Source organism: Kluyvera sichuanensis, from assembly GCF_014218705.1.
GTDB classification, from domain to species: Bacteria; Pseudomonadota; Gammaproteobacteria; order Enterobacterales; family Enterobacteriaceae; genus Kluyvera; species Kluyvera sichuanensis.
In genome coordinates, this window is the sequence record NZ_JABBJF010000021.1 from 1 (window position 1) to 55,971 (window position 55,971).

A 55,971-nucleotide genomic window follows, 5' to 3' on the forward strand; every position below is an offset into this window, starting at 1 on the left:
GCTGAACAGGAGGGACAGCTGATAGAAACAGAAGCCACTGGAGCACCTCAAAAACACCATCATACACTAAATCAGTAAGTTGGCAGCATCACCTACAGTCTATTTCATATAATGGTAAAAGTGGCGACGATCTTAAATTTATTTATTCCGAAAGCTACCCAGGCTTAGATGAGACTAAGACCGAGTTTTCTGTGCCTCTTTCCGACGCGAAAACAAGAGTTGAATATAGAAATCTGGCATTCAAGGTTGTTGATATGGATGGCACTACAATCCGCTACCACGTTTTACCATCCGGCAATAAATAAACCACTTTAATAAAATAAAGGCGCCGTTTGGCGCCTTATTCTTAGCCTTTCTTCATCAGCTCACGCTTGATTTCATCGGTGCGCATCGTGACGTCGGCAGCGGTGATCGCCTCGTTCAGTTTCACGATGTCCTCGATTTCCTGCGGCGACTTCTCTGCCAGATGGAAAATGGCTGCACGAATCACGTCAGAACGGGTGAACTTCTCGAAACGAGGGATGAACTTCATCATCTCCAGCAGATCGAAGTACTCGTCTTCCAGCGACATTGTGCGGCTCTTAATTTTCTCTTTCCCACGAGTCGGACGCCCCTGCGGTCTGACTGGCTGGCGCATTGGGGTGCTGCTTTTTGGCTGCTCTTCCGGCTCTTTGCGCTTTGCAAGGTCTCCCATTCTCATGGACATTATTCTTCCTCCAGACTCATGATGTAATCTACAAACTCTTCGAACTCGGCTTCTGCCTTCTTATCGCGTTCGGCGCCAGTCATTTCAAAGATAGAACGACCTGCCTCTTCCGCGTCGTCATAAACGTTACGGTTGTACAGGTTAACCGGCGCAGCCTCGATGCCAAATGTCTCGACAATTTCTTTCGCCGCCAGAATACGTGATGCCTGGGAAGGCAGTGACGGACACTGGTTCACTACCGCGCGGATCTTCACTGTCTCGTTCACATTGCGAACGTTGTCGATGATCGGGTCGATATCACGCAGAGATTTCAAATCACGACGTTTAGGACGCAGCGGGATGATAATCACGTCAGCCATAAGCATCGCCAGACGCTGAATTTCGGAGTCAAAGCCACCAGCATCTACCACTACATAATCGGTGCGCCCCTGAAGCGATTTAAGATGTTTGACGATATCATCCTGAACATATGCGAAGGGAATCAGCTCAAGATCATCATTCTGGCGACGGTCTTCACACCAGCTCGTCGTGGTACGCTGGATATCGATATCGGTGACGTGAACCTTCTTTTTCTTTTTAACTTTGAGGCATACCGCAATTTGCTGGGCAACGGTAGATTTGCCTGGGCCGCCTTTTGTGCCGCCAACCACAATGATCTTGGTCATTGGTGAGTTCCCTTTGCGTGAATTATTGTCGTATGAAACAACTTGTTTTCTTATATGTGATATAGCCTAAATGCCTACGGCTGCGGTGTAAAGGTTAAATGATAGGTACTTGGGGAATGTGGAGCGTGGGATCAAAAAACCCGCCGTAGCGGGTTTATGGGAGAGAGATGATGTTGACGATGTGCGTACAAGAGCCTTTATCAAGTCGCAGCTCGCGGTCTCCCCACTCGTCTGTTACGCGACTTAAAGGCAAACTGCCAATATCCCACGGCAGGAAGCCGGTGGTAGAACCCTTTGCCTTGTCGCCGAGCTGGTCAAGACAACATTTTTTCACGGTATCGTAGATCATAACCTCGCCATATCTCCGCATAGTACCTGACCACATGGACGCACCCAGAATGGTTTGCAAATTGTCGCAAACGAGGTGGCGGTATTTGTCCAGTATGAAGCGATATGCTGTAGAGCCTATGCGGGCTGAGTCAAAAGGCGGTTCGAGATAAGCGCCTTTGATTTGCTTACCGAGGTATTCATTCCCATCGACGCCAATAAACGAAAAATCGTTATAGGCAAACCGACCCACAACCTTCAGCTCTTCTGGGCTAAGAGTCGCATCCACGATCTCAATTTTGATGATGTGTTCGGCAGCCTCAAACGCACTCATCCCCTCGTCATCCATAACCCGCGTGATTTCGTCAAATTGATAATCTGAGTTATAGGAGGGCAAAAGATACACAACGAGAAAGTTGTCGAACTCGCCTTTATCGGCACGCATCTCCACCAGACGAACAACATCGCCTTCTGGTGTCGCGAAATGAAAGGTCTCTAAAATAGTATAGCCGCCCATAGAGAGCGGCATTTTGTTCAACTGCTTGTTGTAGCGTTCATCAATTAAAGAAGGTGCCATTGTTCTTTTTTGCGTTCTGGTAAAACGCTTTCCTTGAGGTCGTTGAACTTATTCTTCATGAATTGTACAACGGCTTTCTCAATTTTTGGAACAATGGATTCTTTAACATCAACAATTTCGGGGTACTGTTCCTGCGGCTTGAGGACAAAGCGCAATTTGTTATTGCGCACAACGACCTCTGCCAACGGAGTTACAGTTGAGGTGCTGTTGGAGATGTTCTCTGCGCGAGCAACATCACTTTTGAATGTGACAATGAAGTGCTGGCGGTCTGCTGTTTCGCGACATAACATGCGGCGCACTTCCACTGAGTCTTCACTGTTGTGAAAACGCATAGGGAAGCTATCGACTACCGCAGTGTTCGTGCGGATCGTTTGCATAGTACGTGTTTTGTCATGATAGTTGAGCATGTTTCCACCTTAGCCGTTAAGACATTGATGTCGTGCGGCGACCCCATCGGGGTTTAGAGGCTACGAGAATGCAGCGCTTCTTTGAAATAATGTATGAATGTCTTGACACTCGTTGATTAAATCTACATCAGTCACAAACTAATTGCAACCTGACCAATCCCCAAAACCCCGCTAATCACGGGCGCTTACGCGCTTTCGTCTGCTTTTTTGCCGCTCCATTGGCACAAACGCTCGCCCACCATATTGTGAGTCAAGATCTGCCGCTCTGTCTCTTCGGTCATTAAATCCTCATTACTCACATAGATAGGGTTGGCTGTATCGCAGAAGAGCACGCCGGAAGTCTGTGTCTTAATCACGCACCCACTTACCATGCAGCTCACGATGAACAGCAGAAGAGCCTTTCCGCCGCACTTCATTAAATGTCTCATTTTTGACGTCCACTGTACTTTGAAGCCTTTTCCTGTCTTCCTGCCTTGCCTTCTCTTCGATCGCTTGCCGAGCCGCACGACCACCCATCGCATAAGCACCGACAAGCACGAAAAGAACGGCAGCCAGGGTAATCAGAGCAATTTTCAACTTCGAAACCAGGCTGCCGAACATTTTAAACCATCCCTTTCTGGTGTTTGCGTACCTGAGACCAGGCAATAAAGCCGGCCACAATGATGGTGGCTACGCCAAAAATGATACGAACCGTATCACCGCTGGTGATATGACCTTGTGCCTTATCCATCGCCACAGACACTTGGGGCATTACGTCGGCCAGCTGCGCCAGCCCAATACCTGCCGTGACAGTTGCGCCAGCCGTTTCTTTGGTCACAGGAACCGCTTTAACCGTCTTGATCGGCTTAACGACGCCAGCGCGACGCAGACCTTCCTCAATAACTTCTGCCGCATACCAGGTGTTTGGCGTTTTCAGTGGGCCACGGCCGTTCTCGTGCCGAATGATCGCCTCTACCAGCGGACGCAGAGTGTCGTAGTCGTGTAGATCGATGATCATGTCCGGGGTGACACCAACGGCTTTAGATACCTCGTTCACGTAGGCACTGGTGTTGTTTTCGTTTGGCGGCGCCCAGCGCTCGATGACCTCGCGAATGGTATCGATGCTTGAGCCGTCCTTCGCCCGGCGCTTGTCGTGGTAAGTGATGAGCGTTACCGCCAGCGCTCGAATCCCCCATACAGGATCTTTGAACGTGCAGAAACGTGGTTCGGAAGGGTTGCTAATAAGCCCCTGCCACGGCGACCCCTTATCGAGATTGCCTGGGTTGTTGTTACGAATACCTCTTGGAGTTTTCATCCTTGATCTCCTTTATTGCAGTCCATTCTTGACGCCGTAGGCGGCTAACCCCAGCAGCAGCGCGGTAATCAGGAACGACGTAATCTTTGAGATAATGCCGCCAAAGAACCCGCTGGAGATGGTGTCGAGCCGGTTAAGAAGTTTGTCCAGGTTGGAGTGCTGAATGCTGTGTTGTGCAGGCGTCATATCGCCAAAGTAGGTTTTGAGCTGGTCATTGACCTCCTGGCCAATTTCTTCACGCAACTCCTTACCTAATTTGCCAACGACTTCACGCGCAACGATTGCGGCAATGCGTTCAACCTGCTCAGGCGTTACGCCTGCCATCTCGTTCGACATGATTTCCTCCATGAAAAGTCAAATCGGGATGGCAGTTTTATATCACAATATAACTGTATTTTGTAGGTAAGCACTTACCTACAAAATGAGTTTTAAATTTTTGGGCATGAGCTTAGTGAGGTGAAAGCACCAGAGCCGACCCAACGCCAGTTAAAGACACTACCTGCACGGTATAATGTGTAATGCCCTTCTTTCTTAATCGCATAGATTGGCACACCAGTGTCAACGCCGCCTACCATTGCTCGCCCATAGCAAACCGGCTCTGGTAGTTTCTGGCACGCAGTCAAAGTTAAAGCCATACCTAAAATTAATATCATCTTTTTCATTCTATTCTCCGTTATCCGTAGAGGTTTCTGTTCAAAACTGGAACTCGGTTATTGATAGCTAATGTAGCCCCACCGTTAATTTCATTAACGAGAATCGAACTCACGGTGTTCCCATAACATGTGTAACCGTATACTAGGGTCTTCGCACCACCCGGCATCGGTATGGCGAATGCGTTAGCATATGTAGGCACAATAGCTACTGGATAATCAAAGTTGTGTTTATCTCCGCTGTTCCAGCTCTTATTATCAAGAAACGTAAATGACAATGGAATATTTGCCGTGTTATAGATCTCCACTCCCGATGAATTAAAGAAACTCATCCCCCACTTCTCTTTTTTTGAAATGCCAGTTGCGAACACATACACCGTTACACTGGAGTCGCTGCCTACCCCGCCGAAGCTGTAAATAACCTGGTTATTGCGAACTAATCGGCTTGCCAGTAGCGATACTGCCTTTGAATAAGCAACGAAAACAATAGGCGACCGATCTGGAGACAGGCCAGTATTGAACTCACTTCCGCCTCGCAACGACACCACATGCTTACTTTGGAACACCATCGGGGTAAGACTTGGAGACATCCAGACCTTCCCATCAGAACGAACAATTTTGCTTCCGTACATTATTTCTGAAACACCAATATATAAATTGTACCGCGAGCATCAGACCAGTTAATCGAGTTGCCCGATACCGAAACACTTCCAATATATCCATTGATTGTTTCCATTATGTAGTAATCAATTGACATACCTGGCTCAATTGCATAACTTCTGCTGCCACTACCTGTCGGTAGAAAATAATCCAGATAATAAATTGGCGCTAATGCGTCAACCATTTCCTGACGGCTAGGCGACCAGATTTTTGCTCCATAACTCATTATTTTCCCTCCGTGAAAAGAGGCACTAACGTACCTCTTAAAATCAGACTCTGGAGACGGTAAACGTCGCTCCTACCTGATTGAAAAACCAGTTTTGTGCAGTTAATGCGTAATAAGTCCGCACCCCATTCAGGTACATATAATTGACAAACGACAGCACAGTACCATTAAGAGATAGATTAAAGTTTTGTGCAGGCCCATTAACCAATCCCAAATAGAGATTTTGATAACCGCTTGGTTGATAAAAATGTCGGATTTCACAACCAAACAAGCTACCGCTTAGAGAACCAGTAGGGCGCACGGTTAGAACGTTACTGAGTACATTCTGGATACTGCCTGTAGCGGTTGCAAAACCGGTGTAGTTAGTGGACACAATGACCCACTGCATGTTTGTTACCTGCACGCGGGCATCATAAGTACTGCGTCCAGTTGTGATGGTAAAGTCGGCAGTAGATTTACCAACCAAGCCACTCATCCAGAACGGTGTGCCGACCTTAACAGCCGAGCCAGCGGCGGACATCCACCGCTGACCAGTTGTTGCGACGGCTGACGACCCGACCCATCCGGAGCCAATAGCCATCAATTACCTCCCTTTAAAACAGACATTTCTCCACGGAGTTCGCGCACTTCTTCACGTAACTCCTTCACAGCCTCGACCAACATGCCGATCACACCGTTATAGTTCAGACGTAAACGCGCTTGGCCGGACTGATCATTGTGGTCGACAGTTACCAGCTCAGGCTGGACCTTCTGAACGTCCTGCGCGATAAGCCCGCCAGACTGTTCGTAACGGTCATAGACCTGAATTTCATATAGAACGCCTTCAATCCGCTCTAACTTGTCGAGCGCCCGTTCAATCTTGCGAATATTACGTTTGCTACGACGGTCAGAGCGGATATAAACGTCGTTAAAACTACCATTGCCACCGCAATACCACACGCCATCGTTCTGCAGAAAAGCCTGTGCATCCGTTCCGTTAGCAGTACGCGATTTGTTAATCATGTAGAACCCGAACTGCGAGTTCCCCAACCCACCGACCATAAAGTAACGATCGGCGTGCTCCTGACGAACAATTGCTGATGCGGAGGAGGTATTTACAGCGGAGCTGTTTGAAAGCGCAGCGTTAGTCCTCATGTCGATCCACGATGTGCTCGACGTCGGGATTCGGATATTTCCGCTCGTGACATCCACCCCTCCCCCAACGCTCAAGCCATTCCCCATTGAAACTGCACCGCTTGCGTTTGCAATAGTAATCGGTCGTAAAGCATTCCAACTTCCAAGCGGATCTCCAGATGCGGTCAAAAGGAAATAGGTGTTCCCCCCATCATTTCTGATAAAGAAACCATAGTTGCCATATGCCGCGCGGTAGGCGTTGGCCGATCTGGAAATGATATCCCCTGCTGCAGTCAGACCACCTGAAAGCGTGCCACCGGACAAAGGCAAAGCCCCCACATCTGCGGCGCTCGGCTTGTTGAGTGTGGTGTAGAGCTGTGCCCACGCCGACCAATTTGCATCACTAGCATCACGGCGAGAACGAACGTAAACTGGCGCATGAGTACCGCTCGTTCCGCTCCAGCCAATCAATAGTTCACCTTCACCTGAAGACGCCGCACCTTTAAGATGAATGACGTTGCCATAAGTCGTTGGGTAATTGTTGCTGTAGGCTTCATACATTTGTATGCCGGGCATTGCCCCCTGGGAGTTAGCTTCCAGCGCTGCGACTCTCCCGCGTGACACAAGTGTGGGAATGGAGATATTTGCTGACCCGTCAAAAGACACGTTATTAATCGTTCTTGGGGTCTGTAGCTTAGTCGCTGTTGCTGCATTGCCTGTTGTACTCTGATTACCCGCAGTATTTACGCCCGGCAAATTGATATCAGTTGACCCATCAAAAGAAACTCCGCCAATTTTTCGCGCTGTTTGCAGTTTTGTCGCCGTACCAGCATTGCCCGTAGTGCTCTGATTGCCTGCTGTGTTTACGCCAGGTAAGTTGATATCGGCTGACCCATCAAAAGAAACCCCACCAATTTTTCGGGCCGCCTGCAGCTTCGTCGCTGTGGCTGCATTACCGGAAGTATTCTGATTACCCGATGTATTTACGCCTGGTAGATTGATATCTGCGGAGCCATCGAAAGACACACCTCCGATACTACGAGCGATCTGGAGCTTGCTCGCCGTTGCAGCGTTACCGGAAGTACTCTGGTTGCCCTGAGCATTCACCCCCGGAAGCACGATATCTTTGCTGCCATCGAACAATACGCCACCGATGCTGCGAGCGGTCTGCAGTACAGTCGCTGAACTTGCGTTACCCATGAGCGATCCGGTAATAGAGCCATCTGCATCGGAAAGCACACGATGATAAACAACTCCCACAACGGCGTTTTCCGGTAGCGTATCCAGAACCTCAAAAACTTCCAGGGTCTCTACCGCTGCGCCAGAGAACTGAAGGTTAACAATCAGCTTCTGAGCACCCGCACCGGCATTCAGATAGATATCGTAGTTGTCCTCATCGGTGTTCACAGTGGCTACGTTCTGCACGGCAGAATCCATTGTGCGATAGGTAACTACATTCAGGCCACGCGGATCGCCACTAGCTGTTCGAAGCACTATGTCGGCCATTGCCGCCTGATAAGGGCTGTTGACTTCATATCCCGCACCGCCAATGATCTCGATATAAACGGTGCTGGTCGACTGCGGCATACGTGCGCGCGAAATCTTCACCCATTTAGGCGAATCGGTAGTTAGGTCCATCTCTGCGGAAGTCCCTTTCCACTTCACGCTCGCTACACTTGATTGGGCATTCTGAGCATACTCATACGCCTTATCCTCAGACTCTTTCGCTTTTGTTTGGGATATTTTTGCTTCACCCGCGGAGGTTGACGCCTCGGTTGCCTTCTTCGATGCGAGCACAGCGGACTCAGCCGCCTCATTCGCTTTGACTTCTATCCCAGCCAGAGAATCTGCCGCTGTTGTTGCCGACGCAGCTGCACTCGTCTCTGACTTCTTAGCTTCACCTGCGCTCAATGCAGCGGCTTCTTTGCTGGCTAACGCAGCATCAGCGTATTCGCCAGATGCCGAAGCACTATTAGCCGCAGCCTCGGCACTCAGACCTGCGGCAGATTCACTCTCAGCAGCAGCCTTCTGCGATGCGTCGGCGTTGGTTTCTGAAACTTTGGCCGCAGCAGCACTGGCCACCGACTCCCCGGCGCTCGAAGCAGCATGAGTTTCTGACTCCTTAGCCGCATTTTTCGAGGCCAGCGCATCAGCTGCACTACCAGCGGCGGCCTGCTCTGAGGCAGAGGCATTGGTTTCAGAGGTTTTTGCAGCAGCAGCAGAGTCAGACGCAGCAGACGCTGAAGCAGAGGCTTCGGATGCACTGGTCGCAGCCTGAGCTTCAGATGCTTTAGCCGCATCTTTGGATGCCGCGGCACTCGTGGCTGATTCACCAGCTTCAGTCGCTTTGGCAGACGCTGTCGCGGCAGACGCAGCAGCATCGACCTTGAGGCTTTCAGCATTGGTTTCAGACGTTTTGGCAGCGGATGCACTTACACCGGCAGCGCTTTCTGATGCAGCTGCGGCGGTAGCACTCTGGCTTGCTTCGGTGGCTTTGGTCGTCGCTGTATTGGCGCTTTCCGCAGCGGCCGCAGCACTGGCAGCGGCTGCTTTGGCCTTTTCACCAGCGGCATCGATAGCGTCGGTATTGTCTTTGTACCATTGCTGATTGGCATTGTGCTCATTGACGATCTGCGTCAGCGACTTCACGGTCACTTCCGTACCGTCTTCACGCTCAAGCGTGACCTCATCAACAGCTGTCAACCAGCTGCGCATCGTCTTCGAGTCGGCTGACATACGGGTCATTAGCGCGGTAAAACGTGCGCTGAACTGCGTTAAATCGCCCTCATAGGTTGTAATGATGCGGCACGGAACTTCCGTCTGGGTTTCGCCTGAATACGGCTCCACCAGCAGCAGGATGGTGTCATTGAGTACGCGCTTAATTTCGTGCAGTTTGTTATCAGGGCCAATGACAATCATGCCCGGCAGCACACCATTCACGGTAACGTTCCAGAACGTACCGGTGCCGGTGAGTGTGTCACTCCCCTGTGTAAATGTGATAGTACCTTCCCTGTACCACATATTCGCTCCTTGATAAGACGGGCATCCTCGCCCGTCATTAAGTAAGTACCTACTTATTTTTACCGATATGAAGAAATATTTCTACTGTCAAAGAAGCCCAATCCTCACCCGGAGAACGTTGTTGTCGTCATAGACATCGATACGCTGGCCGTTGATGACCAGACGACCGTTACCGCCACTATTGCCGTTGATCTCCAGCACGCCATTTTTCCCAAAGCGCCATCCTGAACGGCCAGAGATAAAGTTGGTGGACTGTAGGTCGCCAACTTTGGCGTTGGTGATTGTTCCATCCTTGATAAAAGCGCCGTTCATGTAAGCAACGCTGTTTTCGACCACAAACGGTGTGGTGATTTTCCCGTTAACCGAGTTCACAAGACCAAAGCGGTCTGCTTGAACAAGGAACTGAGAAAGACCTGTGCTATCAATGCCCAGCGCGATACCGGCAACATATTTCTGGCCACCGCTCGTGGAGGTCTCCATTTTAAGCGTCCACGCTGTCGAAACCTTTTTGTTGGTATCGGCAATTGCCTGGGCCTGCTGCTGGATAGTGGCCGAGTTGCCATCTACTTCAGCCTTAATCGTATCAATACGACCACCTAGTGCTTTATCGGCTTCCGCGCGTGCGGTTGCTTCAGAAGTAATAGCGGCACTGATATCTTTTCCTGTCTGAGCCTGCAAATTGGTGATTTGCCCTGCCAGCGCAGAGTCGGCATCGGTTCTGGCTTTCGTTTCTTCCGCAACAGCCGCCTTAATGTCGGCACCTGTTTGGGCCTTTAGTGTTGTGATTTGTTGTGCCAACGATTCGTCGGCGGTCGCTCTTGCAATCTGCTCTTCGGCTAGCGCCGCGCTGATATCTCCCTCAACCTTCGCTTGCAATGTTGTGATCTGCTTCGACAACGACTCATCCGCCGTTGCACGAGCCTCTTGTTCGGTCACAATTGCCGCAGCGATATCGTCGTTAATCTGAGCTTCAAGCTTGGTTATTTGGGTCGCAATAGCCTTATCAGCCTCAACACGAGCCGTCGTTTCTTCAGTGATAGAAGCGCGAATATCTTCACCAATTTCTGCGCGGATCTCTTCCACTTTCGAGGCCATTGCAGACATATCGTCGGCAAACGTCTTCTGAGTGGTTGCGATCTTCGCGTTATTGACCATCTGCTTGTGCTGGTCTTCATCCTGACGCAGAGCGAGATCGATATTGGTTTTGGCCAATGCCTCAATATTGGTGGTTACTTCCGCGCTGGCTCGCTCGACTTCGGCCACAGTTTTCTTCATCTCTTCAACAGCAGCAACGCTATCGTCAACAGAAGACTTCATCGCCTCAATCTGTTTGGCGTTCGCCATATCGCCTTCTACTCGGGCCTCACGTTCTTCGGCAATCAATGCAGAAGCATTATCGAGTGCTGCATGAGCTGCTTCGACCGCGCCAGCTACGGCTTTGCCCTGCTCGGATACAGTTTCCTGTAACTCAACTAAAGCCGCATTGGAATCTTCAACCTGTTGCAGAGCGTCATTGACCTTATCCAAAGTGCCGGACACTTCCGTTTTAAGCCCGTTTTGCGCTTCTTCTAGTCTCTGATCTGCCGCCGTCAACTTGTCATCGAGATCTTTGAGGCTTTCCTCCATCTGCTGATAGATAGAATCAACAGCCTCCTGAGAAACCTTAGAGTCGATTTCCTCAAGCAACTCCTGTCCCAACTCAGAAGATGTGATTTTCCCTGTCAGGAATGAGAGAACATCCTTTGTCATCGCCTCGGTACCCAAATTGGAGTTCGGCGGACTCAACATGCCTCTCTTATTTGCCGCGCGAACCCAATAGAACCACGTTTCGCTATCCCCCAAACCTGCATGGGTGAAAGTAGTACTGGCGGCCTCGGCAATCAGTTTTGCGGTGTCCAGGTCGTTGGTCTGTGACGCATACACGTTGATGTGGTCGAGATCGATTGAATCAGGGTTAACCCAATTCAGAATCACGTTGCGATAGTCACCCACGGCCGTCAACGCAGTCGGTGCGCCTGGCGGTGTCATCGTTCCCTGAACTTTATAGACTGTACTGATGATCTCAGTCTTTTTGCCGCTGAATGACACAGCATAAAGCTGGATATCATATTGGCCGTTCTCGGCAATATTGATGATTTCGTACTGCTCTTCAGTGACACGCGCGGACTGCCAGTTAGAAACGTTGTTCTCGTCCGAGCGACGCCAACTGATCCAATACTCAGCAGACTTACCTTCCCAGGTCGCAATAAGCTTGATGGAAAGGTTGCCTGGGCTGGAAATATACGTTCCTTCCGTCACCTGCAGGTTTGTCGGCTTCGAGTATGTTGGATCGAGAACGGTGTTGTTCTCCGGAATCAGCGTCGCCCCATTGTCTATCGCTTCGTACTTCGAAGGGTTATTCTGGACGACCGTCACATCGAAAGACCCTTGCGCATCACCCTGTGCAACGTTGATAACGCGTACTCGCATTGGCTCCAGGTCTGGTTCGGTGATAGTCCAGATGCCATTCATTACTGGCATTTCGCCGGATGCCAGAGACTTCGAGAACGTCACTTTAGTGATATTCTCCCCCGTCTCCAGAATGTCGCGTTCGACGATCTTGCCTTCCTGGTTCAAGATGCGAATGTAGCTGCCGCTTTTCTTCAACGATACTGGTGCGTCTAATGTGATGCTGTTCTTGTTAAAGGACATAATGCGACCGGAGTTGCGTTTGCCCGAACGGTACTTGTTCTGGATCAGCACGGTTTCACCTGGCATCAAGAACGAAGCATCAAGACCTGCAGTAAAGGTGATAACGTCAGACTCCATGCGAGCGGTATACAGCAACCACAAACCGACACGATGCGCCTGGCCACGGCTGGTACAACCGAACGCAACCACTTCGGTTTTGCGCTCGCCATAACGACGCATCGCCTCCTGGTCTTCGACGTACTCGATGTTCTGTTTGTAGCCGTCTTCTTTGTTGTTGTAGGTGACAAGGGCAACGGAAGGACGATCTTTGCGAGCTGAACCTTTATAGCTGAACAGGCCATCTTTGACGTTTGCGTTGGTAAACATCATGACCGGGTCTGACGGGCTGTCCTGCATGACGTTGACCATTCCACCAGCCCAGAAGACCATACCGCGGAAGGCGCCAGCGATATCCTGAATCAGTCGATAAGCATCCTGCCGGCTGGTTATCTGGGTGTTGATGGCGAAACGCTTCTCCTTGCCGCCGAAACCATCGTCGACCTCTTCGTCGCAATAGCGACCGATCTGATACATCTGTCCAAGATCAATCATGGACTCAGAGACAAACTGCCCAAGGCCATATCGGGCGTTGGTCAGAACGTCGAAGAGAATCCAGGCTGGGTTAGAAGAAGACAGCAGCTTAAACGTACCGTCCCAAACACCAACATAGGTATTGGTGTTCTCGTTGTAGTTTGACGGCACGCGGATTTTCAAACCACGCACCAGATACGAACGAGAAGGCATAGAGCTGCCGAACTGCTCTGAGTTAACCTTGAGTCCAACAAGCGCAGAGTTCGGATAGTTCATTGGCGTATCGACGATCTCACCGATGGAGTCCACCCACGTATCGTTATAGAGATACTGAGTTTTGCTGTCGTCGGTTAGGCGTATGACACGAACCTTATATGCGCGGCCAGGTTTCGGCAGTTTGAGTTCGTAGCTGCGATAGTAAACACCTGTCTTCTTCGCTGTCAGGGCAACTTCAACACTTTTCTCGCCTTCAGCAACTACATCAGCAAATGTTCCATCGCCATTGGCGATCTGAAACTTGTATTTGACTGTTGTGCCGTTGGTGTCACCCGATTTCTTATCCACGCTACGCAGAGAGGGAAATTTGAGGATGACGCGAACGCGGTCAGCTTCATCGTTATCGATGGAGACTGTCACCTCATGTGTCTTTTTCAGCTGAATGTTGATGGATTTGGGCGTTTCAACAAAATCGAAACCGTCCATCGGCGTCTGGTCTTGCGAGCCGTCACGAAAGTCCCAAGTAATACCGCTGTAGTTTGCAGAGCCGTCTTCATTGAGAATCGGCAGATCGTCGATGAAAATCGACTTTGCTCCGTTTACAAGACCGCCAATAACGCCTTCCCCGAGCAAGTCGAGGATAGACGCCATAGCACGCGAGTTAACGGTATCATCAGCTTCAACCGGCGTGCGGCTGGAGCTGCTGCTTTTCTTGCCGCCTGCACCTGCGATCAGGAGAGGCAGCCTTTTCTTCTTGAACTGTTCCATGTTCAAAAAAATCCCTTATTACATAAGCTGGTCGATGGTGATAGAAGAACTCACAACCTGCGAGCCAACCAAAATTTCCTCTCCATAGATGAGCTGCACCGGGTTTCCCTGGTTAGTGGTGTTCTGCGGCCCATCGAAATAGAACGAGTCAGAGTTATCCGCCTGCCTTACACTGTCGTTCGTCGCCTGTGGTGAAATGAGTTGCGCGACGCCGCCCATCATTAATGACAAACCGAGCGGAGCCAGGGCTGGAACCCAGATGGAGGCGACCATCAAAACAGCGCCCACCACCGTCTGAAACCAACCAAACGCAGAGCCGCCACTACCGCGAGGAACTGGCGTAATTCGGATCTTCGCGATGTTGTCGGACTGCCCCATCATCTGGTACTCACCTTCGTCGACCGACCATTTGTGGCCCTGCTTATTGGTGATCTGGATGTGGTATTTGTCGTAGGTTTTAAGGTTTCGCTTCATCCAGGCTTTGAATCCGGGGCGATTAGCCTCAATCAAATCCAGAGCCTGCTTGGTGTTGCGAACCTTCAAATGCCAGTGACGACCGAAGTGTTTGGCCATAGGGCCACCAAGTTGCACATGAACTAACTCAGACACGTCTCATCTCCCTTGAGTAAGTCTCTGTGACGCAGGTGGTGCGTCGTGTGTTTCTGGTACATGCCACCGTAATAAGCGCGACAACTCAGGCGGTCTATCTGGTGATGCAGGATCATGCCGTCTCCGATATACACCGCGCAGTGGTCAGGCATTTTTCCGTACTGGATGAAGAAGACATCGCCGCGCTGCGGTTCCGTCCCTGGCGCAAGACGCACAAGCCCTTCATTTCGATAGTTCTGGTCGAGAATGTCGTTGTCGCCCGTGTACCATGACGGGATATGCAGGTGCGCATTCGGATTCAGCTCAACACCAAACTCGCGTTTGAGATAGTCGCGGCAAAGCATCCAGCAGTCGAAGACACCGAACACATAGGGTCTCCCCAGATAAGGCATCTCAAAGCCGTCTGGGGTGATCACATTCATCTCACTGAAGTGAAATGGCGCATCGCCCTCGACGTTCTTGCGTACAGCCAGAATCAGCCACGGAACTTCCGTTGCCTCGCATCCGGCGCGATCGGCGTCTGACGCATCCGCTGATTCGTCAGTGTGGGAGTGCCAGATGGCAACCACGTCTCCCGCATCTTCCGCAGCGATAATGTCGTCAGCGTGCATAACAAACGTGTTTTCCGGGTACTCCGACACGTTCCGGGCTTCAATGAAGCGATATTTCTCGCCAGAGGTACGCACCAGAAAGCCACACGCTTCGTTCGGGTAGCGTTTGATGGCTGTCAGATAGATTTGTTGCATAACGTCCGAGCCAAGCTCAGGGAGCGCTTTATTACCCATAACGCGTTGCTCCGATGAACCCGCCAAAGTGGATTACGCCATTGGCAAAGTAGTTACGGCGAGCGTTGCATGAGTCGTAGCGTTTCGTGCAGTAATCCGCGCCTGACATGGTGGTTTGCTGGTTGTTTTTGTCGAAATATGGGCCGGTGTAGCCACACTCTGGGCCGCGGTATTTCCACGGGCAGGTGTTTTTGATGATCTGGCGGTACGGCAGCTGCACGCCCATCAGATCGAACACACTCGACAGCTCAAACTCGACGACCTCATGGGTTTCGAGAGTCTTCTGTTCGATGAACCACATCTCATCCGGGAAGTGCTGATTTGGATCTGCGGTTGGATTCCCGTCTTTGAAGTTGGCAGCGTCGAGAAAACGCGCCAGCGTCATCTTGCGGATGATGCGGCAACCCACCAGATCGTCGTTTGCCTGAACTTCAGCGGAGACAGTTCCTGCAAAGTTGGAGACCTGGATTTTTGGACGCGGCAAAGTACCCTGACCAGTCTTATCAAAGCCTGACGCTTTGATTGGCCACGGTTCGTAGGACACGCCCTGCCAAACGACTGGCTCCATCAGTTCGTTTGTGCCGGCGTGGAAAAACAGCTTGCCCCCAGAGGTGGTGTTCGACATATCAAGTTCGAACAGCTCAATGAGCGCGGAGGGCGACAAGCTCTGAATATCAGTTTTAATACCCATCGTTTCTTCCTTGAAATAAAGAGGCGCCAACATCCTGTCAGCGCCTATAGATAATAGTAAATAAGTGCTTACTTATCTAGTAGGTTAAATTATCCTTCATAAATTTGTCTGAAGGTCGCAGTGAGAACCTGATAGCCCTGGTAACGTTTGACTGTATGGCTGTCGCACACCACAACAATCTTTTTGCCACGAGGGTTCGTCCAGTAGAACGACTCAACGGCTGCGCGTGCCGTCAGAAAGTCATCGACAGCATTGATGACGTCGTAAGAGCGCGTAAATGTCAGGCTCCACTCTTCTTTGATGCGATTGAGACCTTTGGCCTGGCGCTGTTCGTAATCGTCACCGAAATTCAGAACCGTCACGTTAGGCTTCACGGTCTTTTCCGACTCGTAGTCGGGATACCAGTTAAAAGTCAGTCTTTCCATCTCACATCCTTGTGAGACTGCCCCTTCCGGGGCAGCCGTGGTTAGTTACGTTGAGAGTTAGGGTTGAGCGAACCGCCTGGTCGCTTCTCCTGAGCGATGGTTTCAAGCGCGATCGCCTTCATGCGCTGTGCGGCCTGACTCCATGCGCCTTCGGAATTGCTGTTCTCCGTGACACTGCCGTCGCTGTTGACGTTGATCTCAATGCTGACGGGGGAGAACACGCCACCACCACCGCCTTTAATACCCTCTGCATTGAGCGTGACCGGGATGGAACGACCATCCGGAAGCGGAACGTAGGCTTCGTTCATGTCTCCCTCGCCAAACAACGCCAGCTGTGGGGAATCCGCGATGCCACCTTTCTGGTACGCCCGCAGCGGAACCACTCCGTCTTTCCCGAAAATTCCGCCTTTAGCGAACTTAGGAATTGAAGGAATGCCATTCGTACCATCTGCCGCGGAACCAGTCAGATTGTTAAACCCGGAGCTGCCAGAAGAACCCGACATCAGACTATCAAACCCGCCACCAGCCCAGGCTGATACCAGTCCGGAAACCACTGTCGAACCGAAACTCAACCACTTGTTGCCTGATCCGGAAGCATTTGCCCCCAACATGGCGAACGCAGCGGAGAGTGCGCCAGTAACAGAGCTGAGGTTCTGCATTGAGAAGATGGAGGTCTTCACTGCTTTAGTTTCAGCGTCTTTGGCCTCGGTACTACTGAACAGCCCCGACACCCAACTCCCAATCGCGTTGGTTGCCGTACCGATAGCGCTGGTCGTTTGCTGAGTCGTCTGACCCAATCCGGACACAGAACTGGAGGTCTCTTTCGTCGCTTCACCTACTGACTTGTCACCGTTGACCGAATTCATACGGACGCCTTGATTAGCAACCGCTGACGCGACACCAGAAAGCAGATTGCCACTCTGAGAGCTTCCCGCTGCCGTCGTTCCCATCCCCAGCATGTTCATGAGAGGCAGGGTGATCTGCGTCTTCACAACCATGTTGGTGATGTCGCGGAGAATGGATTCTGCCAGGCTGGAGAAGTCCATTTTCCCCTTCATGACGAAGTCGGTGAGCGTATCGGTAAGACTGCTGAACAGATTGCTCCAGCTGTTTTCCAGTTGCTCGGCCAGATTTTCATACTCAAGCGCCAGCTTCTGCGTGGCCGTGCCGGTCTCTTTGATGAGCGCGGTATTGCCAGCGGCAACAAGCTGATTGATCTGCTTGGTGTACAGCGCCACAATTTTCGGATCAGAAGCCTGGTCACGCAGATCCATCAACGCTTTCAGGTTACGGTTGTAGGTGTCGTTGAAATCGGCCACCTTCTCTTCACGAGACGGCTTGTAACCCGCGCTAATGATGGAATCAGATTCCGGCGCCCAGGTGGAGATCATCTGCTCGACGTTGCGGCGGTTGAACATCTCGCGGTAGTCGTCGCTCGCGTTAGCCAGATCAGCAAGGCGTGACTTGGCTTTGTCGATCATCTCCTGAGTGATGAACTCATTCGGTACGGCGTTGGCCAGTTCGGTCAGCGATTTGGTGGTATCGCGGAGAGACTGGTCAAACGACACGGTCGCTTTAGAGCTTTCACCCATCTGCCCCATAAGCTGATCGGCTTTATCCAGCGCTTTCTGGTAGCCGGCCGCCAGCTTACGCTGCGCATTTTCTTCCTTCCTCGCGGCACGCTGAGAAGCATTGGCAGTGCGCTGGCCGGCTTTTTCCGCTGCTGCTGCATCCTGCTCACGCGCTTTGGTTAGTGCGGCGATCGCTGCTGCACGTTCCTCGTCGCTCATTTTCTCCAGAGAGCTGGCGCTGGAGGCTTTCTGCAGGTTCAGCTGGGTTTTGAGCTGCTTCGGCCCAATGATCGGCTTACCTTCGAAGTCCAGCATCGCCGTACCGTCTGGCAACGTGCGCTGATAGGTTGCGGAGTCCATTTGGTTGCGCATGTACTGCGCCAAAGCTTTCTGGGCCGCCTTGTCACTCGTACCAAGCCCCAAAACGGTTCCCTGGTTGGACATGACGCCCTTACCAGTTTTGGCAGCGTTATCACGCTCAAACTCGGCCTGAGTCAACTCCTGAGCGACAGCTTCCAGATGCTCCTGATAGCCCCGAATACTGCCTTGTAGCTTCTGAATCTGCTCGGTATTGCCCTCTTTCTTCGCTTTTTCGAGCAGATCGTTGTAGTGGGCAATCTGCTTCTCGGTCGCGTTTTTACGGGAGGACAGGGAATCGACCAGTTTTTGCGCCGGTTCCAGGTATGACTTGTTCACCGTTTCACGGAGCGGTGCGAGAAGTTTGTTCTTCTCATCGTCGGACAGTGATTTGTCGTCATTGATTTTCTGGATCTTGTCCAGAGCCTCCTGACGTGCTTTCACAAATGTCGCAGAGAAGACCTGATTGTCGGCCCGGATTTTCTCAATCTGGGATTCTGCTGCCTCTTTAGCCAGACGTTTGGCTACAGCCCCGTCACCCAGCGCAATGGTGCCGGTAATCTTCTGGTACTCTTCCTGATTCTTCTTCAGGCGAGCCTCGATATCGGCTTTTGACTCTTTGTGAGTGACAGCGCCAACAGAGTTGGACACATAGCTCACGCTTTCGCCTGTTTTGAGCGCTCGCTGGTCTGCGATGATCTCTTTTTCGAGCTTTTCCGCACGCTCTGCCATCTGCGCACGTTTGGCCGCCGTCATCGCTTCCGGGATTTTGCGGATCTCGTCAACGACTTTTGACGTTTCGCTGCGGAGCATGGTCATATACGTGATCAGCCCAGCCACAGCCACGGTAGCGACGGTGAACGCTGCACCAATGGGGTTTGCTGCGATGAACGCAGTTAGCCCAGCGAATGCCCCCTGTAGCCCCGTAATCGCGCCACGGATAGCGAAGATCAGCGATGGGATTGGAGCCAGCCCCATACGAGCCGCACGATTAAAGCGGGTGACAGCTGTCGCGCCCAGATTGAACGGCGCCTGGATGACAGTCGACATCGTCGCAAACGTGTTAACAATCTGCCCGGCAGTGCCAATCACGCCCATGATACCCGCACGCATCAGTTTGAACGCCACCATAGCGGCCACTACTTTGCCCAGGTTGACAATCAACTCCTGGTTTTTCGCCAGCCACTGCGCCAGCTCACGTAAGCTGTCGATTGCGGTGGTAAGTCCGGAACCTAATGAGTTAGCGAACGAAATGCCTTCAGCGCTGTTCATAATGGAGGCCAGCTCTTTCATTCCCTTTGAGAAAGAATCCAGATAGCCCGCCTGACCGACGCGATCGGCAAACAGCGTAAATGAGGTTTGCAGTTGCGCCAGCGCACCGGTGTAGGTCTGCATCATGTCTTTGGCGGCGTTTTCGTTCTCTGCACGCAGACCAACGAACATCAGCGATAGCGCCTGCTTCGCTTCCACAGTGCCGGTGGAGACTGCTTTGGTCAGTTCCCCCATAGTGATACCGGCAGCGTCTGCCATCGCCTTCATCGCGTTAGGAACGGCTTCACCTAATTGCTGACGCAGTTCTTCCATCGACACGACGCCCTTACCGGACATCTGCTGAACAGCCACGGCAGCACGTTTAAGCAGCTCGCTATCGCCGCCGAAGCGTGCAACGGAGTCCACCAGTGCTTTCAGCGATCCGTCAGTAGGATCGAGACCTGCCGAGCGGAATTTAACGAAGGAATCGGTCAGCGCCTGCATCGCAAACGGGGCGTTTTGCGCCATATCCACGATGTACTGCATATCCTCTGCGGCTGCTTTGCCAGGGTTGGCCTTGTCCTTGTTCAGCCCGCGCAACATGACGCGCATACGCTCCATTTCGGAGGCAGCTTCGACGATTGGCTTCTGCCAGCCGAACAGGATGTCAGTTACCGTTCTTGCCGCATCACCAATCTCGCCCAGCAGGAAAATATTGCCTCGCAGACCAGAGAACACGCCATTTTCAGCACCGCGCCCGCCGTGGCCATAGGAACCGCTGTGTCGACCGCCACCGCCATTACCACCGCCCTCACCGTAGCCGCTGGTGCGCACACGCACCGGCTTGCTGATCAGCTGCTGGCGGCCAATCACCGCATCCATCTGATCGCGGACTTTCTTCAGCCCCTCGGCAGCCTGGCTCGTTGTGACGCCCCAATTGCTGAGACGCTTCGTCGTGGTGTTAAGGCGCGTATTCATGCCACTCACGGATGCAGAGGCTTCTTTTACCTCCGTACCGAAGCGGCTGGCGCTCTTACCAGCGAACGTTGCCCAATCGGAAAACTCATTGAGTTCAGACTGAACCTTGCGCAGCGATGTGGTGAGTTTATTAACGGATGAGGTGGTTGTGTCGACGCGCTCAATCAGAGTTTTGAGACCTGAGTTGAGGCTGGTAATGTTGCCTCGCGTCTTGCGCGAAACATCAGACACAAGCTCGAAGCCGGCAGCTACATCCTGTAGTTTGTCTGCCGTGGCATCGAGCTTGGACTCCAGAACGCCGATGATGCGGGAGACCGAACCCAACGAGCGTTCCAGATTGTTAATTTTCTGAGCGGGCTTTGTGGCCTGCTCCCCGAATCTGGTAAGTAGCTTACCCGCCCGGTCGATTGACGCTGTAAACTGCTTGTCTTCCAGCGACAGGATAAACTCTACGTTTTGTGACATTCCCTTGTCATCCTCTGCCAAAAATTTGCATCAGTTGCTCTTTGGCGTCAGGGTCTGCCTTATCCTTGCGCGGATCGTAGACTTTATCGGTTACGACTGGTCTTCCAATCCTGAGTTGCAAACCCTCCATGAACGCCTTCACGCCCTCGCCATCTGCCTGGGCAGCGCGAGCGACTTGCAGGTTGCGGACATCCTCTTCCGCGCGCAGGCGGTCGATGTTGCGACTGAGCATCCAGAACATCGTTAGAGGGACGCCCAGCAGCTCTAATGGCGACACGGCGTAGTGAGCAACTACACGACTGAAATAGAATCCGAGATCTATCGATACGGTCTTTACCCCGGATTCATCGCGGGAAATTACTTTGCCCCTTCACCAGCCGCTTTTTCGTTCTCTTCATCAATCACTTCCATAGCGAAGGTGAAGATCTGCTGGAGCTGCGGAACAGTCAGTTTTTCCAGTACAGCGTCCGGCACGGATGGGATGACCTTGCGAACCAGGTCGGCGTAAGCAGTAACCTGCTCAACAGGCGACATGTTCTGAAGGTCTTTGCCTTCCATCTGCTTGATGGAGACGAACAGGCCAACAGTCATTTCAACGATGGGATATTCCTGACCGCCGAACTTGATGCTTTTCTTCGGAGGCAGAATGGAGTCGAGATCGAGTAATTTGGTCATTGGTTAAAGTCCTTTTAAAAGAGAGGCTCTTCCTGAGCCTCTGCTTAGTTACATCGCGATTATTGGGCAGAATTAACCGTTACTGCTTTGGTCGCTTTCTTGCCGCCGCTATTGCTGGTGAAGGAGATATTTGCCGAACCTTCAGCTACTCCGCGAACCAGACCAGTCTGGTCAACGGTTGCCTTCTCCTGATTGTCGGATTCCCACACACCAGTTTTGTCGCCGGCATCTTCTGGGGTGATCTGGGCAGTCAGCTGCACGGTCTCACCAGCTTTAACTTCCGGAGATTCCGGAGAGATAGAGACGGTTTTAACCGGCTTTGGGCCACTCATTTTCCCCAGCACGCCGCTATCATCCGGGTAAGCGGTGAATTGAACGGAGAACACGCGAACATCATCAGACTGGTAAGTCATGGTGAAGTTACCTGCGGTCGCCGCTTTCGGGATGGTCAGAACGTAGTCGGTGGTATCCTGCGGGGTCAGAACCAGCTCTTTGGCTACGTCGATCAGGTTGACGCCCTGTGCGGAGGTGATGGTTACAGCGTTATCTTCTTCGCTCAGGGTAGAACCCGGCATCAGATCGACCATATTCTTCAACACAGACTCGGCCAGCGGCGCAGTGATAGTGATGTTACGACCCTGCACCAGCTCGGAGATGGTGGTCTGCCCCAGCTGGTCTACGGTGACTTTCAGAGTTTCGGTCGCAACCTCAACCTGAACACCGCCTTTGGTGTAACCCAGATCAACGCCACCAAACGACACTTTGCAGGCGCCAAGTTTGATGTTTTTTACATGGGTATTGGACATTGTTGGAAAACTCCTTTTTCCGTTAAATCAGCACCTTCATGGCGCCAATGGTAAGTATATACTTACTTATTTTATTAATTCAACAAATAGCCCGCAAATTCAATCGGGATACCCGCTTCAATTAATGAGCCTTCGTTTTTGGGATAAGTGATCGGCATAGACATTGGCCGAACCAACCGGAAGTAAACGCCCTCTGACACGGTTTCTTCGACCGGGAACATATCCATGATCTTATTGGCTTTCGCCACCGCCTTTGTGATCGTCGCATTACGCACGATGACGGTAAAAGAGTCGTGATAAAAGCCTTTCAACTCATGGTCAATAGCGATCCCCGTATTGGGATTAACCAACAGAACACCGGACTTCACATTGGCTGGCATGTAGTGACAGAAAATGTCAGCGCCGACTGTACCGATCTTCGCCTTCTGCATCAGGCTCGCAAATGCTTCAATAAACACATCAACCTCTCGTAAAACCTGCTTTCCTTGCCGCTTCTGCTATCGTCTGAGTGAACTGTTTTTCACTGATCTGTACGGCTCTCTCAAGGAACAAAGGCCCAACTCGTGGCTTCACACCAGCGACTGGCGGGTTGGTGACGCTCTTCATGCGAGAGAGATAGCCGAGACGATACTTGCCCAACTCCATGTACTCCGCATAATCGCCAACCTCAACGCCCGGATGCCCTTCGCGTGGTTTGGCTCCAGATACCGATAACTCAATACGAAGCCCGGTATAACCTTCTTTGACCACTCTCGCGAAGATCGCGCTTTCGAGTGAGCCAGTCTCCAGCGGGGCCATTGCCCGCGCAAGACGCTCAACCAGACGCGCCAGCTTCTCCATGTCACGGATGAGATAACGCTTAAAGGCTTTCTGGCTGTTATTGAGCCTGTCGCCAGCACGCTTAAACTGATGCGCGTCGTACTTCAGACCCATATGTTTGCCCCTACTTCCAGATGCCCAGGGCGCCCACGCAGTCCCCAGCGACGATGCACGCTGGATACCTTCAGCTTTTGCCCCTCCAGAATGAGAACGTCATCAAGCTGTACTGCGGCCTCAAGTGGGATCACCAGAACAGCATCGAACAATTCCAGATCCGCTTTACCGCGACTGCCGGAGCTGTCCGCACGTACCGATGATTTCTCGTTACTTTGCTCAAACTTAACGACGCCGACGTTCGTCTTCCTGACGAACTGCAATTGCGCTTCACCGTAGACGTTCTTCGAACCCAGACGGTAAATCGCTATCTCTGCTTGCCATGAAATGTTCATGCACTCTCCCTGTGGTTGGCCGCCGCACTCATTACCAGGCGAAGGCGCGATTGCTCGTCTTGAGCCTTTCGACCAGAAGTAAATAATGCGACTGGCGTTACGCACGGCGAACAATCATGCGGTTATTGATGTAACTGACCAGCAGTCGCCAGGTACTGCGAGCCACATGCACATTTGCCGCTTTGCCGGTGCGGTACATATTAGTCGTTTCACCAATGGACTCAGACAGAATGCCGTCCTCGCGGGCTGCCGCTACGTCATTACCGTTAGCGATTTCGCAGGCTTCATTAACCACGGCCAGCATTAATGCCTGTTTGAAGTAGTCCGGGAACTCGTCGAATTTCTCCGGCGTTATCTGCTCCCAATCAATCAGATCGTGACGATATGCCCCGTCAGCGCCCCACGGAATGTCATAGACGTTCAGCATGTTTTGCGGGCGGTCGTAACGGTCGAAGTCGATACGCAGGACTTTGCGGATTGAGAACGGCAGCGTTTTGACGCGTCTGGTGGCCTCAATGAGACGTTTGCGCATCAGCCCTTCTCCATCAGCTAACAGGGTGTCGCCGTTCAGCATATCGATAGCTTGCATCTGGGCGTCTGCGACCGTTGCGAATGACTGGCCTGGAATTGACAGCTCGAAGCTATTCAGCAGAACGTACATCTTGCGCTCTTCATGCGTCAGCCCGGATGCCACCGCTTTGACAATGACGTGTCGCAGATCGCGCTCTTTATCTGAAAGCAGGTTGTGTTCGGCCGACACGACAACCGGAATGGACATCTGCCCCTCAGTAATGTCGAGAGGTTCGTTATCAACGATGATCGCACCAGCGCCATCTCTGACGGTGTATGTGGCCGACGCAATATCCAGAACGTTAAATGCAAACGACAGGGAAACAGCTTCCCCGCTACGGTACGTGTCGATCTGCGCCATCACTCACCGCCCTGTGCTTTCAGGATGCCTTCGATCATTTCAACGATGCCTTTGGCTTTAACGCCAATCTGGTTGCCAATCTGACGCAGACCCGCAATACCCTCACAGTCCGCAATCGACTCCAGCTCTTCACGAGTAAAGCGCTGTACCGGTTTGGCTTCGACTTCAGCCGTACCACGTTTCATTGGCACAATATCCGGGGCCGCCGTCTCGACAATGTCGTCCGCAGTCAAATCATTGCGGCTGCTGTACGCGGCAGAAGGAGATACATTTTTGCCTTCAACTGTAGTGGCACGCATGGAGGCGCAAATTCGCTGCTGGTCGATGAATGGCAATTCGGCAACCGAGACTCCATCCACAAACTGAATGCCACAGAGGATGCCCGTATAACCCAAAAACTGAGGCTCCAATAATTGAATTTTTGCTGGTTTCATGGTTATTCTCACTTAATGGGCGATCGATATCGCCCATGTGTTAGTTACGCGGCAGGTGCTTCGGTCACTTTGACCGTTGCTGTCGCTTCGTAGGTTCCGTCTTCGCAAGTAATTTCGCAGATTCGTCGTCCGGTACAGTCGGCTCAGCCGGAGTAGTGGAAACGGACGGGACGAATGGAACCGCCTGGAGGCAAGCAGCAAGACGTCTCTGCTGGCGCTCACCCAAAGGCTCGTCAGAGATGGAATGAGTGAATCCGGTGCCGCATACATGACCCGTGAAATCCGCAAACACCTCTTCAGTGATCTTCATCTTTTGTTCTGGCATTTCTCGCTCCTACAAAAAGGGTGGGCGTATAGCCCACCCTTAAACGGTAGATAATTACTTACCTACTATACTGATCAAATTTTTACGTTGGTCAGTGCGGCGATAGCCTTGTCGTGCTTGTTCGCCAGAGAGCAGTACCACTTAACGCGGGTACGTACTGCGTCTTTGTTCTGTACAGTACCGATGTTCTCAACAACGATACCGGCGTTTTCGCCACCGTACAGACCGGTCACGCCGTTCTCTTCGGACAGGTGCAGACAGTAGATGTCCGCAGCGGTGTTGTCTTCGCTCTTCGGAATGAAGTCGTTGATGATGAACGGAACACCGTTATGGCACAGCATCGGACGACCGAAGTTCTCCATCATGATTTCGGACGGGCCTACGTTGACGGTACGCAGCAGAGCGCGGTACGCACGCAGGTGTTCGGAACGCATCATGATGCAGTCAGCGCCTAGGTCTTTCACCGCGTCCACCAGCTCGTCGAACATGGAGAACGTCATGGAAGCCTTAGCGATGTCGATCTTCTGATCGTTGTGCATCAGCTTCGGAATACCGTCGAATGCTTTGGTGTTCTCGGTGGAGTTACCCAGAATCAGGTTGCGACGGAATGCACGCGCCAGACCTTTCACCTTCTGACGAACCTGGATTGCCAGCTGGCTGTTGGTGTCAGACATAGTGGTCGCCAGGAATTTGTCGACGTCTACGTCGCCTGCCAGGATACGCAGTTTCGCAACGTGTTCGGTGAAGGTTGCAGCGCCTTCGGTGATGGTGTCGTTCACATCAATAAAGGTTGCTTCGCTCAGGGTAGCTTCACGGTTGTAGAGGTATGCCTTAGAATTAATCTTCATGAAAGGCAGAACAGCGAACAGGTCATCGCGATCGATGATGGTCTCGATCACACCCTGCTCAAGTTCGTTGTTAGACAGCTTTTCAGCTTCATCACGCAGTAATGGCATCTTTCATTTCCCTATGATTTAAGATGTTACTTGAGTCCGATTTTCCCCAGACCGGAGGTCAACTTATCCATAGTCGACTTGCTCTTCGGCTGGTTTACTTTGTGGGTCGGTTTGCTATTGGAACCAGCACCCTGCTTGGCTTCGCTGCGCAACAGTGCGTCAGCTTCCGGATCTGCACGCAGAATACGCTCAATCGCGGATTCGAACGGTAACGGTTTGCCTTCACCGTCAACCAGAACTGCACGTTCTTTCTGACCGGCTGGCTTATCAAAGCCCACAACACTACCGTCTTCACCCACTTCGAAATGAGATCCGTAGATAACGCGAGCCTTAGCCGGAGTCATCAGAACTTTGTCACGCAGGAAGGCAGAGCCGCTGAAGGAAGCGCCAACAGTCATTTCGACCAGTTGAGCCTTCAGTGCGGCGTTCTCGCTCTCCAGAGCGGAGTAGCGTTCGTCGCGCTGTGCCAGTTCAGCCTGGTGCGCTTCGATCATCTGCTTTTTCACAGCATCGAACTCACCACGGCGTTCCAGTTCAGCCTGCTCCGCCTCCCGACGTGCGGTTTCTGCGGCTTGTTCAGCTTCGAGAAGCTGGCGAGCACGCGCCGGGTCAATATCACCGTACTGAGCCAGCTGATCGGCCAATGTGCGCTCTTTCTCCTTGCGCTTCATGTTCTCTTTCAGCAGGTCTGCACCGGCTTTCTTGGACTTACGCAGTTCTGCCAGCAATTCTTCCTGAGTCATACCGGCATACTCGTCGTCGTCACCCTTCGGTTGCTCTTTTTGCTCGCCCTGTTTGCCTGGGTCTTGATTGCCCTGCTCATTGTCTCCAGCAGGAGCACCGCCACCAGCGCCTCCGCGCTCATGCGCTTCGGCTACATCCATCAGGCCACGACGGGCCATAAGCATTTGCCACAGATTCATAGAAATTCCTTTTCGTTACTTATCACTCGGTCTCTTGAGTAGATGAGTCCCCATTCCCTCGGGGTTGATCTTGCCCGCTTTCTTGGGCTGCATCTCGATCATAAGTAAGTACTGACTTATTTTCAAGGGTGTTAAGATCATTTTTTGGAGGAAATTTCAAGAGATCTTTTTGAAATTCCTTTTGCATCACCTCGGAAATGTTCGGGAAGACCTTCTCGATGAGCATTTCCATCTGATGACGACGAACAGAATCAGGCGCCTGGAGCAGCGACAGTTTCTCAGCAACGGCAAACTCGTCAGTCAGACCGCGAATGTCGAAACTTTCCGGGTACGCGATCAGAGAGTGGTCTTCATCCAGTTCGACACCCATCCATTTCGCTGCCAGCTGCATCATCTGGCGCTCTGCCCTTTCGAGGCGCTCTGCTTTTGTCACCAGCAGACTGTTAACGCGCTGGAAGTCGTACATCTTCGCTGCGCCCGAAGAGTTATCGATGCCCTGTGCGTTATCCTGCTTGGTTCGCTCACCTGCCACACCAACGGAATGGTAGATCTCGTTAATCACCGTCTTAATCGTGGTGATAATCATCTGGGCCTGTTTCGGGTCCGGAGACAGGTAGAATGGCTGATTACCGCTCTCAGAGTCGAAGGTGAAGACGCGCTTTGTCCCCATTTCAAGCACTTTGGTGTGGTTTTCATCGCCCGGCAGCAATGACTGAACCGGGATCGCCAGCTGGCTGAATGTCTGATCCTGAATAATCGCGTCAAGGTTCGACAGGTAGTTGGCCACGGCGCGATCAAGATAGGCAATATCGTCAATCAACGACGGGCTGAAATACGGAGACTCGCTTTCACCAATGCAATCCACCGGGAACACCGGCACCACGCCCAGATTATGCTGGCCGCTATCCTCCAGAACGACTTTGGCCTGACGGCGACCGCTATTTCCGGAACCCTTCTTCACTTCTTCACGGAACAGATACCACTCGTTTTGCGTCCACAGACGGTAACGCTGGTATTCCTGCCCGGTTGAAGTGAACGGATCTTCGTCGTCGCGCGCGATTTCAACAATCAGCGCCCACAACATATTGCCGTCTTCATCCCAGGCAACATCAAGCAGCTGCTGCGGCGAAATCCAGTAAGCGTAGGCACGCGCATCATTTTTCTTCTCGTCTGCAACAGACTCAACATCGACGTTCATCGTGCTATCCACGACAACCCAGATACGGCCATAAATGGATGATTGCAGATCGATAGCCGCCATAAACGCATCGATGGAGGCGTTCTGGCGCGTGGCTCGCTTCCAGAAATTGCGGATCTGCTCCGGTGCTTCATCAGTGTTGCGGTGAATGACCTCTTTGAAGAGGTATTTGTTGATGAGGTTTACCACTTCGCGCGTATGGTTGAAGCGATAAGCGCGTTCCAGGCGCTCTTTGAACTCCTGATCGCCCTCTTTGAAGTAACGGAAGATATTGTCGTTGAACCAGGCACGCCCGCCAGCGTAGGTGCTGGCGAGGAAGTCCCAATGTTCTTTTTTCTTCTCATATTCAGGGTGGCGTCGTGCCACAAGGTCTTTGATTTGCTTGTCAGTCAATTCCATTTGATTTCCCTTTCCACTTAGGTAAGTACTTACCTATCTAGATCCACCAAGAATAACACGATTTTTCACCGGATACCTACGATGAACCGGATAACCCAACGCATCCGCACTGTGTTCGATGCCGCCAGTCTTATCCATATCGCGTGAGCCTGGCTTGTAGATCACCTTCTCCAGCGAGTCGATGAGGTGTTTGCACTTCGGATCGATGTACAACCGGGTTTCGCCCGAGGCACTCATCAACATGCGGTTCACTGCGTTAACACGGTCTGCGATCGGCGGGTGCTTCTTCGGATAATCGACTCGAAGGAAACCTTTTTCCTTGAAGATATCGACGTCCGATTCGCCGCGTGCGTGCTGGCGATACGCACCTGCCGGGTCAGGGAAGATAGTGACCTGAGACTTCCAACGCCAGAAACGGCGCTCCAGCTCATCACACACTTCAGCCGTGTTGGAAGAGAACAGCACAACCTCGTCCACGGCCCACAACTCGCCATTTGGCTGCGGCTGCAGGATGACCGATGACATAGGGTCGATGTTGAAGTCCTGACCAACCCAGATCGGCAGTTTCGGATTGAACTGGAGTGGCTTCACATGCACATTGCGGTCGAACGGGTAGTAAACGCGTCCGGACATGTTTTCGAAGCTGGCCAGGTATTCCTGTGCGAACGATTTAGGGTCCATATCGTTCTTCGCTGCTTCGATTTCCGCGCTCGGTACGAACGGAGAATCGGCCGTAACGAACTGCCAGCTCTTCCACTGCCCCTTGCGTTGCAAATCTTTGTTCTGACCGATAGTCCACAGCTTGTGGAACTCGGAGAAGCCTTTTGGCGTACCGATGATCAGCGCACCGCCACGGGTGGAGGACAGTGTCGGACGCAGTACCTTGTACCAGGTGTCAGGCTTCATATCCTGAAATTCATCGAGCACCACAAAGTGCAGTGCCACACCACGAAGCGTATCGGGCTTATCCGCACCTTTCAGCGCGATTTCAGAGCCGTTCTTCAGCACGATGGTCATCGTGGTGTCGTTTTTCTTACGAACCCATTTACGCGGCAGAACTTCCTGCAGGTCATCCCACAAGATCTGGCGAGCCATCTGGTAAGTCGGTGCGACGTACCAGACACGTTGCTTCTTCTCTTTGGCTGCCGCGCGGATGATGGTGGAGATCGACAACCGGGATTTACCCCAGCGTCGACCCGCACACACCACTTTGAAACGATGTGGCGACTGGAAGACTTGCATCTGCCCAGAATGCAGCTGTACGAGACTCAGAGACGACGGGATGGCCATAGTTAGACGCTCCCATCACTTTCATCACCAGACGCGTCAGAATCGCCCTCAGCTTCGCTCAGTGCTTCCTCTTCGAGTGACTCAAGCAGATCGTCATCAATCAGATCCGGCTCATCATCTTCCTTACGCAGCTGCGCCACCTGGGAAGGCGTAAGTTCGCCAAATACCAGGTTCGGGATTTCGTCGTCCTCGTTCTCCACGCGATCCATACCGAGCGCTTTCGACGATATTTCGAAGCACTTAGCGAGTGTGCCGCTGGCACGCTGGAGACTCTTCAGGTCATCTTCGATGGCTGCCAGTGGCCTGCCGTCCTTCTTGGCTGTGGCCACCTCATGCATCACCATACGACCGAGTGCGAACGCCCAATCGTCGTAACGAGTCCGGCGCTCTTCGATTTTCTCTGCACGCGCCTTCGCACGCAGCTCTGCGTCGGATTTGAGCGACTCGCGCACCATCTTCCCAACGGAGTCCGCGCCTTTCTCTAATCCACGCTTTTTGAAATGTCTGGAGAGCGTTTCACGACGAATGCCGTACTCTTCCTCCAGCTTGGAGAGTGTGTATTCGCCGGAAGTCCACTTCGCTTCGGCTTCTGCCCACTCAGCTGGTGTCAGGCGAGTTTTGCTCTCGTCTTTTTCTACAGTCATAGATCCCTCTAAAACACTCAGAGCGCATCCTTGCGCTCCTAAACAACTTGTTTAATTCAGTGCCTAACCAATTTGTTTTCTGGGTGTTTAAAACCGGGCTGGGAAGTATTCAGAACCTGCTTCCGTATATATTTAATAAGTCACTTAGTATTTATATATACGGAAGCAGGCTCTCAAACTGGCTCCCAGACCGACTTACATCACCAGTAATTTGGCTCTGGCACGACCTAACGTGGTCAGTCCCAGCGTGCGACGGTGGTAGCCGGAATCACCGCGCTGGCGGCACATTCCTTTCTCCACCAGCCCCTTTTTCACCAGTGCGCGGATAGAGAACTGCATACTCTGTTTGGTCGTTTTGTACGGCAGCACTTCAAGCAGCTCGTCCAGATCGAGCAGATGCCCACGCTCATGGCCTAAATTGATGGTTTTGATGATGTCTTTTTGTTTGTCGGTCAACGTCATGGCAAATCCTTATGCCGGTAATGCAATTTCAAGAGGTTTATTCAAAGGCTGTTTGTCGAATGCCAGCAGTGGCAGCGTGTCCGGCAGCTGACGACCAAAGTCCGGGTTTCGGTACACGCCATACAGCGGAGACGTGAAGCTCAGGTTGTGAATGTCCTTGAGCAGCTTCACGATGCTGGCCTCGTCCACCAGGCTGTCGGCAATGTCCTGAATCGTCGTGCCACGATTACGCCCGGCTTTGGCCAGGGAACTGTTCTTGTGGTAGTCAGCGACCAGATCACGCAGCGCACGACGACGGCGAGACTCACTCATGGCGAACAGCTCTTTGACGATCGCTTCGTTGTCGCCAGGGTCAGAACGGAAATGACGCTGGAAGACGCGCAACGCACTCTCATAGCTCTTCGGACGCTCCGGACGGATGAACTGGAACCCTGCTTTCATGGCGAACGGGTTGTATTTGCTCATCGACGACTGGATCTCGATGATTGGCCGGTCGTGCATCCTGCTAACCAGGTTAATCATTCGATAGGAGACGCCGACACCGCGGTACTGAGTGTCAACAACGGAACGGCTGATCACGGCAAAGTTGTTGTTCACGTACCGGCCCCAATACTGGTTGGCCACGGTGGTATTGGTGGTTGGCTTCAGCTTAGGAAACATGCGATGGCGAGGCGCCAGCAGCAGTTTCGGGTAAGCCATAACCACGACGCCCACCAGCCGGTCGTCCAGTTCGCAGCGATAATACGTTGGCGCGAACGGCTTACCATCCGTCTTGTAGTGCAGCGACTTCAGCGCGTGCCAGTCTTCAACCGTGCCTTTGGTAACGGTCATACGCTCCAGAAAGTCCAGATGACGCGGGAACTCTTCCGGGCGGTAGCGTTTGATGATGATGCCTGTCATGTCGATCACCTACGCTCGATATTGGCATTGATGAAGTCCAGGCGAAGCGATTCCATCGCCCCAACCATGACGTATGGACGCCCACCGTTATGCCAGCAATCCAGCACACTGCCGTCGTTGTTGATCATCAGCAGTGCCAGGCTCTGGCTTTTGCCTTCTCTGGCGTACTGGAGTGCTTCTTCCAGCAGGCGGATGACTTCAACGTTGTTGTTGTCAGCCTCTTTCGATGGCTTCAGCTCTACGATCTTCAAATCAGGCATATTCCACCTTCACGCGTTCTTTGTAGTGCTTGGTGATCTGCATATCCGGGCGCAGCGCGTTCTTCAGGTCTTCGTGGGTCGTCGCCACCATTACCGTCGCACCAACCTTACGGGCGGCACGCTGGAGGTTCGACGCCACAACCTGGGCGGTTACACGGTCGAGAACAGCGCCAAATTCGTCGGCAGCCCAGACTTTCGCGCCGGACTCGATCAGCTTGGCGATCTTGAGACGGTATTTCTGGCCGTCAGACATCTCGGATGGCTTACGCACAAAGAGATAGGCGTCGTTCAATCCGGCCATAGACAGCAGCCCCAGCGCTTCGCTGGTGGTTTTGCCCAGCTGGTCAATGACGTTAACCTCATTGTCGAAGGCAAAGTCATCGATGGAGGCTACAGAAAGCCCTTCATCCTTCATCTGGCGTTGCAGCTCGCGCAGCACAACGGATTTACCGGAACCGGATTGGCCGGTGATGTACACCACGTCGCCCTGCTTCACTTCCAGCTCCAGATTGTCGTAAAGCGTCCACTCTTTTTCGTCCAGACCAAGACCGAACGATTCGGCAATCTCCAGCGTGCGCGTGGTTTTGTTCACGCGGGTCTGAAACGATACGTTGATGGTGTATTTGCTCATGCGGCCAGCTCCCCAGAAGAAACTTTCTCCGCATACGCCACGAAAGCGTCTACCCCGCTCTCTCCCGTGATTTCTTCCATGTGGGCAAGCAAATCCCCAACCACAATGGCAGAGCCAGCAGGGAGCGTTTTAAAACCCAATACGTCGATGACGCGGACTTCTTCAGCGGCCACTTCGCGACTGATCTCGGTGTGCTCTTCTTTCTGGCGTTCCGTCTCTTCGCCCAGATCGAGCACCAGAGAGCCGGTTTCCATCTCTTCGGTCATGCTGCCGACAAGCACGTTCAGCTCGCGCTCTTCAAAACCGAAGACCTCGACGTCGCCCAGCACCAGGGATTCCAGTTCCTGCTGCAATTTGATGGCGTCGTAGTCAATACTGGCCAGGCGGTTGTCTTCCAGACGCTTCGCCTTCACTTCTTCTTCGCTCAGATCGTCGCGAACGATGACCGGCACACGCTCCAGACCAGCCAGAAGTGCCGCCTCGCGACGACCGTGGCCAGTAATGATGACGTCGTGCTTGTCGACCGTGATCGGCTGGTCAAAACCGCGCTTTTTGATGGCGGCCGCCAGGTCGCGGATCTGCTGTTCGTCATGTTTTTTGGCGTTCATCTCATACGGGATAAGTTCTGCCGGGTTTCGATAGACGATTTCAAAGTTTTTGGTCATTACATACGCTCCTTGTAGTAGTCGACCAGCCACACTAGGGCTTCCCCGGCGTTCTCAATTTCGTTACCGGTATTGATCCCCTGCTCTTTGATGATGGTTTTGATGGTGTCGGCGACGCGATCTGACGCATCAAACGTCACCTTAAAGCGCATCGTCTGGTGTTCAGCGCCGACTCGCTCGGTTTTCTCGCGTTTGTCATCATCGACCGGCTCGTCATCGCCACGGGAGAGTGCTTCCAGCGCCTCAAGATCGATAACGGACGCTTTGGCGAGTGTTGCCGCCATCTCGTCGTCATACGGGGCGATATCGGACAACCGGTAGTCGATTTCAGACTGGATTTCTTCGATTAAGCGCTGCAAAGCGACCTGATCGTCTTCGCCGTAGCGCTCGTTATCGACGAGGGACATCTGCTTGGCCACCAGGTCGTTAATTTTGCCCACGGAGATGACGGGAACCGTTGAAATGCCCTGCTCCATCGCGGCACGCCAGCGGTGTTCGCCACCGAGGATCTCAAAAATGCCCCCGTCCAGCTCCCGCGCCAGAATTGGCTTAAAAAAGCCCAATTTTTCGATAGAGCCTTTCAGTTTTTCGAAGTTTTGCGCTCCAACGGAGTTGGTATTCCAGGGATTCGGACGCAGGTTCGCGACTTCCACCTGCAGAATCGTAATTTTCACATCCATAATTCTGATACAATCCATTGTATAAGTACTTACTTACTATAATAGCCAATTACCATACAAAAGGCACGAAGGAAAGAGGTTTATGACAGTTCGGATTGTATCGAATGCAGTCAATGCGCTGATTTCTGGCGCTGATGACAACGTGAAACGGCTCGTTCAGGAGATGTTGAGCTATGAAGTGGAGGCTGGTGACTGGAAAGGAACCAGCACGATGTTCAACTGGAGCAAAAACGCGTTCCCGGCTGGGTTTGCGAAACCAGTTGCAGCCAACCTTCTGAAAGCTGGCATCAAATGCGTGCATGTGCGCAAGGAAAAAGCCCCCGCGCTGGGCAAGCCGAACCCGGTAGTTAACCCATTCCCGTATAACCCGGACTATGCGTATCAGGATCAGACAGTGGAAACACTGGTGCGCGAAGGGATGATGATTGCCCAGATTGCGACGGGTGGCGGTAAATCGAACGTAGCGTGTAAGGCAGCTGCTCGCATTGGTCGTATGACGCTGTTTTTAACCACGCGATCGGTTCTGATGTTCCAGATGGCAGAGAACTTCCAGAAATCCATCGACTACCGCGCGGAGAATGGCGAGCCGTGGCTGAAAGGTCAGAAAGTTGGGGTGATTGGATCGGGTGAGTTCCAGGTCTCGCGCCATATCAACGTTGCCACGGTGCAGACCCTGGCCAGTTTTCTCGAAGAGCCACCGCGCGACGCATCACCGGAGAAAAAACAGTACCACCTGAAGCGCCGGGAACTGGTTAAGCGCTTTCTGTCCAGCGTTTCTCTGCTGATTCTGGAAGAGGCACACGAATCATCTGGTTCTAACTTCTACGACATCGCCCGGTTGTGCATCAATGCTGACTACCGTCTGGCGCTGACAGCAACGCCGTTCATGAAGGACTCGACTGAAGCAAATATGCGTCTCATGGCCGTTGCTGGTCGCATTGAGATAAAGGTCACGGAGAAATATTTGATCGATCGAGGTATTTTAGCCAAACCCTACTTTCTATATCATAAAATCGCGTACACTCCAGACGAGGTGCGGATTAGAGCCGAACTTGCTTCAAAACACCTGAATTTTCGGGTTGGAATGAGTACGGCTTACCAGAAAGCCTATCAGTTAGGCATCGTTTATAATCTGGGACGCAACGAAGCTATTGTGCGTGAAGCGTTAATGTACAAGAGCCACGGTCTGAACTGTATGACGTTGGTTCGCCTGAAGCGTCATGGTCAGATCTTGATGGAAATGATGAAAGAGAGCGGCCTGAAGGTCGATTTCATCTACGGAGAATCAAACCAGACTACCCGACAAGCAAAGCTCAACAGTCTGGCGGCAGGCAAGATAGATGTTCTGATTGGTTCAACCATTCTGGATGTTGGTGTCGACGTTCCAAGCGTAGGGGCGGTGATTCTGGGTGGCGGCGGCAAAGCCGAAGTTGAGATGCGCCAACGTGTTGGTCGCGGTCTTCGAGCCAAAAAGAATCAGGCTAACGTGTGCTTTATTACCGACTTCATTGACGTGAGCAATAAATACCTCATGTCGCATTCATATGAGCGGAAGCACATTATCGACACGACGCCTGGATTTGCCGAGGGAGTATTGCCGGTGGGTAGCACATTCGATTTCACTGTTTTGAATAGAGAGTAAGCATGAGCGAGAAACGCGCTATACACTGCCAGGTTCAGTTAACCGAAAAAGCAAACGACAAGCTGGAAACCTTTCAGAATCGACTGCGTGAACGCAACATAAAACTGTCAAAGGCAGACATCATTAATCTGGTGCTGTCCAACATGACGATGGCTGATTTTGATAAGGCAGCTACATCATTAGAGGCTTCAGCCAAAGCTCGCGAAAAGGTCATGAAGATTTACGAAAACTCGGGTATGACCAAAGAAGATCTGGCCGATATTCTAAAACGCCTCGATTGAGTATCATGGCGCCTTGAGGCGCCATGATTTTTCGTAAAGATAAGGATTTTGTTCGGTACAATGAAACACGCATTACTTCCTCTGATTGCTACCTCCGCGTTACTTATCACTGCATGTCAATCTCGTCCTGTTTCTGTCTCTGATGCAAAGCCAGCACCGCAGGCCAGAATATTCAAATACCAATCTCCAGCGGCATCTACGCTGGTGGTACTGAGGGATAAAAGCATGGTGGGCGCAGGTTGCGACGCATCGATCTTCATCAATGGCGAAACCGTTGCCAAACTTGAGACAGGTGAAAAAGTCACTTTTCATCTGGATGCCGGAGAATGGATTGTTGGCGCTTCACTGGAAGGCGCCGGGCTGTGCGCACTGAACCCTGCTCGTCAGGAACGCGAGACGATCACCAAAGCTGGCGAGACGAAAGTCTTCCGGGTGTTCACCAGCAACGCAGGTGACATCGATATCCTACCAACGACACTGTGACGATATGACGAATATTACTGACATCACCTACGGGATTCCTGCAGAAGTCTGGCCGCGAGATTACACCAACGTGGAGAAGGCGCTGATGTTCTGGCGTAAGTCTCTCATTCCTGTAAGGGTCACGATGGAAGATGGTCAGGTGTTCTGCATGTACGTTCAGGGTCTCATGTCGTCGCGCAACAAAGTCGACCTTTGCCCTGCCCCGTTCGACAAAGAAAATCGTATAAGGCTCCCACTTGAGCGAATCAGCACGATTGAATCAGGTGTGACAGAAGGCATTGCGCACGATTTCACGGGTCGGACAACGGTACACCCAGACTATGTGGAGAATCGGCCATCTCGCCGTGATTTCTTCAAAATTTGTCGCCAGGCTCATGAGATGCAGAAGTCTATAAGGGTCTACATGGCGGATGGCCGTGAAATTGAGGGTGTGTCTTCAGGCGTAGACGCTTGCCAGGTCACGCTCAACATGGGGGACGGTCGGAAGACAGTCGTCATGTTCGATTGGGTCGAACGGATTTTACCGTTTTAAATCAATAAGGGTAATAACCGGCTAAGTCCGGTTATTATTTTATGTGTCACTTCCCGTTATATTTATTTCCCCTAATCCCGATTCCGTTTTAAATATATAAGGGTGATTGACCGAATAGGAAATTTATTTAGGCAACACCTTCGAGAAAACGCGTTTTATTTCTAAGACTTTGATTTTTATTGAAGAAAAATTTTTTCGTTCCCGCGTAAAAAACTCTTGATTTTAATTTCTGTATATCGATAATTAGTCACATCGAAAGCGAACACGCTAACGATAAACAAATAACAAATTAAGTTATCAATATTACATAAGGATTAATATCATGTCTAACGTTGCTATCTCTAAAAAATCCATCATCGACGCTGCTGTAGTTATCGCTAATGAATTACAAGTTGCAGCCAATAATGCTACTCAGACTTATAACAATCATTATCAGAATGGTACGCACACAAAAGCAGATAAAGCTAACATGCTTGCAGCGACTACCAAACTTGCATACTTCACCAACAACGTTTTAAACGCTGTTAATGATGAGAAATTAGCTGGTGTCTTTTACTACGCGATTAAAGCAAGCAAACAAGCGCCAGAAGTGTTTTTCCGCGAAGCTATGACCAATAGCTATTCACTCGAAAAATTGGTTTATCTGGTTAAATCTATCAAGTCTGGTAAATGCGTTTATTCCGTCGCTGATATGTCCGGATCTCGTGTATTCGCATTAATCGAAATGATTAATGATGAACTGGAAACATTCACAAATGGCGCTGTTTTCGATTTGATGAATGAAGCCAAAAAAGAAAATGAAATTAAATTGGACGCTGGATATACGCAAGCCAACCAGCTGATCAATCTTTGTGAACGTCTCGGACTGGTCGAAAAGATCAAAGGAATGGGCGCAGCGAAAAACGGATCGCAGCAATATCGCTTTATCAAGAATGATTTTTATAACTATCTGGCTGATGCTTTCAAAGCGTAATTAGATGGATATAGCGCCCACTATGGGCGCTATTTTTAAGGATAAAAATCATGATTAGTTATGACCAGATCCGCGCGGAATATCGCGCAAAATATCGCGCTTATAAACTTGAATTAATCGACGACTTAAAAGCGCAACGTGACAAATTAAATTTTACGTTTTCTGATTTGCTTAACAGCAAAAGAGACTGTAAACGCAAACGTTAATATTTGCGCTTGTCTGAAATGATCGGAAAACTGCAAAACAGCATTTAAGCAATAGCGCCCACTATGGGCGCTTTTTTCGTTTCAAGATCCGCACATCATAACGCGCCATTGTTGGCGCGTTTTTTATTGTCTGAAGTCAGCCAAAACAGACCAAAAATAAGCGCCATAAACGCGCCAATTTAACGCGTTTTTATGTGTGGTGGTACATACCCATTACCCACAATAAAAATCACGTTATAGCGCGTTTTACAGCGTTTTAGCGCGTGGATTATTTTGTCGTGTCGTGGGCGTGATCGTCTGGCGATAGCTGGCGACGTGATCCGCGCTATCCTTCGGGACGTGTCGGCAATGTTGGCGCTATCCGTGGGCGCTCGCGTATCATTGGCACGTTGGCGCGACGTGTACGCGCTTGCAGTGGTTTACCCACGGATTCACATAATCACATAGCGAAAGCTATCTGGATGGCTCAGGGGCTGAAACCCCACCAGCGCTACCCCAGCGCCGCTACGCAATTTCTGGCGCGATTCTGGGCTTCTCCCGCTCTGTTTTCTACATAAAGGCAAACCCAGCCGTTTCCCGAAAATTTCCTGACCGTTTCCCTTCGGTTCCCCGGACAGCTCTCTGGCCGTTTCTGAAATTCCCTGCGGCAGCTGGTGGACGAAAAGAAAGGGGCGTTTCCGGCCCCTCCCCTCTTACTTGCCAGCCATGATGTGAATGCGGTTCTTTCCGTACACCTCTTTCACGTATTCCCCGCACGAGACACTCCACGAGTCGATTCCTGCTTCGTAGGTGACGTTTTTGCACTTGATGGCATTGTTGGCGATGCGCATCCCCTCCCCCACTGCTTCCTGTTCGCTGAAGTCGAACCCGGATTCTGTTTTAACCCATAGCGCGATCTGCGTGGCGAACTCGATGAGTTTTGACTGGCAGAAGCGACCGCTGCGTACCGGGAAGATGAATACGCCAAATCCCGAAGTGGAGACATACGCTTTCTCAAATACGCGCTTATGGCGACGGTTGCAGATTATGTCATTGGTGATCTGCTGTTTCTCTTTACCGGACAGTTCGATGGTTACATTGTCACGCCAGGCGCCCAGCACGCTTTTCTCGTTATCAGAGAACGTCACAGAAATATGGCCATGCGCAGGGGTGTTAACAGTAGCGATAAAATTCATGGTGATAATCCTTTAAACAACTTGTTTTCTTGTTTGTTTAATTATCGCTACGCGCATAAGGCGTCCAAGCGTTCTGTTTCGGCAACTGGTGGCCGGCAGGGATTCGGAGGGTTGTTCGGTAGCCTGGCGGTAAGAGGTGGGTGTTTTTAGCCTGCGGGAAACAGGATGGTCATTTAAGGCCACCAGCATGGGTGGCCTCGTTTTCTTAGTGGAGCAGACCGACGTCGATGGTATCGCCGGAGCCATCCACGCGGATCATCAGCATGGCGAAAGCATTTAATGGGTATCCTGCGTGCCAGTCCGGGAAGCGGTCATCGCGCATGAAGTCGGCAATGTCATAAACGCTGTCCTCAAAGCGGAAGAAGCGGGCATCACATTGTTCGTCCTGTTCAATGTGATCCATTTCCTGCTGCTCTTCCGGCGACAGGTCGAGCCAGGATTCCAGCCATACGTTTTCAGCTTTAGGGGAGATAGTGAAATCGGTCATGTGCATATCTTCCATGCGTAAACATCTTGTTTTCTAGTTGGTGTAATTATCGCAGTGTGGATAAGGCAAAAAACATTTTGTTATCGGGGATAAGAAAATGGCGCGGGGTACGCGCCATTGGAAGGGATTATTCAAACACGCTTTCGGGAATAAATTCGTCTACCATCGCGCTGGAAACGATGCGCAGACCGTATTGACCCATCCAGGTGCTGTTAGAGTTCAAATCAGAGGTAAACAGCGTGTCGACTCTGGTCATCAGCTTATCGAACATCGCCTTGTCCGCGGTGCGGAAGTACGCTTCCAGCTTTAGCAGCAGCGGGTCGGTTGCGTTGCTGATGTTCTGATAACCTACGGTGTATACCGCACTTTCACCTTCCCCCTCGCGCACTAAGGTGCTGGTGTGAACCTCCGTTCCGGTAGTGTTGTCACGCAGAACGACGGTCAGTTTGGCAACTTTCTCGCCGAAGGTGGTTTCGGACGCATAATGTAAATCCAGCACAAGATTTTCGCGTAAAACAGTCATCTTTATCTCCCTGTATTTGACTAACCTATATTATTGTCATAGGTATGTACTTACAATACAGGAGACTAAAAAAGCCCCGAAGGATGAACGGGGCTGTCGTAGGGTCGACTAATCGCTTTTGCACATGTCAGGCTGTCGCCAGGAGAGAGGCACGCTGGATTTCTTGCTGGGCTGCTTTGTTCGCCTCCAGTAGCGCCTGTTCCAGCTCTCCTTCCGGCCAGATAATCTGTTTTGCCATCCACCCTCTTCCACTCTGGCGACGCACACTCATGACGTAACGCGTGCGGGAACCATTGTCGAATGAGACCAGCGTCTCTTTGAACAGGCGAATGGCAGTGCCGTTGGCGATGATATCGAGCAGGGTCAGCTGGCTCATTGCGGTTGGCTTTTCTTTACGTGGCTGGCCCGCACTCAGTTTGGTGATCATCGCGTTTTTCATAATTCACTCCGTAAACAACTTGTTTTCTTGTTGGTGTAAATAATACCAGCGAGAAAACGGCTACAAAGCATAGCGTTACGGCGCTGCGCAGCCCCGGAGGTTGCAAACAGCAAAAAGCCACCGTGCTGGTGGCCTCACGCTTAATCTTCGTCGTCCGGGAACTCGATGTGTACCGCATCCACCAGCTCCCGCTGTTCATCTTCACTGAGCAGGTGCCAGATCTCCTTCCCTTTGGGTGATTCCCCTTCAGCTGGTACGAACGACCACAACTTGCGGTACAACTCCGGCCCCACTGCATCCAGGCATTCAGCCAGGGAATCCACGCTCCACACCTCAACCATCACAGGCATCTTAATCATCTCTTCACCCTCACTTCGTTTCTGACATCGTGCAGTTCCACGCGACGGACATTGGGTTGTCCTCGATATGGAAATCAAACGTCCCTTCTCTGTATCCTTCAGAGATGAGCGTCGCCACGCGGCCAGCAACATCCAGGGAACGGATAACGTCATCGAGGGAGATCTCACACTCGGATGACGCTTCCTCGCCACAGAGGGTGATGCTGATATTCAGATGTTTGTACATGTGTTTCTCCTTTGTCTAAACACATTGTTTTCTTGTGTGTGTTATTATCGCAATAAGAAAACGGGGAAAAAGAATTCCTTAAAGGCTGATGTGCTTGTGCCGATTTATTGATATGTATGTATCTGGCTAACTCAGAGGGAATGTGATGAGCACTAAAGACTACACAGACGGGTACTTCAGCATCGACGCCGAGAGAGGCGAGTTGCTACATGGCGGCATCGCTGTCGGACGCGTCATTTTGGTTAACGGTCAGATTTACACAGAGCTGGACGATACCAGTTCAAGCGCACCTGTCGTCTCCGGCCCCTTCGGGACAAGAGAAGAGGCGCTCGATGATTTGTGGGACAACAGAGACGATGCGAATCAGGGCAGTGAGATTTTCGAATAAACGTCCTCGGCGATTTCACCACCAAAACCCGTAACCCTTTACACTAGATCTGGCTTCCCGACATGAGCGTGCGAAGCTGATCTGGTCTCAACGCTCAACTGCGGGATTCACCAATTCCCGCACTCTTCAGGTGAATGAGGAAAAGGCATACTCCCGCAGCCGCCCCTCGCTCTGAACCGGGATGTACCCGTTTCCCGACCGGCAGCCAGCCTTTTCTCGGTTCGTATAGCGGGATTCCCACCGTTTCCCTGAAAACCTCCAGCCTTTTCCCTACGGCGATGCCCCGTTCCTGAAAAGGGACATGGCCTTTTCCCTGGATGGCCCGAAGGTTGACCGAAGGGGTGGATAGGGACGTTACGGGGGATGAAAACTATGGCTTGAATTTCTACGAAGAAAGTAGCGATACCCCTCTTCCCCTTCCCACTTATACCTCCAGTTAAATCTCTACGGATTTTCTCTCCTGTGGACGTGCAAACCTTCCCCCTGATAACACTCTATACGGCGAGTATTCCTTTGGGTGAAATGGGTGGTTTGTTCTCTCTACCGGCGTATGTGGTTTCGTTCTTTTTGAGGTGGTTCTTCTCTGTGTTTTCGTCTGGGGTGTTCTCGTCGTTTTGGGGAGTGTTCTTCTCCCTGTATGGAGTAATGGCAGGTGCGCTTTTCTCTTCGTTTACGTGAAATTGTGGAAGTGTGGGTAATGGCAGTAGGGCGCTTTAGTTGTTCTCCGCATATGAAGTAATGGCGTTCCCTGCTATTCAGGGATTTGCGCTCTCTTTCGGGGTAATGGTGGGTAAAGGAGATTGCGACGGTTCCTGTTCTGGTCTGGGTTTGTCCGGGGTTTCGTTCTGGCTGTTCTTCTCCGTGTATTGGGTAATGGCATATAGGGGTTTGCGTGCACGAGCTGCATTCACGGTTGCCTGGGGAGATTAGGTGGGTGCTCTGTAGCCTGGGGCAAAGAGGTGGGTCTTTTCGGTAGCCTGACAGGAAGAGGTGGGTGTTTCCGGGATTGTGGGTAATGGCGTCTCTGGGTTTCCTGTGGGTGTGGTTAACTTGTTTTCTTGTGCCTGAAAACAACTTGTTTAGATGTCCAACATAACGCAACGGGAGCGCTTCTGAGCGTGTCTGCTTTTGGGTGGTATCACGAGTCGTTTTTGACGTTTTGGTCGCAGGGAGATGGATTCTGGTGCGCAGGAATTTGGGTATAAGAGATGGCGTGCGAAAACATCAATTTTTTAGACCAAATCAGGGGAAAGCGTTGACTTTTCGTTGACGTGTTATTTATTTGTTTTCTTATGGGGGTAATTGGCTTAAATGCCTTGTCACGCCTGGGTTGGGGTAGGTTGGAGAGGTGGGGAAAGTGGCGATCAACGGACTCTTATAGAAATCCTCAATTTGTGACCGCCAATGTCAACGGATTGATTAAGCTAGTTGTGCTCAAACATCTCCGTTCTTAATCCACTGCCTGATTTCCTCGTCTCGTGCGACTTCTTTCTCGTGTTGGGTAACATACAGGTCGGGTAAAAGAGGTGGAGCGAATTCTGGCTCTGTCGAACACCACTTTTCATATGCCTCACGCATAGATTTTTCTACATCCCAATGTTCCAACTCTTGGTATTCAATCGGCCAGTTATCCTGCAATTTCTTCACAGCTTTAGCCACGTCGTACCGGAAGTAAGGGTTAAGACCAATGAAATTACCAGCCAGCATGTCATCAACCTCCTTCACTCTGGCAATCTTGGAAAACTTACCAATAGCAATGTTGAGATCCCAATCAGACACGAATAACAGCAGTGCGGCAAATGCCAGAAACTTAGCCTCTCCATATGCTCTGTCGCTAACCGTTTTTGTCTTAAACTCAATGTAATTGCTCATCACAAACCCAGTAAGCTTGTAAGTCTTATTTATCTCATCTTCCAAAAGCGATGGGTCGAGAATTGCACGGCCACGATTATTATCTATGTGTTCTAAGATTGCCGAAATGTCTCTATGGGATACTGAAATTTTACGCAATTGCTGGAGAGTCTTGATGTGAACTCTTAGCACCTCTTTGTCAATTGCACGAGACCAAGAAAAACCAGGCACAGTAGCCTGAATGGGTGAGAAAGGCATAATATCCGGGTTTGTCCATGCCAAATATGATTCACGTAACCCGCTAATATAGTCAAGCCAATCCAAATGACCCTTTTCCAGCCATATTTCAAATGTGGAGTCCTTACGCTTATTGAAGAACCATTCCCTCATCTGCCACATTTTTTCTTGCGTAAAAATCCCTTCCTGTATGCCGGCGCATACCAGTTTTCGTATTACCTGCGAATACTTTGTTCGATCTTTCGTGAATGTGACAAGGTGCTGCCTTACCTCAGATGTTAACCTATCTCCGTAGAAGTCACATGATGGATGGTGGCCTTGGCCAGCTTCACCAGTAAATCTGAAATGCGCCTTCTTGTGATAACCATCATTCCTAGAGGCTCTAACAAACGAGCCACCTCCGACTTTGCAAATTGGACAGATGATGTCTTCACGAGCGACAGCATGAACTGAGCTGTCATCTAAATTTTTAAGTGCCAAGTACTGCTCGGGGTCGACTTCCTTTTGTAACGATTTCGAAAAAGCTGTATCCGTCATATTGTCCTCTTAAATGTCTCGTTCCAGTAATCGGTTGACTAAGGGGGCCGATCAACTACTTAGCCAAGATATTATAGCTCTTGTTATTTATTTGTTTTCTTATATGTGTAAACAAATAAACGCTACAATTTCGACAATAACTCAATTCCTATTGTGTCCTACTGAACGAGAAAGCAGTATGCGTTTCCAGTGTGATTCTCGTCGGTTTATCTCGCAGGCGTCACTGTTAATGTCCATGATTTCCAGAATAGAGAACGTGACATTCTTGAGCCTTTCCTCATCGCCGGTTCCAAACGCTTCAATCAGGCCAGCATTCCCGCCGTGACCCGTTTTAAAGTAGGTCTTCCATCTTCCCCATATTCCGCCTTTGCCGTTTGCCTGGCCAACATACAACTTCTCGCCATCAACATCAGTCAGCAGGTAGATGCCTTTGACAATACTCAGTGCAGTTCTCCACGACTTTAACTCCTGCCGAATGATGGTTCCGAGACTGGCTCTGTCCAGAACTACGTCTTTGTAGCCGGGAAACTCGCCAAATGATAGACAGGATGGCGCAATCTCAACGACTCGCAGTTTTCCGGCAAGAGTTTCGCCGTTCAAAATAGATCTGCGAGGACGCTCCGCACTGACATACAAACGTCCACGATATTCATCCAGTTCAGGAACAGGTGTCAGTTGATAGAGATAGTAGTCTTCGTTCCGGCCAGGTACTGCATGTGATGCTGTCAGAGAACACCCAACGTTGAGATAGGTGCCAGCATAGAGAAATCGCGCCTTATCTTCAGTCTGAATAAGAGAGACAACGTAAGTACGATTGAAGCTTTTCAGCTTCTGCAGGCATTGCCAGTCGTCGAACGTCTCTTTCACGAACTCCTGTATCGGGTTTTCTTTATATTCGTTGGTGCTGGCTAAATGAATTTTGCTGTTATTTGGGGTCAGCTGCGGGTATAGCGACTGAAGGTACTGGAATAGTTCCATGCAGAAAATGTCCCTTATGAGATCGGCTCTGATATCTGGTATCTCACATGGAGAGCCGATCTGTCCACGACAAAAAAAAAGGCTTACCAGTCCCAGCCAGGTAATCCGTCCACCAGCTCGGCGTCGCAATCGAAGTGAACCGCGTCAAAGCCGGCATCCACTATGGTCTGTATGTTAGAGATCGTCTCTTCGGAAATGCCATACTCACGCAGCTCTTCTTTCCAGTCATTCCCTCGCATTCCAGCACGAACAATCCAGCCGTACTGTGTACCGTGTACCCAATTCAACCCGCGATCAGAAAGTGGGTCGAAGCAGGCAATGGGTAGCCGTTCTGAATCCGCTGCCGTTACGTGGGCGGTGCTGATCACCGCCGTCTTATACGATTCGGTGATTTTCAGCATCATGCCTTCTCCTTTGGAAACAGAATGTCGGCCGTGTCAGAAATGACATCCCAATTCACGCCGACGCTGGCGTCATGGCACTCTTTGATTTTTCGCAAAACCTGAACGCACTGTTCGTCAGTCAGGTCTGGTCGCACTTCACCTACATCTTCCTTGTGCCACATCACCATCAGCAGCGGCTCGTCTTCTGGGTAGTTCTCCAGCTTTTCGATGATGTCTTTTGCGGTTCCGAGCATGATTAACCCCTTAAACAATTTGTCTTCTTGTTGGTGTTATTATCTCAAATAACAAAAGGCAGAAAACAAGATGTTTAAGGGATGATTAGGTGAGTTTGAAGTCGTCTATGTCATCAACAAACTCCATATACCTGGCTTCGACACTCGACAATCTGATCAGATACGCAAGCCCGTAACTAAGTGAAGTGGGTTGCTCCAGCACAAATTAGAACCCATCATCATGCGTTTTACCAAGCCAGAATCCCCCACCGTATTCTTTTTCACGTTGGAAGAAAACGAACTGTCCTGGTATCAGGTGTTTGAGTGCTTCGCCTCTATAGACGATCTCATATTTGGAATTTTTGATGCCCATTTTTCCCGCCTCATAACACTGTATAAATAAACAGTAATAATTATTGCAGTACCGGTCAACTTTGCTGGTTAAGGGAATAACAAGGTGGTGAAAACAATTTGTTTCGGCACTTGAGATTTTGCAAATCGCACATACATGGAAAACGGCAATTATTGAAACCTGATTTGACCCATGTGAAAGGAGGAAACGATGAAGACCTATGATCGCAACCGTAACGCTATCACTACCGGCAGCCGAGTGATGGTGGCAACGAATGGTGCAACGGGAGTCATCAAGGAAATCTGCGGAGAAGGCAAATCAGAAGAACAATTACGCCGTTCTGACTGCGTATCTATCGAAGGTGTGGAGGGTCTGTTCTGCCCAATGGATTTGGTTCGCTTAGGGTTCCACTAATTTCACCAACCAGAAAACAAATTGTTAAAGGCCACAATAGTGGCCTTCATTTACTCAGCGATAAGCGATCCAATCATCGCCTGTAGCTCTCGTTCTTTTTCTTTGGCTACGCGTAGTAATTCGGCATTTACATGACGTTGCAGCTTATCCATTACACGGAACGACGGACGGCGCATGACGCTCTCGTCGATGGCTTTGGTATTCAAGCTAATAAGATGCCCGAAGTGGTTGAAGCCAGCCCCGACGAACACTTCATATAGCTGGGCATCGCGCTCAAACAGAGCGATCCCATTTCGCACCTCAAGCAGCGTTCCTTCCTCAATAAGCGTATCCAGCGCCTTATCCCAGACCGGACAAAAGCGATAATTGAAACCTTCCAGTAATGCTGTAAAAAACAGCGAAACGGCATTACCCAACTTCATAGTTACTCTTCCTTGCTCCTTGCTCTGTTAGCCTGCACTTCCTTAGCCAGCTCGTAGGTAATTTTGCACGGCACAATCATCGCCCAGCCTTTTTCGTGGCTGTTAATCACCTGCTGAACATGGCCGTCTGTAATGGGCAGATCCGGCAACTGTTTAAAAACTTCCATCTGCTCATGGATATGCAGAAACCACCTTGCCAGCTCCATCTGCTCACCGCGGGTGAGGGGATTATCCAGCGGGGACTTAACAAAAGCGGAGACGCGCTCGACAGGCAGATCATTCATGCCGCGCACCTCTCTGCTTTATCCTGCAATTCGCGGACATACTCGACCAAAGAGCCGCCTGGTGGGATCTGGCATTCCTCAACTAACTGGAAGTAGATGTCTGCGGCCGCGCGTGTGTTCGAGCCTTTGTTTAGCTGCTCTTCGCGCAGCGCATCACGTTCGTTGATCAAACGAACACACTCGCCGTTACGCTGATCAACAACGGCCTCAAGTTCAGCGATACGTTCGCCTGGCGTCTTGCCTTCTTTGCGCTGGATGGTGACGGTAAACTCGCCCATTTCAGGAACGTTGTACCCCAGCTCTAGGTAGTTTCTGGCGCCGCTGCGGACGAACTCACCTGCGAACATGGTGGCGAACATCGCAGAGGCCATTTCTCCTTTGAAAAGCGACTCCAGAGCTAACGGAGTGCCGGCAGACAGAGCCTCTTTTGCTGTGTCCATTGCGTCCATGAACCGGTCGAACTCATTGGCGCGTTTCTCAAGGTCTCTCCACTGCTGGCTCCAACGGCGTGCCAGATGTTCGATAAAAACCTGCGCCGATTCATCAAAGTTACCTTCGAACGTCACAAGCTCCTTGTCGATTTTATGGTTCCGGCAGGCGTTCCTTCGTTCCCCTGTAGCACTAAATTAAATGGCAGCTTCGCCTGATTAACGCTGGCGAATGTAATTCTCGATTTTTCGCTCATGTGTTTACCTCTGATAAAGTGGCTCTATTCTTACACAAATTAGGTAAGTATTTACCTATCATTTTACACGCTTGAAAACGTATACGCTGACAGTGATTCCGGTGTCTTCAAACTCGTCAGTAAACGACTTCCCTTTGGCATAAACGTAATTATCCAGCGACATCCAGTTCAGAACTGGCGCATCACCCGGCAGTACAGCCACCAGTCGCCCGCCGACTTTAAGATGCTCCAGCGCGGCCAGCGTATGCTCTCTGTGACGGCCAAGAGAGTAGGGCGGGTTCATGACGATTTTGTCGAACTGATAGCCTGCGTTGTCCTCAGACCACTTCATGAAGTCACAGCAGACCGTATTTGTGTACCCCTTGCCAAGCAGGATATCAGCGAAGAGAGGTGCGACTTCTATGCAGGTAACGTCTTCCGGATTGGCGTCGATGCAGGCCAACAGATCTCCGCGCCCGGCTTCAGGCTCCAGCAGCTTCTCACCTAGCTTCAGCTCGATGGCTCTGGCAACGTACTCCGCTATCAAACGTGGGGTAGGGTAGAACTGGTGTGATTTTGTATCCGGTATTAAGCCGGTGGCCACAATCGTATTGAGCGTATGGCCGATCTCATACGGGAACTGCCAGTGCTTTTTCTCCTGCACGCCGCCAATGAAGTTCAGTGTGCGCTCAAGCTCTTCCACCTGTGACTTCTGTAGGTTGGAATCAGAGAAGTACCAGACGCCTTTGTCTTTGCTGAATCGCCCGTCGCGCAGCGCGGTACGAACCGGCTCGGAGATCGTCTTCTGGATTAACCCGAACTCTTTTGGTGCCCGTGTTTTGGGTGCAGTACGGCATGGCGCCGGGATTGCTGCAGGCATACTGTAAGCCAGCACCTCATTCAGCTTCCAGGCCACGTCAGGATGTATTTCAAAGTGAACGTTGCCGTTCTTGAACATCTTCACGCGCATCAGGTTTCCGTCGACATTCATCCAGTCACCGGTCTGGCAGTCGTTTGCCCGGTACGCAGCTGATAGCATCTCAGTTGTGCGGTTGATGGTGATGAACTCTTTGTGTGCGAAGAAATGAAGCATGACGCGCAGGTCGTCGATGTAGTCCTCTTTCCGGTAGTTCACGCTGACGCTGTCCCGCCAGAACTCGGAAATGCAGTTGGCGATGATCAGACGCTCGCTAAAGCCGTTCGTCTTATTGGTCTTGTGGGCAGGACTCAGCGCTTTAAACAAGCCATACACGCGCTCAGAGAGATATTTGTGCCTGTCATTCAGCAGATTGAGCATCGTGGGGATGACCGTTTCTGCTTTGAACTCCGGCACACCAACGAACTCCTTAACCTTCATCTGGTAGCCGGTTCTGTCAGTCCTGATGGTCTCCTGCTTGCCCTCGATGAACTGCTCCCGCCACTCGTCGCGGCGGGAAGCTGGCATGATCAGCAGAACGTTTGTCATATCCGTGACCTTCTTCCAGTACTCGGCCCAGATATTCTGTTTCACCCATTCAAGGTCGACCTTATCCAGCCAGGCTCTGTTAAAGCGTGTGCGCTCGTCATCCGGCCGGTGGTTGAGTCGCAGCAGGCGGTTAATCATGTTGTGGCGTTCGTCGCCATAAACGAAGTCGTGAACCTGATGCATGAATGCGATCTCTTTCTCGCACTCGGCCACAATTTCGTGGATGACGTTCATTTCCTGCCGGTAGTCGATATCAGTGTTTGGGGTGATAGCGTCAATGATGGAAAGGGCTGTATTCATGATTGCACCATTAAACAAATTGTTTTCTTGTTGGTGTTATTTTCCCAAAGTTGAAAAGGCGTAAAAGCAGCATTCACAGGCGTTGCAGCTGATTTAAGGCGTAAAAAAGGGGGCTTTCGCCCCCTGTCGGCAGGTGAGAAATTAGTGGTGTACGTGCTGCGTTTTGTGCGGCTGTTTGTTCAGGTCGTGGCGATGGGTCAGCTCGCGCATCATGTCTTCAAGACGGCTCTTGGTGTCGTCAAGCTGGTCGGCCATTGCCCCCAGCAGCTGGCGAACGGCCATCGGATCGTCGCTGTTCAGATCAGGCATTTTGAACCCAGCCTGGGAAGACATCAGTTTGAAGGCGGCCAGCAACATCGCCAGAGAAGACTTCAGTCCGGCGATTTCGCGATCTTTGCTGGCGTTGGTTTCATCTGCCTTGACTGAATCCGGTGAGCACTTCGGCTTGCTTACCATTTCCAGCGTTGCCTGAAGTTTGTCGGCGCGTTCTTTCTCTTCCAGATACGCTTCGCCGAAATGACGCGCCAGCATCACAATTTCAATCGGATCATCAATCATGCTTGAGAACTTGAGAACGCTGAAAAGGCGGTCGATAGGGGAGGCGTCGTCTTCGTGACCAACCACAAGACCCATGATCTCAACCAGTTCGGCCGCACCAACTTTTTTAATCACGCTTTCAACTTTGGCATTAGTTTTTTTGCATTTTTCGCACATGTGTTTTTTCCTTATGTTTTTAAACAAGTTGTTTTCTAGATTGCGTTATTGTGGCGTGACTGAAAAGGTGGGCAAACGCTACGTAAAGGCGGACACCCACACTGACGGTTAATGAAGACGTTTGGATTCCTTCATTTCACGTTCGACATGCTCACGACACGGCTCATACTCAATGGCGCTGGCGGTAATTTTCCCGGCAGAAATTAGCTTCACGGCAGCAAAGCAAAGTCCTTTAAAGGTGAACTTGGCCTGGTTGCGTCCGTTTCCGATGACAACGTTTTTGCCATATCCGCGGTCAATGAAGATCTTGAGGAACTGGCGGTTAACAGTGATGTATTTGCGCTTAACGTACACATCACCCAGCGAGTCCATCAGCGCACCCAGAACAGCCCCGGACGTTCCGAGAATGCGACCAGCTTCATTCAGCCCATAAAGCTCATCAGCAGTGCCGCAAATGGTGTCCATGAGAATGGCTTTTGGTTTTGCGTTAGATAGTGCAACGCCTAACGCCTCGTTCTCTTTCTCCAGACGCTCGTTTTCCTCGACCTGGTGTAACAAATGAACCAGAGCTTCTTTATAGGTACGTGGAATAGCAGGCGTTCCGCGGTCGGCAAACATGGACTCAAGCTCTCTCCACCGATCAACAAGGCGTGCGGTAAATTCAGGAGAAAGCTGCGCCACGACAACGATGCTGTCGCGTTTACCCTGTTCGGCTTCGAACAAGTAAAACGTAGCCGGACGCCCGGCAGTGGGCTTTTCCACCAATGGTGGAAAAGTAATAACGCCGGATTTAGCGAGTCTTTCAATGGTGCGTTTTACGCTGTCATGGCGACTGCCGACCATTTCGGCGATCTCCTGACTGGTCATCGATGGTTTGGCGTGTAAGCCTGTAGTGGTGGGAGTGTGTGCAGTTGCCTCAAACATACATTCTCCATTCAGTGTAAAAAGGGCCGTCAGTGGCCCTTGTTGTTAACTCTCATTGGTTGATTGGCTAAACAATTTGTTTTAACAGTGCCGAAAAGAGATTTGGCATCAAAAGAACCAGAGAATGCTGCCCACCGGAACAACGAAAATGCCCACGACACGCGCAAGTGTCATTCCGGCATCAAACTGAAGATCGCCACTGTTCACGAGTTTCACCAGATTCATGATCCAGCCGCCAATCAGAAAAATGGCGAGGCCAACAATCATCGCGGTGACTTTCTGGAAGCTCCATTTCATGCAATAGCCTCAGTCACAGCAGAAGGAAGATCCGGAGTTGCAGGTCGAGCTGGAATCGTGTCCAGCAGCATCCCATCCAGAGAGACAGGAGGTCGTTCTGGCAGGGGTGTCGTCTGCAAGGTTGTGGTGGAAGTAGTTGTGTCCGTCATCAACAGACTCTGACCGGTTGGTACGGCTACCGCTGCCAGGGTTGCTAAAATTACTCCGTAGGCCATTGGCTTCAGTCGATTTCGTTGAAAATTTTCCATAAGAACTGTCCTTGTGTGCCTGGGATTCACGCAACACACGAGAGGCGACGGAATCACGCACCTTCCCCATGCCTACTGTCGCACCCAGATTTGCTATGGCGGTAGCTTGCGCATCAATGCGCTTCTCCAGCTCAAACACTCGTTCTTCCAGTTCCGCAAGGCGTGCAGAAACACGACCGCTAAACAGCTCGGCCAGAACCAGGCGAATTGAACGGGGACGTTTATTGAAAGAAGTGAAAGGCGTTTGACGTGCCATTTGGATTCCATTCAGTGTCAGAAAGAGTTGCGGCTGGCTTGGCCAGCCGCCTTTTGGCGTTCCATCCTGGAACAGTACCTAACCGGTACTTCGTCATCCTGACGAACGGTAAGATACCTGATTTAAAATGATAGGTAAATGCTTACTTATTACTTTGTGACAAAAATCCAATATCACGCTTGTGAGGCATATCAGATGCGGAGTAGACGGCGATCATAGTAGGCCGTTCATTAGATCGGCTTTGAGAGCGGATTGGACCAAACCCTAGATAGCGAGAGAGCACGGTGCTAATACCCGGTCACGTCACCAGCCAGGCGACAACAGATGAGTTCATGGCAACATTTCGGAAGGTATCTTCGTATCATTATGTGGTTAAATATACATAATTTAACCCAATGGAATTTTAGCCATGCTAGCCTTCTGGCACGAAAATTCAGACCTCATCTCCGCATTTTTAGCAGCTCTTTTAGGTGGCTTTTTCACGATGCTAGGAGTGACAACTCAGGTGAAACAGCAAGCAAAACAGCAGGCAACAGCGGCCAGAGAGAAGCGTATAACAACGCTATTGGGTGTCAGAGAGGAAATAGACTCACTGATTAAACTGTATCAGGCCAGAATGGCAGAAGAACTCAAAAAATACGACCAGAACTCACCGTTCGATAACATTTTCCCCATTACTCAAAACTACTTCACGTTCTATGAAGCCAACTCGGCATCCCTACCTGAAGTTCATAGAGAAACACTCTCAAAAATTGTGGCTTTTTATACAAGCGCAAGAAGCCTAATTGATTCCTATCGCGGTAATAATGCACTTATCGAACGGCTGGACTCCACGCAGGTTGCAAGTGACATTACTGGCAACAAAGAGCATCTTGCACACCTGAAAAGATACACCATCCTAGCCACAAAGTACGGCCGCGGATTAATGATGATTCATGAAGAGGTCATGCTGCGCTATAAACAGGTTATAGAAGCCATCGATGGTGAAATCTCACAGTTACAATGCAGTTAGCACTACAATCTGTCCGCATATTACTCGACGCGGTCGGGCTTAACGGGCTGAAGATCCACTGTGAGCGAGAAGATGACTGTTACGCGTTGAAGTTAATTGTATTACTTAGGTAAACATTATCATTTTCCAGACGTTAAGTTGTATCTTTGATAGGATTAAAAAAGGTATAGATAGCTTATGTTACTGAAGGAATAAAAATGACAAAAATTAGTGAACGATGGAAGCACAATGGCATTACTAAAGGTTATTGCAATATTTGTGGAAAATTTGACTTGCTCACAAAGGATCATGTCCCTCCAAAGTGCGCCATAACCTTAGGTCCTGTCCTTCAGAAAACAGTTAGCGAATTTTTTAATGCTCAGGAACCAGTTAAACCGTTAAATGCTAAAAACGGATCTTATTTCAGAACTATTTGCAGTCACTGCAACAATAAGGTGTTAGGTGGGTTCGATGTTGCAATTGAAAATGTAGCAAACTCCTTTAAAGAACAGTTGAGTCAATATATGAATGGTACGAATGTATATCCATTCATTAGAATACCTTTTGATAGCATATCTTTCACTAAGGCTATGATTGGACACGTGCTATCAGCAACTTCAGTTGAAGATTGTAAAAAAGAACCCGTACACAGCCTCTTCTATACACCTTTAAAGGATTATGTTTTGGGTAATAATCCAAGTTTTGAGGAAACTCATGATATTTACTACTGGTTTTACCCACACAGAATGCACATATCCGCTCAAAGTGTAGCATTTATGAACGAAGGACATGTGGCATTTATTTGTGCTTTACATTTTTTCCCTATCGGGTTTATTATCACAATGAAAAATGAAGGAACATACCCTGCCCACTCAACAAAATTAGATCTTGAAGATAAATTCCTTACATTTAATATGACCTCTATAAATTATGAGTATACGACATTTCCATTTGTAAATCTTAAGGGAAACCAAATGTATGCTATAAGCAACGGCCATACTTGTGTTAGTTATCCAATAATTAAGTGACAGCTAAATTATACAATCAACGCATGTTCACGTTTTACATATACCATCGATAATGTCCGCTCTTGGCACATTGAAGACATTACGATGCGCGATTTTTTCCCTCGCGCGTGTGCGCACGCGTGCGTGTAAATATTAAAAATTTTTATTAGAAAAGAAAAACTTACTTCCCAGAACAGGTTTTAATAAAACCTGAACTGAACGAACGAAGTGAGTGAAGTTCACCTCGAACGAAGTGAGAGGTTGTCTTTTCAGGTAATACTCTCCCAGGGAGGTGAGTACAAAATCTCCTCACCAACCTGGTCGTTACATAACCTGAAAAGTTATGACCTAAGTCTACTGCCAGCTTAGGCTTGGGAAGTTATGGATGACAGCACCCCAGAACCGAGATCTTCCCACACTTTATGAAGGGGAGTACTGGATTCAACCTCTCGAAATACTCCAGACTCGACAATCATAAAGTGACCCTTCTCTCCGCTCACTTTGGTTCCCCCTTCCCCAACCCCTAAGCGGTGCCGGTTCTACGCTGGTAGTGAGCTTTTTTAAACCTGACGCCAGTGACGCTATCCCCCACCCATCAGGTCGAGCTGCCGGAATCAATCCGGAAAGCGAGTGGATTTTATCACTGGCGATCTGCGTTTTAAATGGTAAGTACTTACCGATTATTTCGATTGATTATTTTCTCGACCATGAAGCTGGACGTTCAGGGCAAACACCTCATTGATGAGTTCCCCTAACAGCTGCTCCACCAGCTCTTTGTGCTCGCCTGAATGAAGACATTTGAGCGACCATTCGTAGAGACTGAAAGCCTTATCGCGATCTTTCATCATGTCGCGCACTTTGGCCAGAAAATCGCTCTCAACGAGCGCTACGACGTTCGTCGGGTATACCATGATAGTTTTCCTTACTGTGGTTCATAAAATCGATTCTAGAGCGTCTGAAGAGGGGTTCCAGTGGGTTCTGGAGGTGTAAAACGGTCTGGGAGTTGTTTGGAAATCACGTCTTAAAAAGCCTGCGTCTGTATATATTAATAATTAGTACTTAGTTATTTATATATACGGAAGCAGGTTCTCAAACTAACTCCCAGACTGGTGTTTACGCTGCCTTTTTACGTGGTCTCTTCTTCCTGACAACATTGGCAGGATCATAACCACCCAGCTTTTTCATCACCGCCAGCGGTATCTTGCTGATGGTGTGCCCAGCTTCCTGACA

65 protein-coding genes and 3 pseudogenes (1 of these 68 only partly in view) are annotated in these 55,971 nt (G+C 50.6%); 10 read left to right on the plus strand and 58 right to left on the minus strand.

The window, feature by feature from the left end:
* Positions 1–346: 346 nt before the first annotated feature.
* The 37 genes and pseudogenes from HII27_RS18170 to HII27_RS18350 form a co-directional block, all read right to left on the minus strand.
* On the minus strand, positions 347–700 hold the full coding sequence (locus HII27_RS18170) for a hypothetical protein (protein ID WP_161496783.1): 354 nt from the start codon (positions 698–700) through the stop codon (positions 347–349).
* 5 nt (positions 701–705) lie between these two features.
* On the minus strand, positions 706–1,371 hold the full coding sequence (locus HII27_RS18175; protein ID WP_022649960.1) for a division plane positioning ATPase MipZ: 666 nt from the start codon (positions 1,369–1,371) through the stop codon (positions 706–708).
* Between the two features lie 154 nt (positions 1,372–1,525).
* The gene (locus HII27_RS18180; protein ID WP_223883245.1) at positions 1,526–2,275 is read right to left on the minus strand and encodes a hypothetical protein; all 750 of its coding nucleotides are present in this window, start codon (positions 2,273–2,275) and stop codon (positions 1,526–1,528) included.
* The gene (locus tag HII27_RS18185) at positions 2,260–2,682 is read right to left on the minus strand and encodes a hypothetical protein (protein WP_101700947.1); all 423 of its coding nucleotides are present in this window, start codon (positions 2,680–2,682) and stop codon (positions 2,260–2,262) included. The genes HII27_RS18180 and HII27_RS18185 overlap by 16 nt, the downstream gene beginning before the upstream one ends.
* 348 nt (positions 2,683–3,030) lie before the next feature.
* Complete coding sequence (locus HII27_RS18190; RefSeq protein WP_185669174.1) at positions 3,031–3,282, minus strand: hypothetical protein; 252 nt, start codon at positions 3,280–3,282, stop codon at positions 3,031–3,033.
* Between the two features lies 1 nt (position 3,283).
* Positions 3,284–3,976, minus strand: a complete 693-nt coding sequence (locus HII27_RS18195) for an endolysin (RefSeq protein ID WP_016051634.1) — start codon at positions 3,974–3,976, stop codon at positions 3,284–3,286.
* 12 nt (positions 3,977–3,988) lie between these two features.
* Positions 3,989–4,312, minus strand: a complete 324-nt coding sequence (locus tag HII27_RS18200) for a hypothetical protein (protein ID WP_016051633.1) — start codon at positions 4,310–4,312, stop codon at positions 3,989–3,991.
* A gap of 92 nt (positions 4,313–4,404) precedes the next feature.
* On the minus strand, positions 4,405–4,638 hold the full coding sequence (cor, locus tag HII27_RS18205) for a phage exclusion lipoprotein Cor (RefSeq protein ID WP_016051632.1): 234 nt from the start codon (positions 4,636–4,638) through the stop codon (positions 4,405–4,407).
* Positions 4,639–4,649: 11 nt separating this feature from the next.
* Positions 4,650–5,216, minus strand: coding sequence for a hypothetical protein (locus HII27_RS18210; protein ID WP_016051631.1), 567 nt, complete (start codon positions 5,214–5,216; stop codon positions 4,650–4,652).
* A gap of 41 nt (positions 5,217–5,257) precedes the next feature.
* Positions 5,258–5,512 carry a hypothetical protein gene (locus tag HII27_RS18215; RefSeq protein ID WP_022649955.1) on the minus strand — a complete coding sequence of 85 codons (255 nt, stop codon included), beginning with the start codon at positions 5,510–5,512 and terminating at the stop codon, positions 5,258–5,260.
* 43 nt (positions 5,513–5,555) lie between these two features.
* Complete coding sequence (locus HII27_RS18220) at positions 5,556–6,092, minus strand: putative receptor-recognizing phage tail fiber adhesin (protein ID WP_185669175.1); 537 nt, start codon at positions 6,090–6,092, stop codon at positions 5,556–5,558.
* Entirely contained in the window at positions 6,092–9,646 is a 3,555-nt protein-coding gene (locus HII27_RS18225) for a tail fiber domain-containing protein (protein ID WP_185669176.1), read from the minus strand. Before HII27_RS18225 ends, HII27_RS18220 begins: the two co-directional genes overlap by 1 nt.
* An 87-nt stretch (positions 9,647–9,733) precedes the next feature.
* Positions 9,734–13,891: a phage tail tip fiber protein gene (locus HII27_RS18230; RefSeq protein ID WP_185669177.1), complete on the minus strand. Its 4,158-nt coding sequence runs from the start codon at positions 13,889–13,891 to the stop codon at positions 9,734–9,736.
* Positions 13,892–13,909: 18 nt separating this feature from the next.
* The gene (locus tag HII27_RS18235; RefSeq protein WP_016051626.1) at positions 13,910–14,500 is read right to left on the minus strand and encodes a tail assembly protein; all 591 of its coding nucleotides are present in this window, start codon (positions 14,498–14,500) and stop codon (positions 13,910–13,912) included.
* Positions 14,488–15,285: a C40 family peptidase gene (locus tag HII27_RS18240; RefSeq protein WP_060455559.1), complete on the minus strand. Its 798-nt coding sequence runs from the start codon at positions 15,283–15,285 to the stop codon at positions 14,488–14,490. Before HII27_RS18240 ends, HII27_RS18235 begins: the two co-directional genes overlap by 13 nt.
* The gene (locus HII27_RS18245) at positions 15,278–15,976 is read right to left on the minus strand and encodes a phage minor tail protein L (RefSeq protein WP_060453984.1); all 699 of its coding nucleotides are present in this window, start codon (positions 15,974–15,976) and stop codon (positions 15,278–15,280) included. The genes HII27_RS18240 and HII27_RS18245 overlap by 8 nt, the downstream gene beginning before the upstream one ends.
* Before the next feature lie 89 nt (positions 15,977–16,065).
* Positions 16,066–16,401: a phage tail protein gene (locus HII27_RS18250; RefSeq protein WP_045339239.1), complete on the minus strand. Its 336-nt coding sequence runs from the start codon at positions 16,399–16,401 to the stop codon at positions 16,066–16,068.
* 41 nt (positions 16,402–16,442) lie between these two features.
* Complete coding sequence (locus HII27_RS18255) at positions 16,443–21,023, minus strand: tape measure protein (RefSeq protein WP_185669178.1); 4,581 nt, start codon at positions 21,021–21,023, stop codon at positions 16,443–16,445.
* A 7-nt stretch (positions 21,024–21,030) separates the two neighbouring features.
* Positions 21,031–21,255 (minus strand): hypothetical protein, encoded by a 225-nt coding sequence (locus tag HII27_RS18260; protein WP_000952684.1) that lies wholly within the window; start codon positions 21,253–21,255, stop codon positions 21,031–21,033.
* Between the two features lie 125 nt (positions 21,256–21,380).
* Positions 21,381–21,698 (minus strand): hypothetical protein, encoded by a 318-nt coding sequence (locus HII27_RS18265; protein WP_000163862.1) that lies wholly within the window; start codon positions 21,696–21,698, stop codon positions 21,381–21,383.
* Positions 21,699–21,757: 59 nt separating this feature from the next.
* Positions 21,758–22,504, minus strand: coding sequence for an Ig-like domain-containing protein (locus HII27_RS18270; RefSeq protein ID WP_048231971.1), 747 nt, complete (start codon positions 22,502–22,504; stop codon positions 21,758–21,760).
* A 74-nt stretch (positions 22,505–22,578) separates the two neighbouring features.
* Entirely contained in the window at positions 22,579–22,962 is a 384-nt protein-coding gene (locus HII27_RS18275) for a minor capsid protein (RefSeq protein WP_057102242.1), read from the minus strand.
* A 1-nt stretch (position 22,963) separates the two neighbouring features.
* Positions 22,964–23,437, minus strand: coding sequence for a hypothetical protein (locus tag HII27_RS18280; protein ID WP_000523626.1), 474 nt, complete (start codon positions 23,435–23,437; stop codon positions 22,964–22,966).
* Positions 23,428–23,772, minus strand: a complete 345-nt coding sequence (locus HII27_RS18285) for a hypothetical protein (RefSeq protein ID WP_060453936.1) — start codon at positions 23,770–23,772, stop codon at positions 23,428–23,430. The genes HII27_RS18280 and HII27_RS18285 overlap by 10 nt, the downstream gene beginning before the upstream one ends.
* Before the next feature lie 97 nt (positions 23,773–23,869).
* Entirely contained in the window at positions 23,870–24,703 is an 834-nt protein-coding gene (locus HII27_RS18290; RefSeq protein ID WP_060453935.1) for a hypothetical protein, read from the minus strand.
* Positions 24,703–25,137 carry a hypothetical protein gene (locus HII27_RS18295; RefSeq protein WP_060453934.1) on the minus strand — a complete coding sequence of 145 codons (435 nt, stop codon included), beginning with the start codon at positions 25,135–25,137 and terminating at the stop codon, positions 24,703–24,705. Before HII27_RS18295 ends, HII27_RS18290 begins: the two co-directional genes overlap by 1 nt.
* Before the next feature lie 399 nt (positions 25,138–25,536).
* Positions 25,537–26,418 (minus strand): major capsid protein, encoded by an 882-nt coding sequence (locus HII27_RS18300; RefSeq protein ID WP_060453932.1) that lies wholly within the window; start codon positions 26,416–26,418, stop codon positions 25,537–25,539.
* Between the two features lie 26 nt (positions 26,419–26,444).
* Positions 26,445–27,341 carry a DUF6651 domain-containing protein gene (locus HII27_RS18305; protein WP_045339224.1) on the minus strand — a complete coding sequence of 299 codons (897 nt, stop codon included), beginning with the start codon at positions 27,339–27,341 and terminating at the stop codon, positions 26,445–26,447.
* A 22-nt stretch (positions 27,342–27,363) separates the two neighbouring features.
* Positions 27,364–28,938: a phage portal protein gene (locus HII27_RS18310; RefSeq protein WP_185669179.1), complete on the minus strand. Its 1,575-nt coding sequence runs from the start codon at positions 28,936–28,938 to the stop codon at positions 27,364–27,366.
* A gap of 33 nt (positions 28,939–28,971) precedes the next feature.
* Positions 28,972–30,228, minus strand: coding sequence for a phage terminase large subunit (locus HII27_RS18315; protein WP_002211787.1), 1,257 nt, complete (start codon positions 30,226–30,228; stop codon positions 28,972–28,974).
* Positions 30,229–30,230: 2 nt separating this feature from the next.
* On the minus strand, positions 30,231–30,872 hold the full coding sequence (locus HII27_RS18320; protein WP_016051617.1) for a hypothetical protein: 642 nt from the start codon (positions 30,870–30,872) through the stop codon (positions 30,231–30,233).
* 195 nt (positions 30,873–31,067) lie between these two features.
* Positions 31,068–31,334 (minus strand): hypothetical protein, encoded by a 267-nt coding sequence (locus tag HII27_RS18325; RefSeq protein ID WP_000176291.1) that lies wholly within the window; start codon positions 31,332–31,334, stop codon positions 31,068–31,070.
* A gap of 9 nt (positions 31,335–31,343) precedes the next feature.
* On the minus strand, positions 31,344–32,234 hold the full coding sequence (locus HII27_RS18330; RefSeq protein ID WP_032803507.1) for a hypothetical protein: 891 nt from the start codon (positions 32,232–32,234) through the stop codon (positions 31,344–31,346).
* Positions 32,235–32,239: 5 nt separating this feature from the next.
* Complete coding sequence (locus HII27_RS18335) at positions 32,240–32,494, minus strand: hypothetical protein (RefSeq protein WP_001113021.1); 255 nt, start codon at positions 32,492–32,494, stop codon at positions 32,240–32,242.
* Positions 32,487–33,125 carry an ATP-binding cassette domain-containing protein gene (locus HII27_RS18340; RefSeq protein WP_016051719.1) on the minus strand — a complete coding sequence of 213 codons (639 nt, stop codon included), beginning with the start codon at positions 33,123–33,125 and terminating at the stop codon, positions 32,487–32,489. Before HII27_RS18340 ends, HII27_RS18335 begins: the two co-directional genes overlap by 8 nt.
* Complete coding sequence (locus HII27_RS18345; protein WP_058687819.1) at positions 33,122–33,790, minus strand: ParB/Srx family N-terminal domain-containing protein; 669 nt, start codon at positions 33,788–33,790, stop codon at positions 33,122–33,124. The genes HII27_RS18340 and HII27_RS18345 overlap by 4 nt, the downstream gene beginning before the upstream one ends.
* Positions 33,790–34,493, minus strand: a pseudogene (locus HII27_RS18350) (ParB/RepB/Spo0J family partition protein). Before HII27_RS18350 ends, HII27_RS18345 begins: the two are co-directional and overlap by 1 nt.
* A 59-nt stretch (positions 34,494–34,552) precedes the next feature.
* Between HII27_RS18350 and HII27_RS18355 the strand changes: the two are divergent.
* From HII27_RS18355 to HII27_RS18380, 6 genes are all read left to right on the plus strand, one after another.
* Entirely contained in the window at positions 34,553–36,112 is a 1,560-nt protein-coding gene (locus HII27_RS18355; protein ID WP_006812522.1) for a DEAD/DEAH box helicase, read from the plus strand.
* A 2-nt stretch (positions 36,113–36,114) separates the two neighbouring features.
* On the plus strand, positions 36,115–36,393 hold the full coding sequence (locus HII27_RS18360) for a hypothetical protein (protein ID WP_016051715.1): 279 nt from the start codon (positions 36,115–36,117) through the stop codon (positions 36,391–36,393).
* Positions 36,394–36,453: 60 nt separating this feature from the next.
* Entirely contained in the window at positions 36,454–36,876 is a 423-nt protein-coding gene (locus tag HII27_RS18365; RefSeq protein ID WP_048231964.1) for a hypothetical protein, read from the plus strand.
* Positions 36,877–36,880: 4 nt separating this feature from the next.
* Positions 36,881–37,408 carry a transcriptional regulator gene (locus HII27_RS18370; RefSeq protein ID WP_060453922.1) on the plus strand — a complete coding sequence of 176 codons (528 nt, stop codon included), beginning with the start codon at positions 36,881–36,883 and terminating at the stop codon, positions 37,406–37,408.
* Positions 37,409–37,730: 322 nt separating this feature from the next.
* Positions 37,731–38,381 (plus strand): hypothetical protein, encoded by a 651-nt coding sequence (locus HII27_RS18375; RefSeq protein ID WP_023316005.1) that lies wholly within the window; start codon positions 37,731–37,733, stop codon positions 38,379–38,381.
* A gap of 50 nt (positions 38,382–38,431) precedes the next feature.
* The gene (locus HII27_RS18380) at positions 38,432–38,587 is read left to right on the plus strand and encodes a hypothetical protein (RefSeq protein WP_185669180.1); all 156 of its coding nucleotides are present in this window, start codon (positions 38,432–38,434) and stop codon (positions 38,585–38,587) included.
* Between the two features lie 692 nt (positions 38,588–39,279).
* Here HII27_RS18380 and HII27_RS18385 read toward each other — a convergent pair.
* The 6 genes from HII27_RS18385 to HII27_RS18410 form a co-directional block, all read right to left on the minus strand.
* Entirely contained in the window at positions 39,280–39,762 is a 483-nt protein-coding gene (locus tag HII27_RS18385) for a hypothetical protein (RefSeq protein ID WP_048231962.1), read from the minus strand.
* 205 nt (positions 39,763–39,967) lie between these two features.
* On the minus strand, positions 39,968–40,249 hold the full coding sequence (locus tag HII27_RS18390) for a hypothetical protein (RefSeq protein WP_016051708.1): 282 nt from the start codon (positions 40,247–40,249) through the stop codon (positions 39,968–39,970).
* Between the two features lie 127 nt (positions 40,250–40,376).
* Complete coding sequence (locus HII27_RS18395; protein ID WP_016051707.1) at positions 40,377–40,772, minus strand: hypothetical protein; 396 nt, start codon at positions 40,770–40,772, stop codon at positions 40,377–40,379.
* 127 nt (positions 40,773–40,899) lie between these two features.
* A complete protein-coding gene (locus HII27_RS18400; protein ID WP_022649933.1) occupies positions 40,900–41,211 on the minus strand; it encodes a hypothetical protein in 312 nt (103 codons plus the stop codon).
* Between the two features lie 140 nt (positions 41,212–41,351).
* Positions 41,352–41,567: a hypothetical protein gene (locus HII27_RS18405; RefSeq protein ID WP_164708971.1), complete on the minus strand. Its 216-nt coding sequence runs from the start codon at positions 41,565–41,567 to the stop codon at positions 41,352–41,354.
* 13 nt (positions 41,568–41,580) lie between these two features.
* On the minus strand, positions 41,581–41,796 hold the full coding sequence (locus HII27_RS18410; protein ID WP_046340555.1) for a hypothetical protein: 216 nt from the start codon (positions 41,794–41,796) through the stop codon (positions 41,581–41,583).
* A gap of 145 nt (positions 41,797–41,941) precedes the next feature.
* Between HII27_RS18410 and HII27_RS18415 the strand changes: the two genes are divergently transcribed.
* Positions 41,942–42,184 carry a hypothetical protein gene (locus tag HII27_RS18415; protein ID WP_179127123.1) on the plus strand — a complete coding sequence of 81 codons (243 nt, stop codon included), beginning with the start codon at positions 41,942–41,944 and terminating at the stop codon, positions 42,182–42,184.
* A gap of 1,434 nt (positions 42,185–43,618) precedes the next feature.
* On the opposite strand, the gene HII27_RS18420 is transcribed toward HII27_RS18415, so the two are convergent.
* The 5 genes and pseudogenes from HII27_RS18420 to HII27_RS18440 all read right to left on the minus strand — a co-directional run bounded on the left by HII27_RS18420 (position 43,619) and on the right by HII27_RS18440 (position 46,776).
* Complete coding sequence (locus HII27_RS18420) at positions 43,619–44,809, minus strand: hypothetical protein (protein WP_039264864.1); 1,191 nt, start codon at positions 44,807–44,809, stop codon at positions 43,619–43,621.
* Positions 44,810–44,950: 141 nt separating this feature from the next.
* The gene (locus HII27_RS18425; protein WP_006812534.1) at positions 44,951–45,787 is read right to left on the minus strand and encodes a GIY-YIG nuclease family protein; all 837 of its coding nucleotides are present in this window, start codon (positions 45,785–45,787) and stop codon (positions 44,951–44,953) included.
* 83 nt (positions 45,788–45,870) lie between these two features.
* Positions 45,871–46,191 carry a DUF5983 family protein gene (locus HII27_RS18430; RefSeq protein ID WP_039264863.1) on the minus strand — a complete coding sequence of 107 codons (321 nt, stop codon included), beginning with the start codon at positions 46,189–46,191 and terminating at the stop codon, positions 45,871–45,873.
* On the minus strand, positions 46,188–46,424 hold the full coding sequence (locus HII27_RS18435) for a hypothetical protein (protein WP_039264862.1): 237 nt from the start codon (positions 46,422–46,424) through the stop codon (positions 46,188–46,190). Before HII27_RS18435 ends, HII27_RS18430 begins: the two co-directional genes overlap by 4 nt.
* An 85-nt stretch (positions 46,425–46,509) precedes the next feature.
* Positions 46,510–46,776: pseudogene (locus tag HII27_RS18440) on the minus strand (hypothetical protein).
* A gap of 189 nt (positions 46,777–46,965) precedes the next feature.
* Here HII27_RS18440 and ydfZ point away from each other — a divergent pair.
* Complete coding sequence (ydfZ, locus tag HII27_RS18445; RefSeq protein WP_006812537.1) at positions 46,966–47,169, plus strand: putative selenium delivery protein YdfZ; 204 nt, start codon at positions 46,966–46,968, stop codon at positions 47,167–47,169.
* A 50-nt stretch (positions 47,170–47,219) separates the two neighbouring features.
* On the opposite strand, the gene HII27_RS18450 is transcribed toward ydfZ, so the two are convergent.
* From HII27_RS18450 to HII27_RS18485, 8 genes and pseudogenes are all read right to left on the minus strand, one after another.
* Complete coding sequence (locus HII27_RS18450) at positions 47,220–47,591, minus strand: hypothetical protein (protein WP_000766011.1); 372 nt, start codon at positions 47,589–47,591, stop codon at positions 47,220–47,222.
* A gap of 2 nt (positions 47,592–47,593) precedes the next feature.
* Entirely contained in the window at positions 47,594–47,875 is a 282-nt protein-coding gene (locus HII27_RS18455) for a hypothetical protein (protein ID WP_023315997.1), read from the minus strand.
* Positions 47,872–48,560: pseudogene (locus HII27_RS18460) on the minus strand (hypothetical protein). Before HII27_RS18460 ends, HII27_RS18455 begins: the two are co-directional and overlap by 4 nt.
* Positions 48,561–48,618: 58 nt before the next feature.
* Positions 48,619–50,304, minus strand: a complete 1,686-nt coding sequence (locus HII27_RS18465) for a class I SAM-dependent methyltransferase (protein WP_185669181.1) — start codon at positions 50,302–50,304, stop codon at positions 48,619–48,621.
* Between the two features lie 141 nt (positions 50,305–50,445).
* The gene (locus HII27_RS18470; RefSeq protein WP_082236687.1) at positions 50,446–51,018 is read right to left on the minus strand and encodes a hypothetical protein; all 573 of its coding nucleotides are present in this window, start codon (positions 51,016–51,018) and stop codon (positions 50,446–50,448) included.
* A 108-nt stretch (positions 51,019–51,126) separates the two neighbouring features.
* Positions 51,127–51,942, minus strand: coding sequence for a Rha family transcriptional regulator (locus tag HII27_RS18475; protein WP_223883246.1), 816 nt, complete (start codon positions 51,940–51,942; stop codon positions 51,127–51,129).
* 108 nt (positions 51,943–52,050) lie between these two features.
* On the minus strand, positions 52,051–52,239 hold the full coding sequence (locus HII27_RS18480) for a hypothetical protein (protein WP_185669182.1): 189 nt from the start codon (positions 52,237–52,239) through the stop codon (positions 52,051–52,053).
* Positions 52,240–52,248: 9 nt separating this feature from the next.
* The gene (locus tag HII27_RS18485) at positions 52,249–52,743 is read right to left on the minus strand and encodes a hypothetical protein (protein WP_126527271.1); all 495 of its coding nucleotides are present in this window, start codon (positions 52,741–52,743) and stop codon (positions 52,249–52,251) included.
* A gap of 409 nt (positions 52,744–53,152) precedes the next feature.
* Here HII27_RS18485 and HII27_RS18490 point away from each other — a divergent pair, with 409 nt between their 5' ends.
* Together HII27_RS18490 and HII27_RS18495 are read left to right on the plus strand one after the other, a co-directional pair.
* Positions 53,153–53,755, plus strand: a complete 603-nt coding sequence (locus tag HII27_RS18490; RefSeq protein ID WP_185669183.1) for a hypothetical protein — start codon at positions 53,153–53,155, stop codon at positions 53,753–53,755.
* A gap of 197 nt (positions 53,756–53,952) precedes the next feature.
* Positions 53,953–54,762: a chaperonin gene (locus HII27_RS18495; protein ID WP_185669184.1), complete on the plus strand. Its 810-nt coding sequence runs from the start codon at positions 53,953–53,955 to the stop codon at positions 54,760–54,762.
* Between the two features lie 659 nt (positions 54,763–55,421).
* Here the strand turns inward: HII27_RS18495 and HII27_RS18500 are convergent.
* Positions 55,422–55,652 (minus strand): hypothetical protein, encoded by a 231-nt coding sequence (locus tag HII27_RS18500; protein WP_000262979.1) that lies wholly within the window; start codon positions 55,650–55,652, stop codon positions 55,422–55,424.
* Positions 55,653–55,854: 202 nt separating this feature from the next.
* Positions 55,855–55,971, minus strand: partial view of a phage N-6-adenine-methyltransferase gene (locus HII27_RS18505; protein WP_004109976.1) — the 3' end only. 477 nt of this gene lie beyond the right edge of the window; only the last 117 of its 594 coding nucleotides appear in the window; its start codon lies off the right edge, out of view; it ends in the stop codon at positions 55,855–55,857.

Bases quoted from the DNA above. Each gene is read 5' to 3' on its own strand.
- HII27_RS18245 (WP_060453984.1), bottom strand. From the start codon at position 15,976: ATGGGTATTAAAACTGATATTCAGAGCTTGTCGCCCTCCGCGCTCATT.
- HII27_RS18375 (WP_023316005.1), top strand. From the start codon at position 37,731: ATGTCTAACGTTGCTATCTCTAAAAAATCCATCATCGACGCTGCTGTA.
- HII27_RS18300 (WP_060453932.1), bottom strand. From the start codon at position 26,418: ATGCCATTACTGCGTGATGAAGCTGAAAAGCTGTCTAACAACGAACTT.
- HII27_RS18495 (WP_185669184.1), top strand. From the start codon at position 53,953: ATGACAAAAATTAGTGAACGATGGAAGCACAATGGCATTACTAAAGGT.
- HII27_RS18285 (WP_060453936.1), bottom strand. From the start codon at position 23,772: ATGAACATTTCATGGCAAGCAGAGATAGCGATTTACCGTCTGGGTTCG.
- HII27_RS18430 (WP_039264863.1), bottom strand. From the start codon at position 46,191: ATGATGCTGAAAATCACCGAATCGTATAAGACGGCGGTGATCAGCACC.
- HII27_RS18190 (WP_185669174.1), bottom strand. From the start codon at position 3,282: ATGTTCGGCAGCCTGGTTTCGAAGTTGAAAATTGCTCTGATTACCCTG.
- HII27_RS18315 (WP_002211787.1), bottom strand. From the start codon at position 30,228: ATGGCCATCCCGTCGTCTCTGAGTCTCGTACAGCTGCATTCTGGGCAG.
- HII27_RS18470 (WP_082236687.1), bottom strand. From the start codon at position 51,018: ATGTGCGAAAAATGCAAAAAAACTAATGCCAAAGTTGAAAGCGTGATT.
- HII27_RS18215 (WP_022649955.1), bottom strand. From the start codon at position 5,512: ATGAGTTATGGAGCAAAAATCTGGTCGCCTAGCCGTCAGGAAATGGTT.
- HII27_RS18465 (WP_185669181.1), bottom strand. From the start codon at position 50,304: ATGAATACAGCCCTTTCCATCATTGACGCTATCACCCCAAACACTGAT.
- HII27_RS18290 (WP_060453935.1), bottom strand. From the start codon at position 24,703: ATGGCGCAGATCGACACGTACCGTAGCGGGGAAGCTGTTTCCCTGTCG.
- HII27_RS18270 (WP_048231971.1), bottom strand. From the start codon at position 22,504: ATGTCCAATACCCATGTAAAAAACATCAAACTTGGCGCCTGCAAAGTG.
- HII27_RS18340 (WP_016051719.1), bottom strand. From the start codon at position 33,125: ATGAGCAAATACACCATCAACGTATCGTTTCAGACCCGCGTGAACAAA.
- HII27_RS18490 (WP_185669183.1), top strand. From the start codon at position 53,153: ATGCTAGCCTTCTGGCACGAAAATTCAGACCTCATCTCCGCATTTTTA.
- HII27_RS18425 (WP_006812534.1), bottom strand. From the start codon at position 45,787: ATGGAACTATTCCAGTACCTTCAGTCGCTATACCCGCAGCTGACCCCA.
- HII27_RS18320 (WP_016051617.1), bottom strand. From the start codon at position 30,872: ATGACTGTAGAAAAAGACGAGAGCAAAACTCGCCTGACACCAGCTGAG.
- HII27_RS18345 (WP_058687819.1), bottom strand. From the start codon at position 33,790: ATGACCAAAAACTTTGAAATCGTCTATCGAAACCCGGCAGAACTTATC.
- HII27_RS18225 (WP_185669176.1), bottom strand. From the start codon at position 9,646: ATGTGGTACAGGGAAGGTACTATCACATTTACACAGGGGAGTGACACA.
- HII27_RS18185 (WP_101700947.1), bottom strand. From the start codon at position 2,682: ATGCTCAACTATCATGACAAAACACGTACTATGCAAACGATCCGCACG.
- HII27_RS18170 (WP_161496783.1), bottom strand. From the start codon at position 700: ATGAGAATGGGAGACCTTGCAAAGCGCAAAGAGCCGGAAGAGCAGCCA.
- HII27_RS18480 (WP_185669182.1), bottom strand. From the start codon at position 52,239: ATGAAATGGAGCTTCCAGAAAGTCACCGCGATGATTGTTGGCCTCGCC.
- HII27_RS18485 (WP_126527271.1), bottom strand. From the start codon at position 52,743: ATGGCACGTCAAACGCCTTTCACTTCTTTCAATAAACGTCCCCGTTCA.
- HII27_RS18400 (WP_022649933.1), bottom strand. From the start codon at position 41,211: ATGAAAAACGCGATGATCACCAAACTGAGTGCGGGCCAGCCACGTAAA.
- HII27_RS18330 (WP_032803507.1), bottom strand. From the start codon at position 32,234: ATGACAGGCATCATCATCAAACGCTACCGCCCGGAAGAGTTCCCGCGT.
- HII27_RS18255 (WP_185669178.1), bottom strand. From the start codon at position 21,023: ATGTCACAAAACGTAGAGTTTATCCTGTCGCTGGAAGACAAGCAGTTT.
- HII27_RS18335 (WP_001113021.1), bottom strand. From the start codon at position 32,494: ATGCCTGATTTGAAGATCGTAGAGCTGAAGCCATCGAAAGAGGCTGAC.
- HII27_RS18310 (WP_185669179.1), bottom strand. From the start codon at position 28,938: ATGGAATTGACTGACAAGCAAATCAAAGACCTTGTGGCACGACGCCAC.
- HII27_RS18500 (WP_000262979.1), bottom strand. From the start codon at position 55,652: ATGGTATACCCGACGAACGTCGTAGCGCTCGTTGAGAGCGATTTTCTG.
- HII27_RS18435 (WP_039264862.1), bottom strand. From the start codon at position 46,424: ATGCTCGGAACCGCAAAAGACATCATCGAAAAGCTGGAGAACTACCCA.
- HII27_RS18295 (WP_060453934.1), bottom strand. From the start codon at position 25,137: ATGAAACCAGCAAAAATTCAATTATTGGAGCCTCAGTTTTTGGGTTAT.
- HII27_RS18370 (WP_060453922.1), top strand. From the start codon at position 36,881: ATGACGAATATTACTGACATCACCTACGGGATTCCTGCAGAAGTCTGG.
- HII27_RS18410 (WP_046340555.1), bottom strand. From the start codon at position 41,796: ATGTACAAACATCTGAATATCAGCATCACCCTCTGTGGCGAGGAAGCG.
- ydfZ (WP_006812537.1), top strand. From the start codon at position 46,966: ATGAAGACCTATGATCGCAACCGTAACGCTATCACTACCGGCAGCCGA.
- HII27_RS18200 (WP_016051633.1), bottom strand. From the start codon at position 4,312: ATGTCGAACGAGATGGCAGGCGTAACGCCTGAGCAGGTTGAACGCATT.
- HII27_RS18360 (WP_016051715.1), top strand. From the start codon at position 36,115: ATGAGCGAGAAACGCGCTATACACTGCCAGGTTCAGTTAACCGAAAAA.
- HII27_RS18395 (WP_016051707.1), bottom strand. From the start codon at position 40,772: ATGACTGTTTTACGCGAAAATCTTGTGCTGGATTTACATTATGCGTCC.
- HII27_RS18415 (WP_179127123.1), top strand. From the start codon at position 41,942: ATGAGCACTAAAGACTACACAGACGGGTACTTCAGCATCGACGCCGAG.
- HII27_RS18325 (WP_000176291.1), bottom strand. From the start codon at position 31,334: ATGACGTTGACCGACAAACAAAAAGACATCATCAAAACCATCAATTTA.
- HII27_RS18280 (WP_000523626.1), bottom strand. From the start codon at position 23,437: ATGGGTCTGAAGTACGACGCGCATCAGTTTAAGCGTGCTGGCGACAGG.
- HII27_RS18175 (WP_022649960.1), bottom strand. From the start codon at position 1,371: ATGACCAAGATCATTGTGGTTGGCGGCACAAAAGGCGGCCCAGGCAAA.
- HII27_RS18210 (WP_016051631.1), bottom strand. From the start codon at position 5,216: ATGTCTCCAAGTCTTACCCCGATGGTGTTCCAAAGTAAGCATGTGGTG.
- HII27_RS18420 (WP_039264864.1), bottom strand. From the start codon at position 44,809: ATGACGGATACAGCTTTTTCGAAATCGTTACAAAAGGAAGTCGACCCC.
- HII27_RS18390 (WP_016051708.1), bottom strand. From the start codon at position 40,249: ATGACCGATTTCACTATCTCCCCTAAAGCTGAAAACGTATGGCTGGAA.
- HII27_RS18475 (WP_223883246.1), bottom strand. From the start codon at position 51,942: ATGTTTGAGGCAACTGCACACACTCCCACCACTACAGGCTTACACGCC.
- HII27_RS18305 (WP_045339224.1), bottom strand. From the start codon at position 27,341: ATGAATCTGTGGCAAATGCTTATGGCCCGTCGTGGCCTGATGGATGTA.
- cor (WP_016051632.1), bottom strand. From the start codon at position 4,638: ATGAAAAAGATGATATTAATTTTAGGTATGGCTTTAACTTTGACTGCG.
- HII27_RS18240 (WP_060455559.1), bottom strand. From the start codon at position 15,285: ATGGGTAATAAAGCGCTCCCTGAGCTTGGCTCGGACGTTATGCAACAA.
- HII27_RS18265 (WP_000163862.1), bottom strand. From the start codon at position 21,698: ATGACCAAATTACTCGATCTCGACTCCATTCTGCCTCCGAAGAAAAGC.
- HII27_RS18260 (WP_000952684.1), bottom strand. From the start codon at position 21,255: ATGCTCAGTCGCAACATCGACCGCCTGCGCGCGGAAGAGGATGTCCGC.
- HII27_RS18180 (WP_223883245.1), bottom strand. From the start codon at position 2,275: ATGGCACCTTCTTTAATTGATGAACGCTACAACAAGCAGTTGAACAAA.
- HII27_RS18450 (WP_000766011.1), bottom strand. From the start codon at position 47,591: ATGAAGTTGGGTAATGCCGTTTCGCTGTTTTTTACAGCATTACTGGAA.
- HII27_RS18355 (WP_006812522.1), top strand. From the start codon at position 34,553: ATGACAGTTCGGATTGTATCGAATGCAGTCAATGCGCTGATTTCTGGC.
- HII27_RS18380 (WP_185669180.1), top strand. From the start codon at position 38,432: ATGATTAGTTATGACCAGATCCGCGCGGAATATCGCGCAAAATATCGC.
- HII27_RS18250 (WP_045339239.1), bottom strand. From the start codon at position 16,401: ATGGAAAGACTGACTTTTAACTGGTATCCCGACTACGAGTCGGAAAAG.
- HII27_RS18195 (WP_016051634.1), bottom strand. From the start codon at position 3,976: ATGAAAACTCCAAGAGGTATTCGTAACAACAACCCAGGCAATCTCGAT.
- HII27_RS18230 (WP_185669177.1), bottom strand. From the start codon at position 13,891: ATGGAACAGTTCAAGAAGAAAAGGCTGCCTCTCCTGATCGCAGGTGCA.
- HII27_RS18455 (WP_023315997.1), bottom strand. From the start codon at position 47,875: ATGAATGATCTGCCTGTCGAGCGCGTCTCCGCTTTTGTTAAGTCCCCG.
- HII27_RS18365 (WP_048231964.1), top strand. From the start codon at position 36,454: ATGAAACACGCATTACTTCCTCTGATTGCTACCTCCGCGTTACTTATC.
- HII27_RS18385 (WP_048231962.1), bottom strand. From the start codon at position 39,762: ATGAATTTTATCGCTACTGTTAACACCCCTGCGCATGGCCATATTTCT.
- HII27_RS18220 (WP_185669175.1), bottom strand. From the start codon at position 6,092: ATGGCTATTGGCTCCGGATGGGTCGGGTCGTCAGCCGTCGCAACAACT.